Genomic DNA, 56,141 nt, shown 5'->3' with positions numbered 1-56,141 from the left:
TACAACACGGTCGCTGGAAAAATTCGCGGCGCTGCGGCAAGCCGGTATCGTGCCGCTGCGTTTCGATGGCACGCTGACCTCCGAAATCGGCGATGCGCTTGGGAAGACAACCCATCTCGTCGTCTCGGTCGCGCCGGACGAGGCCGGCGACCCGGTGCTGGGTGCGGCTCGCGAGGTGATCACGGCCAACATGCCGGAGCTCGAATGGATCGCCTATCTCTCGACCGTCGGCGTCTATGGCGACCATGGCGGCAATTGGGTGGACGAGGCCGCCGAATGCCGGCCAGTATCGAAGCGATCAGCGATGAGGGTTGCCGCCGAGCAGGATTGGCTGAAACTGGGCCACGGCACCGGCCGGCCGGTGGCGATCCTGCGGCTTTCCGGCATTTATGGGCCAGGCCGCAACGCCTTGGTCAATCTGGAAAACGGCACTGCGCGGCGGCTGGTCAAGCCGGGCCAGGTGTTCAACCGCATCCATTGCGACGACATTGCCGGCGCGCTCTGGCATCTGGCCGAAGGCAATCGCGGCGGCATCTTCAACGTCACCGACGACCTGCCGGCGCCGCCGCAGGACGTCGTCGCCTATGCCGCCCAATTGATGGGCATCGAGCCGCCGCCCGAAATTCCGTTCGAGACCGCCCAACTTTCGCCCATGGCGCGGTCCTTCTACGGCGAGAACAAGCGTGTCGCCAACGCGGCGATCAAGGCGGCCGGCTATGGGTTTCGCTTCCCCGACTACCGTTCGGCGCTCGACGCCATGTGGGCGAGCGGCGACTGGCGCGACGGCGAGGCGCGCAGCCCGATGAAACGGTCATGATCGATACGTTGCGCGGGGCGTGGTATGATGCGGTTCAAATCGCGGAGGGGTCCAGCTTGGGGAAGACGTTAAAGCGAGCCTTGCCCGGCAAAACACTGCTGCTTTCGGCAGCACTGGCCGTCGCCAGCTTGACAGCGCTGGCAACGCAGACGGCGGGCGCCGAGGAACGGGCAAAAGACCTGTTTGGCGCCAAAAGGCTGCCGGCGGTCGCAGCAGCGCAATCGATCGGCTTCTACTCCAAAGGCTGTTTTTCCGGCGGCGTCGCCCTGCCCATGGATGGCCGGCACTGGGAGGTGATGCGGCCGTCGCGCAACCGCCGCTGGGGTCATCCCGCAATGATCGCGCTGATCGAGAAATTGTCGCGCGACGCTGCCGCCGACGGCTGGCCGGGCCTATTGATCGGCGACATTTCGCAGCCGCGCGGCGGGCCGATGCTGACCGGCCATGCCTCTCACCAGATCGGCCTCGACTCCGACATCTGGCTGACGCCGATGCCCGACCGCAAGCTTTCTACCGAAGAGCGCGAAAACATCAGCGCTACCTTGATGGTCGATGAAAAAACTCACCTGGTGAAGGACGGGCTGTGGACGCCGATGCATACGCGGCTGTTGAAGCGCGCCGCGAGCTATCCCGAAGTCGAGCGCATCCTGGTCAATCCAGGGATCAAGAAGAAGCTCTGCGACACGGTCAAAGGCGACCGCGGCTGGTTGCGCAAGGTCAGGCCGTTCTGGGGCCACGACTACCACTTCCACATTCGCATCGGCTGCCAGGCTGGATCACCCGACTGCAAGGCGCAGGAAGCGACGGCGCCGGGCGATGGCTGCGACCAGGCGCTGGCCTGGTGGTTCACCGAGGGGCCGTGGCGCCCCAACAAGAACCCGGACAAGCCGAAGGCACGCGACGTGATGACGATGGCGAACCTGCCCAGACAATGCCAGTTCGTGCTCGACGCGCCGGCTCCGGCCTCGGCCGAAGCAGTCACCTACTATGGCGACGGCGTACCGATCGCGGCAGAACCCGCTCTCGCGGCAGAACCTTCGCCGCCGCCGACGGTCGCAGCCGGCGCGGCAGCGCTTCCGGCCTCGGCGAACGCCTTTGTGGCGACCCCCGAGATCGGCATTCCGCTGCCGCGGCCACGACCGGGGCACTGATGCGGGCAGCGTGTTTGCTGTCTGCATCCGTGCATCTCCACTTCGAAAACCGATTTCCCTTTTTGCGGTCATGCGCTAGTCAACGAGAGAACGGCGATACGCGTCGGGAACGGACGAGAGCATGCCAGGCGTAAGCGACGACGACACTCTGTTGCGATTTCCGATCCTGATCGGCGACATAGGCGGCACCAATGCGCGCTTCTCGATTGTGCTCGACGCGAATTCCGAGGCCGGCGAGCCGACGATCGTCCAGACCGCCAACTTCAATACGATAGACGAGGCGATCCAGTCGGCCGTGCTCGACCGCTCGTCGGTCCGGCCGAATTCAGCTGTGCTGGCGGTAGCCGGTCCTGTCGAAAGCGACGAGATCCCGCTTACCAATTGCCCATGGATCGTCAAGCCGAGACAGATGTTCGCCAGTCTCGGTCTCAGCGACGTCGTGGTGCTCAACGACTTCGAGGCGCAGGCGCTGGCTGTCGTCGCGCTCGGCGAAGAGCACATGGAAAAGATCGGCGGCGACGAGCCGGAACCGAATTCCGGGCGGGTGGTGCTCGGCCCGGGAACTGGGCTCGGTGTCGCCGGGCTGGTTTATGCGCTGCATCACTGGATACCGGTACCCGGCGAGGGCGGCCATATGGATATCGGCCCGCGCTCGCCGCGCGATTTCCAGGTGTTTCCGCATATCGAGAAGCTCGAGGGCCGCATCTCCGGCGAACAGATCCTGTCCGGACGCGGCCTGGTCAATGCCTACCGGGCGGTGGCCAAGGCGGACGGCAAGCCGTCGCCCTTTACAACGCCTGCCGAGGTCACCGCCGCGGCACTGGCAAAGAACGATCCGGTGGCCGAAGAGGCGCTGTCGATCTTCGTCACTTGCCTGGGGCGCACCGCCGGCGATCTCGCTCTAGTGTTCATGAGCCGCGGCGGCGTGTTTCTCACCGGCGGCATCGCGCAAAAAATCCTGCCGGCACTGCGCACCGGCAATTTCCGCGCCGCCTTCGAGGACAAGGCGCCGCACAGCGCCCTGATGCGCAGCATGCCGGTCTATGTCATCACCCATCCGCTGGCGGCGCTTTTAGGGCTGGCCGCCTATGCCAGAAATCCGTCGCTGTTCGGCGTGCAGACGGCGGGGCGGCGCTGGCGGGTCTAGGATACAAGCTGCGCCGCGACGAAGTTTCGCCGTCCTCGGCCATAGGCAAGCCGCCATCGGGGCGTTAAGAGGTTGCCGAATTGCAGCCGGCCGAAGCCAAAACCACAAAGCGCTCCAACTTGACACTTCCAGCACCAACCAAAGGGAAAGCCCGGCCCAGCGAGATCGTGGCGGTGATCCGCCGCATCGTCGCCGAGAACAGCCGCGATTATCGCTGGTACTATGCTCTTGCCGTGCTGTGCCTGGTGACGATCGCGGCGACGACCGCCTTCACCGCCTGGATCATGAAGGATGTCGTCGACCAGATCTTCTATAAGCAGCGCGGCGATCTTATCGCGCTGATCAGCGTGTCGATCCTGGCCGCCTTCATGCTGCGCGGGCTGGCCAGCTACGGCCAGGCAGTGACGCTGGCCAAAATCGGCAACAATCTGGTGGCGCGCTACCAGCGCCGCATCTTCGACCACCTGATGAAGCTCGGCGTCAGCTTCTTCAACGACACCCGCTCGGGCCGGCTCGCCGCGCAGATCAACGAGAACGTCAACGGCATCCGCGATCTCCTGTCGATGACGCTGACATCGCTGGCGCGCGATGCCGTATCGCTTGTCGCGCTGGTTGGCGTCATGATCTGGCAGGACCCGATGCTCTCGGCGATGTCGCTGCTGATCGGGCCGCCCTTGATCTACAGTGTCACCTATCTGATGCGCCGGGTGCGTCGCATCACGCGTGAATCGGTGCAGATCAACTCGCGGCTGATCGGCGCCATGCAGGAAGCAACGCAAGGCATCGCTATCGTCAAGGCCTTCACCCTGGAAGACGAGCTGTCGCGCCGCATCGGCGGCCTCGTCGCGGGCGCCGAGCAGCGGGCAAACAAGATCGCCCGCGTCTCGGAACGGCTGACGCCGATCTCCGAAATGCTGGCCGGCTTCGCCGTCGCCGGTGTCATCGCCTATTCCGGCTACCGGGCGACCGTCGGCGGCCAGCCGCCGGGCGCGGTGTTTGCCTTCATCACCGCCCTGCTGCTTGCCTATGACCCGGCCAGGCGGCTGGCGCGTATGCAGGTCGGCATGGAAAAGTCGCTGGTCAATGCGCGCATGATCTACGAGCTTCTCGACCTCGAGCCGCAGCAGGGTGACGTGCCGGGAGCCGCCGAGGCGAAATTCACCTCTGGCGAAGTGCGCTTCAACAACGTGTCCTTCCGCTATGTCGAAGAGGCGCCGGTCCTGCAGGACCTGAGCTTTGTCGCCGCCGCCGGCAAGGTGACCGCCATCGTCGGCGCCTCGGGCGCCGGCAAGACGACGCTGGTTGCGCTGCTGCAGCGCTTCCACGACGTCGAGTCGGGCAGCATCGAAATCGACCGCCAGGACATTTCAAAGGTCACCAAGCATTCGCTGCGCGGCTCGATCGCCTATGTATCGCAGCAGCCCTATCTGTTCGAAGGCACCATCCGCGACAACATCCGGTACGGCAGGCTGAGCGCCACCGACGCAGAGATTGAACGCGCCGCCCAACAGGCCGCGGCACACGATTTCATCCGCCAGCAGCCGCAAGGCTACGACACGCCGGTCGGCGAGAACGGCGTGACGCTGTCGGGCGGCCAGCGCCAGCGTGTATCGATTGCACGCGCTATCGTTCGGCAGGCGCCGATCCTGCTGCTCGATGAAGCCACCTCGGCGCTCGACAACGAGGCCGAGGCCCGCGTCCAGGAAGCGCTGACCCATGTCATGGAAGGGCGCACCACCATTGTCATCGCGCACCGGCTGTCGACGGTGGTCAATGCCGATCATATCATCGTGCTGGAGCAGGGCCGGCTGGTCGAACAGGGCACGCATGCCTCGCTGATGGCCGACCCGCACAGCGTCTATGCCCGGTTCCACCGGGTGCAAGGCAGGAAAGGGCTGGGGCTTGTCGATGACGGCGAGCCAATCCAGAGTGCGGCGGAAAATGGTCGCGCGAAAAAGGCGGCCGGGAGACATTCATGAGTGACACGCCGACCGTTAGTGAAATGGGCCTGGTGGTGGTGGGCGCGGCCGGCCGGATGGGCCAGGCGCTGATCCGCGCCATCCACACGATACCGGGCGCCCGCGTCGCCGGCGCCATCGAGCGGGCCGGTTCGCCCCATATCGGCAAGGATGCCGGCGAGCTGGCCGGCGTCGGCAGGCTCGAGGTGGCGATCGGCGACGATCCGCTGCCGGCCTTCGCCAAGGCCGACGGCGTGCTCGATTTCACCACGCCGGCGGCGACCGTCGAATTCGCCGGCTACGCGGCGCAGGCGCGCATCGCCCATATCATCGGCACCACCGGCTGCTCGGCTGAAGACAATGCCAGGATCGCGGCGGCGGCGCGGCACGCGACGGTGGTCAAGTCAGGCAATATGAGCCTCGGCGTCAATCTGCTGGCGGTGCTGGTTGAGCAGGCGGCGCGCGCGCTCGATGCCGACGATTTCGACATCGAGATCCTGGAAATGCACCACCGGCACAAGGTCGATGCGCCGTCGGGCACGGCGCTGCTGCTCGGCGAGGCCGCCGCTGCCGGGCGCGGCGTAGCACTTGCCGGCAACGATGTTCGCGTGCGCGACGGCCATACCGGCGTGCGCAAGGCAGGCTCGATCGGTTTCGCCAGCTTGCGTGGCGGCTCGGTGGTCGGCGACCACAGTGTGGTGCTGGCCGGTACCGGCGAGCGCATCACGCTTGCCCATCATGCCGAGGACCGGGCGATCTTTGCCCGTGGCGCGGTCAAGGCAGCCCTGTGGGCGCGCGGCCGCAAGCCGGGCCTCTATTCGATGCGGGACGTGCTCGGCCTGACAAGCTGATCCACAGACTTGGCTGATCCACAGACTTGGCTGATTCACAAAATTTGAAGGAGCAAATATGTCGAGAACTCTCGTGCTCGTGCGCCATGGCCAGAGCGAATGGAACCTGAAGAACCTATTTACCGGCTGGCGCGACGTCGACCTGACCGAACTGGGCCATGCCGAAGCCAAGGCGGCCGGCGCCAAGCTCAGGGCGCGCGGCATGAAGTTCGACATCGCCTTCACGTCGTCGCTGATCCGGGCGCAGAAGACCTGCCAGCATATTCTCGACGCCGTTGGCCAGAGCGATCTCGAGACCGTTCGCGACCAGGCGCTGAACGAGCGCGACTATGGCGATCTCTCCGGCCTCAACAAGGATGATGCGCGCAAGAAATGGGGCGAGGAGCAGGTGCATATATGGCGCCGCTCCTATGACGTGCCGCCGCCCGGCGGTGAAAGCCTGAAGGACACCGGCGCGCGCGTCTGGCCCTATTACCTGCACGATCTGCAACCGCATGTGCTGCGCGGCGGCACCGTGCTGGTGGCGGCGCACGGCAATTCGCTGCGCGCGCTGATCATGGCGCTGGACGGCAAATCGGGCGAGGAGATCGTCAAGCTCGAGCTCGGCACCGGTGTGCCGATCATCTACACGCTCAACGCCGATTCCACGGTGGCGTCGAAAGAAGTGCTGGAGCATTGAGCCGGAGAAGGAACGCGGCTTTCAAAAAAGCGCGTTGACACTCATCCCTCGCCCGCTTAATGAGCGCGCACCAGCCCAGATGGCGGAATTGGTAGACGCGCACGGTTCAGGTCCGTGTTCCGCAAGGAGTGGAGGTTCGAGTCCTCTTCTGGGCACCAAATTCCCGTTTCGAACCGATTGATGCGGTTTCAGAGACCCAAGAAAAAGCCCGGTTTGCCGGGCTTTTTCTTGATCCAATGCTCTAGGCTGCCCTACCGTCAGCCATGGCATCCACAAGATATCTAATAACTATCCGTCCGGGTTAGGCAGCGATCTGTCGTTGCGACAGCGCAGCAGCGGAAGGATTTGGCCCGAGATCACTCTGGTGATCTTCTGTTGCTTGGCGTTGGTTACGACGTTCATGCACGCACATCCGTAGCCGTGACCCGAACCAGGCACATTGGTCTCGACGAATTGCCGCTCGTCAAAGGCCGGCACATTGTCGATGCCTTTGGGATCCGGTCGTCCCTGCATCTGGATCCACCAATCCCCGTCACTGTCGGTCAGGACGAGGTTGCCGGGTGTCGGGCTGGAGTACCAACCACAACGGCGCTCGGCATGGGCGGTCGCAGGCAAGGACATGATGACCAGGCCGAAACAGATAGCGAACAGCGGGCGCATGAGAATCTTTGCCTCCCTGAAGTAAGCAGGTCATGCCGCGAGTAATGTACGTTGGCGCCGGTGGCGAGGCGCATGATTTGTAAGCCTTATGGCTTCAACTTCGTGTCCACATGTTCTTCGATCAATCCGCAATGAAGCGTCACAGTCTTCCTTTGGGCATCGCCTAGTGGACCGTCGATGAAGTCGCAGCTGAGCAGATTGTCCGGACTGCTCTTGCGCGCCGACGCAACGTTGACGTTGACCTCGGGAGGGCCGGCAAGCCAATCGAGACGCTTCGTGTCGACCTTTGTGCCGCTGATGTGAGCGTGGCCCGCTGTACCCGGTATCTCCACCTCTTCGTCCTGCGGCGTGAGATCGATCTGGCCGATTTCGTTTACACGCTTCTCGGCGCTCCTCTTCGGGTCGCCGTAATAGGAGGCGAAGACAACGATCCGCTCCTTTTCAGCCGCGAGCTTGGCGGCTGCCTTTTTGGAAAGCGTGACGTTGATGTCGAAGCTCATGTCAGTCTGGGCTGTTGCCGGCACGACACATGCCAACAGTACAGATGCCGCAATTGTCAATGCGAGCGACGATCCATAGCGTTTCATAATCCACCTCCCTCAAGTCCCTCACGCAATGATGATGCCCCTCGCATCCTTTCATGTCTGGCGGCGACATCACGCTCGCCGCCGACATCATCGTGATCAGATCAGCTGTGGCACGTGTCAGTTCGCGGCCGGAACAGGGCAGCTCATGTCGCCTTCCTGGCATTTCAGATAGCCTTCGAAACCTTTGACACGGGATTGCGTCAGGCCGTCCATGCACTGCGCGATGAGCATTGGCATCATGCTTCCTCCGGCCGCGCCTGCGGTCTGGAAACTGCACTCCGCGTCGCGAAACTTGCCCCAATCCCGCTGTGCCTGAACAAGAAGCTTCTTGGTATCCGCATCGTCCTTCAGGCGGGCTTCGATCTGCTTGTAAAGCTCATTGAGCTTCTTGTCGGATTTTTGGAACTCGGCACCGAAGCACTGGTTCATGGTGGCCTGATCCTTGGCATCGGCGCACTTGTCCTTGGCAAGGGCGAATGTCGGCGCAGCCAGAACCACGGCAGCAGTCAGTATCGCGATTTTCATCGATTTCCCTTTCCGGTTGCAGTCAAGCTCTTAAGTTGCTCAGCCCCGCCCTATGTTCTCGTCAGCTGTCCGTTATTGCCACGATCGGCCCATGGCCTGATTATCTGGTTTTCATTGGATCAGCTTTGCCACCTTCGGCGACCGTGACGTTGCCGACCTTTCCTGAGCCGGTCAGCGTGCCGCCCTCCTTGACCATGACTTCGCCGGAGACCTCTCCGTCAACGACAAGCAGTCCCGAGACGGAAACGTCACCGGTCAAAGAGCCGGTCACGTGCAACTCCGCTCCCGCCGCCACTTCCGTCATGCCCGAATATTTGTTCTTGCCGCTCAGCGTCAGCTTGCGACCGGCGACCACGAGGCCGCCGCTGTCGCCGGCGTCATCATAGTTCGCGATGGTTCCATCAAATTGCCCGTCGGCTTCTGTCAGGATCAGTCTGCCCGCACCCAGATAGACCTCGCCTTTACCGCTAAGGGTGCGAATGGCCGTATCGTTCATGGAGTGCGCCACTCCCCAGGGCTTCAGGTAGTTTCCTTTCTGATCAATGTTGAGCACACCGTCGACCATGACGCGCGAGGAATGCTCGATGCTGCCCGGCCCGGCCAGAGTAAGATACCCATCGGCCGCGATATGGGTTGTGCCGGTGTAGGTATTGGCCCCGGTCATACGCACGTCCGCATCCTTCTCGATCGTGAAGTCGCCGGCGCCGGAGATGATGCCGGCCAGTCCGAGCCATCCTTTGCTTCCAGCATCGCTGGTCGCGCGATTCAGCTGCACTTGATCCTCGGCAGCCGCGTCTGTGGTAAAGTTAGCAGCGCTGACAAAATAGGGTGAATATGCGGTCGTCTTGTTCTCCAGATCATACATTACGGAATTTGACTGGAAGAAGGGTAGCCCGACAACAACTCCATTGCCCCCCTCCTCATCGCTTTGTCGATCCATAACGACATCGCTGTATTCCTTGTTGTTGAAACTATCTTCAAATCCCAAAATCTTAAAATCGACTACCGTATAATCATATTCATCAAGCTTAAATCCTTTCGAGCGAAGCTTATTAAAAAAGCCTTCTGTGGTGATACCGAGAAAGGTCGACGATCCAGTATCCAATAAAACAGGTCCACTGAAATCAACCGATTGCTTCTTTCCCTTATAGTCAAAAGAAATTGTATAATGGTAAGACCCTTCGTAGTGATTGGATGCGTTCGCGCCTGATCGCGGGAATCGTCTCTGGCGGAATTCATAATCCAGTTCGCCCCAGGGCATCAGGGCCGTAAACTGGGATCTCAGACTGGGGGACAAATTCAGCGTCAGGCAGGGAGCGCAGCCCGGTGTCGTCTTCTTTCCAAGATTTGCATTGGCCGAGACCACATAGCCGCTTTGTGTCTGACTGGCGGGAGCGGCGGCCTCGTCCCCCTCATCGAGAAAATCGCCGGCTCCAAAGACACCGTAAAACGTCGTCGAACCACCGGGTTCGCCATTCTGCATGCTCTTGCGCGCATTAAGATCCGCATAGACCGGCGTATCGCCGCGGTGGCCAACGGGCTTTTGCGTCAATTTCATATCCTTGAGATAGCCGAAACTCTTGGTGAAGACGTAATCCACCACCCGACCGGCGCCATAGCCACCGTCGAAGGTTACGACAGGCTGCGAGGGATCATCCGGATCGTAATAGGACAGGCTGTCGAACCGGACCTGCTGTACCCAATCTCCATAGGTGCCGTCTCCATAGGCGTACATTTCGGGCTTGCTGCCGTGCACCGGCTCTACGCCAGGGACACTCGAATCGATCTCGGCGTTGAACTCATCCGACCCCGTGTCGAATTCGAACAGACGAGGCTTGGCACCATTGATGCCCAACGCAATCCCGAGATTGTGATAAACGACGTCAGCGCTTCCGTGGCCCCTAACATGTTGCAACGGAATAGTTATCGGGTCGGCAGCCTGGGCAAGGCCGGCCTGGCCGTTCTCATCGGCCACGGCAGGTACGGCATGTGATGTGTTCGCTGCCGGAACGGGGCAACTCGCATCGCCTTCCCTGCATTTCAGGTAACCCTCGAAATCTTTGACACGGGATTGCGTCAGGCTGTCCATGCACTCCGCGATGAGCATTGGCATCACGCTTCCTCCAGCCGCTCCCGCGGTCTGGAAACTGCACTCGGCGTCGCGAAATTTGACCCAATCCCGCTGTGCTTGAACGAGAAGCGTCCTGGTATCCGCGTCGTCGTTCAGGCGGGTTTCGATCTGCTGGTAAAGCTCGTTGAGCTTCTTGTCGGATTTCTTGGACGCGGCATCGGCGCACTCGTTCGGGTCAGCCTGGTCCTTGGCGGCGTCGTAGCATTTGTCCTGGGCAAATGCGAAAGCCGGCATGGCCAGAACGATGGCAGCGGTCAGCATCGCGGTTTTCATCGATTGTCCTCGGTCTAGAACTGCCGGCATGGTCGCCGCTAGTTGGCATCGTCATCGTCCGATCCGTCAGCGTCGTTACTGTCATCCGACGCATCGTCATTACTGTCGGTGCTGTTTTCGTCTTCACCATCTGCCGACGGGTCGTCATCGTCATTCTGATCGCTGGAATCGTCCTGATCATCGGAATCATTGTTGTCAGTGCTGTCATCCGACGCATCGTCATCCGTGCTATCGTCGTCGGTGTCGGTGCTGTTCTTGTCATCATCACCGTCCGTTGAGTTTTCATCGTCGTTCTGATCGCTCGAATCGTCCTGATCGGAACTGTTGTCGTCGGCACTGTCGGCCGGGCTATTGTCGTCGGTGTCGGTGCTGGTATCGTCGTCGTCAGCATCGGGAGAAGACACATTTGCGTCCGGATTGGCGTCGCCAGGCTGCGAGTCGTCCTCGCGATAGCTCGTGTCATTGAGGCCCGTCTCCATCTCGTCGTCATACTCATCGACGATCTGCGTCCACTCCTCTCGATTGTCGACGCTCGTCCATTGCGAGATATTGTTCACCGAGATGTTGGTGTTGAAGTTGTTGACGGTGATGTTGGTGTTGACCTCGACGACGTCTGTGACTTCTGTCCCGCGGTTCACGCCAAACAGGAAACTGGTGGCACTCACGGCAAGGGCGGCCCAAACGAGTCTGTCGACGTCGCCCGGCGCCGAAATCGGTTGATGCCGCACTGTGGCAAGCACGTCACCCGGTCGGATACCTTGCCGCGCGGCAATGCCATGGGGTGCAACAGCCAGGACATACACGCCGCGAAGTTTTGGCGGGATCTGGTAGCGGTGCCGAGAGGCGTGATTGATCGGTATCAGAACCGCATCAAGAGCCCGGGAGACGTAGGGTTTCGGCAGATCATACTTGCTGGCATGCGCAATATTGATCGTTTGCGGGACGGCTACGCTTACGACGGCCGTCATTTTCACTGACGTTGCCAATGCACGGGCGAACTGTACGATCAGTCTGGATTTTCGAAGACTTCGCATTTTCCACATCCTGCAGCTGATGAACCTATGTCCCAGATGCCCGGCGCCCGGAGCGCTCCCCCGCTAGTTGTTCTCCTCCTGCACCAACGGCGTGCGCGGCAATCTCCAGCGATCATCACCGTCATTCCGTAACTGTCTCGGCAAAACACTTTGCCAGGTCTTGCGGCGCTCCGAGCTTCTTCGCCCAGGATACCAGTTCAGGTTTCTCCGACGGCTCGGCATAGCCGCCCCATACGTCGCGAAACTGCTTCTTTCCGTCGACTGTCTGGAAGAACATCACGCCGTCGTCGCTCACCGGCGTGGAGACGTAGGCGGCGCTCCAGCTGCCGCTCTCCATGATCGTGAAGAACTTTGCCTGAGCGGGCTTGAACTTATTGGTCATCGCCGAGACGACGAGAGGGGCATATTCCTGCTTGCGCGCCTTCGTCACTTCGACCTTTATACCGTCACAGGCGTTATTCGCAGCGAAAGCGGACGTCAGCGTCATTCCCAGCCCCGTGAGGCCGACCATAACGATTTTGGCATGTCGCCGGACCAGGCCGCTGAATTCAGACATGATTGGCTTCCTCCTTGTTCGCCCCCCCTTAATCGGAATCGTCATCGTTCGATGAACTGTCATCGTCCGGTGTATCGACCTCGCAGCCGATGCCGCGGCAGCCTTGGTAGTTGCCTTGCGTATCGAAGTTGGGATTGCCTTCTCTGTCGTACTGCGGTCTGTCGTCGATACTTTGATCCCCGTCATCAGGATCGTCGACTTTACATCCGAGCCCATGGCAGCCGATGTAACGGCCCCTGGTATCGAAGTTGGGATTGCCGTTCCTGTCGAACTGCGGCCGGTCGTCTATCTTCCGGCTCCCTTTATGGGACCGATCAACCAGGCAGCCCTTTCCGCGACAACCATCGTAGTCGTCGGTGGTACAACCGACGATCGCCATCAAAGCAGTGGCCAAGGCCGCACAGATTACGAGTTTCATGATTCATTCCTCCGACTGGCTGGCGGCGGACATCGTCCATATCGGAAGGCCATTGCAGGCGGCGATCCCCGCTTTTGCCGCGAAGGCTGGCGCCAATCGGAGGAGGGCAAAGCTTCGCCGGCCATCAAACGAGAGCCAGGCTGTGGGCGATGCATTCGACGACTTAGCCGACGGTTGCCGTAATCTCTTACGTGGGAGGGAACGCTCCCAGCGGGGGCCGCCGCATTAGCGAGTGTCAATATTCCTCTCCATGCTTAGTGCCCCGTCCGCCCAAGCATGTTTCAACGATCCGCTGACGCGGCTGTGCTTCCAAGAAATGCATCCGAGGCAGCCTATGACAAGGACAAATCCCAATATCGCAGGATTGAATTTTGCAAATGCTTAATAATTCGGAATCAGCACGGGCTATCTTAGCAGATACTGAAATGTGATCAGTAGCAAGATTCAGGAATGCTTCCTTAGTTTTGTTCTCATTAAGCCGAGCTAGTACAAGTAATATTCTATGTTGTTGTGAATTTTGCGCCAGCTCTACAAAAAAGGCGCGACGATACCACATCTTATACAATCTCCCTAATCGCGATCTATTGTGGTATTTTTTCGAACCCAGCCAACCGTTGCGAGGGCCGAAAGAAACGCGCCCCTTTGCCCGACTTTTCAACGCTGCGGCGTGCCAAATAGGGGCGCAGTGGGGGCGCCGCGGCCGCGTTGTGGGCATCTTCCCAGTCGGATTGTCATCGGGTAGCGTGCAGGGGCGGCACGTGAAGGCGCTCTCTTTGGCGAATGCACTGCTGCACCTTCAGCAGTTGCCCGTCAGAAGATGGGGCTGGTGTCACAACCAGGTGCTTGCCGCGACAGATTGTTCCCGTCGCGGTTCATTTCAGCACCGAAGCGAGGGGGAAGAGATGCACAACCGATTTCGGCAGTGCCTGCGGAAAGTGTCGCTGGCGGCATTGACGATGCTGGCGCTAAACATCCCGGTCCACGCGGCTGATCTCGTCATTGCAATGCCGAACTGGCCGTCGGGCCAGGCGACGGCAAATATCCTCAAGGTCAGCCTGAAGGAAAATTTCGGGCTCGATGCCGACGTGCGCGAGATGGGGACGCTTATTGCCTTTGCCGGTCTCAATTCGGGTGAGGTGGATATTCATCCCGAAATCTGGCTGCCCAATCTGGACAATCTGGTGAAGAAGTATGTGGACGGGGCCGGCACGGTGGCCATCAGCCCCATTGGAGTGCCGGCCTGGCAAGGCATTTGCGCGACGCGTGAGGCAGCCGACAAATTTGGAATTCACGACGTTTCCGACCTCAGCGATACGAAGAAAACCGCCGCGTTGGATACTGATGGCGACGGACGTGGCGAACTCTGGATCGGCGCTGAGGGTTGGTCCTCGACCGCTATCGAGCGCGTCCGCGCCAACAGCTATGGTTATGCCAAGACGATGACCTTGCTGGAGACGCCCGAGGATGCCGGAATGGCGGCTGTCGATGCCGCGGTCGCCACGGATCATCCAATGGTGTTTGCCTGCTACGCGCCGCACTACGTCTTTGAGCTGCACGACATTGTCCGGCTTACCGAGCCGCCCTTTGATCCGGCAAAGTGGAAGATCGTGCTGCCGTCAGAAGATCCGCTCTGGGTCTCGAAGTCCAGCGCGCCGGTATCATGGGATACCGCACATTTCCATATCGCCTACGCCACCTCGCTGCGCAATAAATATCCGAAGGTGGTGGCGTTCCTGGAACGGGTCGACCTGAGGCCCGAGGAAATCACCAAGATGAGTTATGCGCTCCAGGTAGAGCGTCAGGATCCTTACGAATACGCCAAACAATGGGTTGCCGCACAAGGCGCACGGGTGCACGGGTGGGCAAATCCATGAGCGGAAATCCTATGTTCGCGGAACCCGGCACCGTCCGGCGGCGCTCCCTCACGGCAGTCGTCGCCGCGGCGTTCGGTCTTGTCGCGGTGGCGGCGCTGGCTGCGGGAACACAGGTTTTCGACCCGAAAAGCCACAAATGGGTGGACTACGATCGCACCAAGGCGCGCAAATACTACGCCGCGCATAATGAGGTGCCCGAGGCATTTCGTCCGCAGATGGTCAAATTCCGCACCGCGGAAGTGCCAGGCACGATCATTATCGATGGCAATCAGCACTTTCTCTATCTTGTGCAGCCGGGTCAGCGGGCCATGCGCTACGGCATCGGCGTGGGCCGGGAAGGGTTTGGATGGGCCGGCATCGTGCGCGTCGGCCGCATGGCGGAGTGGCCGACCTGGACACCTCCGGCCGAAATGGTCGCTCGCGATCCGAAGGCGGTAAAATACGCCGGAGGCATGGAGGGAGGGCCCGACAACCCGCTCGGCGCAAGGGCGCTCTATCTCTATGAGCGCGACCAGGACACGATCTACCGGATCCACGGTACCCCGGAGCCTTGGACGATCGGGCTCGACGTGTCATCGGGGTGCATCCGTATGAGGAACGACGACATCGTCGATCTCGCATCCCGCGTCAAGGTTGGGGCCAAGGTCATCGTTCTCATGCAGGGGGCCGCCCTCTACAAAGGTGTATGAAGCGGCATTCGGAGAGGGACAAGCAATGTCGGGAAAAAATGCAGTGAGAACTTCGATCCGGGGGACAGCAATCGGATTCCTGGCTGGAGCCGTTAGCGCTTGTGTCAGCACGCCACCGCCGCCGCCTCAGGACCAGATGTCCAGGACCAAGGTCGAGACGGCCCCGGCGGACCTTCAACTGCTTTGCGCCAATGCGGTCGCCAAGGCGAGCGGTGTCGACAGCACGAAGATACTTCCGGTTTCATCGAGCAAGCTCGATTCCAAGACCTATCAGGTCGAACTCGATGCCAGTGGCAAGAAGACAAGCTGCCTCGTGGATACCGACGGCAACGTCAAATCGGTTGAGCCCGTCTGATCCGCTCTGGTTGACGAATTCGCAACCAACCTGACGATGCGCCCTGGCTGCAGACATGACGATGTTTGGGGCGGCCAGCCGCGATGAGCGGTTTGGAGAGCCTGGCAAACCGCGCGCCTGCCTCACCCCAGCCCGATCCGCTTGGCGCCTTGCCGGAACAGCGCCTCGGCGTCCGGCTCGAAGCGGAACGTGCCGATGAAATCGTCGGCGCAGTAGTTCGGCAGCATCTTGCGCAGCGCAGCGGCGAAACTTCGTGCCTCGTCCAGCCGCCCCGCCAGCGCAAGGCAATGCGCGGCAATCGCGAGGATGATGGCGTGGGCGTTCGGACGCGCGGCTGCTTTCAGCGCCCATTCGGCGGCTTCGTCGAACTGGCCGAGCCGGACATGCGACATCGCCCTGGCGCCCAGCATACCGAACAGCAGCGGATCGAAGGGGCTCAGATGCCTGGAATGGTCGGATGAGCCGATCGCAGCCTGCGGGTCGCCGGACTGCGAATGGACGAAAGATAGCGCATAGTGGCCGAGCGCGAAATTCGGGCTGAGGTCTACGGCGCGTTCCAGCTCGATGAGGGAGCCGTCCTGCTCGCCGCGCAGCCACAGCGCCCGCCCCATAGCCCAGTGAGCGGCCGGATTGTGATCGTCGACGAGCAGGCTCTGGCCGGCTGCCTCGAAGGCCAGGGCGCTTTCGTGGTCGCGGTCGCCCCAGCGCTGGAAGGCATTTTGCCAATGGGTGAAGGAGAGGCCGGCATAGGCGCGGGCGAACGTCGGATCGAGCTTCAAGGCTATGTCGAAGAAATGCCGGGCCTGCTCGTTTTCAGCGCGGGTGAAGCGATACATGTGCCAGAGACCGCGGTGGTAGGCTTCCCAGGCGTTCAGCGAATTGGGCGCCTTCAACATGGCGCGGTTGCGCTCGACCGTCTCGATCTCGGCCGAGATCGACGAGACGATGCTGTTGCCGATGTCGTCGAGCACGGCAAAGATGTCGTTCGGCTTGCGCTCGAACGTCTCGGCCCAGACGATCCTGGCCGTGCGCACTTCGACCAGCTCGACCGCGACGGTGACGCGGCCGGCCTGGCTGCGTACCGTGCCGGTGGCGACATAATCGACATTGAGCCGACGGCCGGCATCCTCCGGCCCAATGTTTTTTTCGGCGAGCGCAAACACCGAACCGCGCGCGATGACGAAGAAATCCCTGAGCTTGGCCAGGCGGGTGATGATATCGTGGGTCAGGCCATCGGCGATGCCTCCGCGTGGGCCGCCGTCAGCCGTCTCTTCGGCAAACGGCATCACCGCAAGCGAAGCCTTCTGCGATGCAGCAGTGTCGGAATTGGGAAGCACAATTGACGCGTGAGGGGCCGCGGGTACGAGTGACGGTCGCGCCCAGAGCGTAGCGGCAGGTCGTTCGTTGCGGATCGTGCGCCATGCCTCACGAACGGGTCCGAAATCCAGATCCTCCGAAGCAAACAGCTGCGCTGCGGAAGCGAGATGTTCCTCGCACGCGTCAAACTGGCCGCGCTGCGCCAGCCCTTTCAGAAGAGCCACATGCGCGCGCCCGTCGAACGGAGCGAGTTCCAGCCATTTGTCCAGATGCGAAGACAATCTGTCGGCATCCACCGGAAGCTTGTTGACGAGATGTTCCAGGATTGCGGCGTGCCAAGAGCCGAAGCGGCGGCGCTGGGCGATCAGCCAGCTGTTGAAATGCGGGCTGCGGTCGATCTCCAGCCCATCGAGAAAGTCGCCGGCGAACATTCCGGAAAGAGCCTGCAGCCGCTCTAGACCGAGCGTCTCAACGCCCTTGGCGGCGGCCGAGGCTATGTCGACAGCGTCGACGGAAGCACCTCTCAGATCAAGCGCGATCGTGTCGCCTGGTGTCTCGACCCTGCGATGATGCGGTTCATCGAGGATGCCTCTAAGCTTGCTCAGGCACCAGCGAAGCTCGCCGCGCGGGTCGTTCGGCACATCCCACAAAAGCTCGCAGAGGCGGCTGCGGCCGACCGGATGCGGCGCCAGCGCCAGATAGGCGAGCAGCGCACACAGCTTGCGCGATTTTGGGAGCTGGATGATGATGCCGTTGCGTGCGATCGTCAGGGGTCCGAGCAGACGCACGGAAAAGCCGGCCACCTCGCCGTGGAGGCTCGATCGGGCGGATTCCACGTGCGTTTCCACGCCTGCTCCCACGCTGGCCAGTCGGCCTTTGTTTTATCACCAAACGCGACACGGTGCATCCGGCAACGAATTCCCGCTCCGGATGCTGGCATTGCCGGAGGCAAATGTAGCGCGGCAAGGTCTCGAAACCTCGCCGCCCAAGCCACCGGTCTGTAACCGGCCCGTGACGACAAGAGACAACGACAAGGCGAGGAGATCGACATGTTGCATCAACAGAAAATCAGAACCACCGCCGGGCGCGGCCGTCTGTTCGACAGCATTCTCGACACGGTCGGCGATACGCCGGTGATCCGCATCAATAATCTCGGACCGGACCATGCCACGATCTATGTGAAGGCCGAGTTCTTCAATCCCGCCGCCTCGGTGAAGGACCGGCTGGCGCTCAACATCATCGAGGAAGGCGAGCGCAGCGGCGCTCTAAAGCCTGGCCAGACCGTGGTCGAGGCGACCAGCGGCAACACCGGCATCGGCCTTGCCATGGTCTGCGCCCAGAAGGGCTATCCGCTGGTGGTGACGATGGCCGACAGCTTTTCCATCGAACGCCGCAAGCTGATGCGCATGCTGGGCGCCAAGGTGGTGCTGACGCCGCGCGCCCAGAAGGGTTTCGGCATGTACAAGAAGGCGGCGGAGCTCGCCGAAGCCAATGGCTGGTTCCTGGCCCGCCAGTTCGAAACCAAGGCCAACGCCGCCATTCACGAAGCGACGACGGCGCGCGAGATCATCAACGATTTCGCCGGCTCGCGGCTCGACTGCTTCGTCACCGGCTACGGCACGGGCGGCACCGTCGCCGGCGTCGGACGCGTGCTGCGCCGCGAGCGGCCGGAGACCCGGATCGTGCTCGCCGAACCGGCCAATGCGCAGCTTATCGGCAGCGGCAAGCCGCAGCAGCGCGGCACCAGCGGCGCGCCTGCCGCCAGCCATCCGGCGTTCGAGCCGCATCCGATCCAGGGCTGGACGCCCGACTTCATTCCGGACGTGCTGCAGGAGGCGATAGACGCAAGCCTCTATGACGAGGTGGTGCCGATTGCCGGGCCCGAGGGCATGAAATGGGCCAAGGCGCTGGCGCAGAAGGAAGGGATTTTCACCGGCATCTCCGGCGGAGCGACCTTCGCGGTGGCGCGGCAGATCGCGGAAAAGGCGGCGCCCGGCTCGGTGATCCTGTGCATGCTGCCCGATACTGGCGAACGCTACATGACGACACCGCTGTTCGACGGCATCGAGGCGGAGATGGACGCCGAGGAGACTGCGCTTTCGCAGTCGACGCCCGGCTGCCAGTTTCCGGCGTGACGGCGGCATATCGGGAGCGACCTGCATGGACACGCCGTCTGGATTGCCCGCCACGACCGCCGAGGAAACGCTTGACCCCTCGGACTGGGCCGACGTGCAGGCCCTGTCGCATCGAATCGTCGACGATGCCGTCGCTTACCTGCGCGATGTCAGAGAGCGGCCGGTGTGGCAGGAGATGCCTGGAGATGTGAGGGAGTTCTTCACCGCGTCCCTGCCGCAATCGCCAACGCCGCTGGCCGATGTCTATGGCGACGTTGTCAAGAAGCTGATGGCCTATCCAATGGGCAATATCCATCCGCGCTTCTGGGCCTGGTACATGGGGTCGAGCAATTTCACCGGGGCGCTCGGTGATTTCCTGGCGGCGATCCAGGGCTCCAACCTCGGCGGCGGCAACCACGCCGCCGCCTTGATGGACGGCCAGGTCGTCGATTGGCTGAAGCAGATGCTGGGCTTTCCGCAATCGGCCAGCGGCACGCTGGTCAGCGGCGGCTCGATGGCCAACATCATCGGGCTGACCGTGGCGCGCAACGCCAAGGCCGGCATCGACATACGCGAGCACGGCGTTGCCGGCATCGACAAGCCGCTGCGTTTCTACGGCTCCGACCAGCTTCACTCCTGTCACCGCAAGGCGATGGAAGTGCTCGGCCTCGGCAACCGGGCGCTGCGTCGCATCCCGAGCGATGCCGGGCTGCGGATCGACATCGCTGCGTTGCGGGCGGCGATCGCCGAGGACCGCAACGCCGGCTTCAAGCCGGCCTGCGTAATCGGTACGGCCGGCACGGTGAACACCGGCGCAATCGACGATCTGCAAGCGCTGGCTGACCTGGCGGCAAAAGAGGATCTGTGGTTTCACGTCGATGGCTGCATCGGCGCCTTGCTTGCGATTGCGCCGGACAATTCGCATCGCGTTGCCGGCATCGAGCACGCCCACTCGATCGCGCTCGATCCGCATAAATGGCTGCACGCGCCATTCGAGGTCGGCTGCGCGCTGATCCGGGATGCCTCCGTGCATCGCGGCACGTTCGCGGTGACGCCGGAATATCTGGAATCGACGCCGCGCGGCCTGGCCTCCGGCCAATGGCTGCACGATTACGGCCTGCAGACGACGCGCGGCTTTCGCGCTCTGAAGGTGTGGATGGCGTTGCGAGAGCACGGCATCGAAAAGTTCGGCCGGCTGATCGACCAGAACATCGCGCAAGGGCATTATCTCGGCGCGCTGATCGCGGCCGAACCGGCACTCGAACTGGTAGCGCCGGTGAGCATAAACATCGTCTGCTTTCGCTACCGCGCGGACGGACTGGGCGGGGAGCGCCTGAAAGCGCTCAATACCGAGATCATGTTGAGGCTGCAGGAAGAAGGCATCGCCGCCATTTCCGACACGACGGTGCATGGCCAGCATAGCCTCAGGGTGGCGATCAACAACCACCGCACCCGGCGCGACGATCTGGACCTGCTGGTGCGGGAGACCGTGCGGCTTGGACTGGAGATTTCAAGGCCTGGCGTGGCTCTTCCTTCTCCCCTTGTGGGAGAAGGTGGACGCGAAACGGCCGGATGAGGGGTGTTCCAGCTTGATACTGACGGCACTCCGTCCGCACCCCTCAACCGTCTTGGCGCTGCGCGCCAATCCACCTTCTCCCACAAGGGGAGAAGGAAGAAGGAGCGGCGCTGGCCCCGACAATGGTCGTCTGCAAGGCTACGCCTCGAGCCAAACCTTCTCGAAATGCTGCTCGAGCGACTGGTGCTGCTCGCAGCCATGCACGCCCTTGCGGTAGGTGCGGTAGACCGAGCGCCAGTAGGGCTGGATGATGACGCCGGAATCGCGCAGATTCTGTTCGATCTTGGCCATGAGCTCCTTGCGGGCGCCGGGATCGGGCATCGCCAGCGCCTTGTCGAGCAGACTGTCGAATTCCGGATCGGCGTAGGCGCTCTCGTTCCACGCGGCGCCAGACTTATAAGCGAGCGCCAGCACCTGGACGCCGAGCGGCCGGCCGAGCCATTCCGTGCAGGAGAAAGGATATTTGCTCCAGTCGTTCCAGAAGGTCGCGGCCGGCAGCACGGTGCGCTTGATCTTCAGCCCGGCCTCGCGCATCTGCGCGGCGATGGCGTCGCCGGTGCTCTTCTGCCAGTCGACGTCGACCGAGATGAGTTCGTATTCGTGGTCGGCCTTGCTGGCCTCGGCGAGCAGGGCCTTGGCTTGATCAATGTTGCGGACGGCCGGGCCGATATCGGCATATTCGGGATGCATCGGCCCGACATGATGGTTCTCGGCAGGCTTGCCGCGGTTGTCCATGCCGATCTTCAGCACGGCGGCGTTGTCGACGGCGAGCTGGGCGGCGCGGCGCACCTTGATGTCGTCATAGGGCGGATTGCCGATATTGAACCGCGCGACGATGGTCGAGCCGGTGGCGATTTCCGAATTGCTCAGGCCCATGGAGTCGGTCTGCGCAACCGTGTCGGAGGCGGTTTCGTGGTCGGTGTCGATCTCGCCCGATTCAAAGGCCGACAGCATCGCATTGGGGTCGGAGCCGTAGTCCACCCATTTGATGCCGTCGAGGTAGAACTCGCCCTTCCACCATGGCTCGTCTTTGCGGCGGACTTCGGCGCCGACTTCGGCGTCCCATGCCACGAGTTCGCAAGGCCCGGTGGTGATCGCCAATGCCTTCAGCGGATCGCCGTCGCCTTCATAGCTGCGGTGCATGATCAGCGCCGGGTAGTCGGCCATGCCGGCGATCAGCGAAATGTCGGGCTTCGGCAAATTGAGCCGAACGGTGACGTCGTCGACGCGCTCGATGCCGCCGTCGACGGGCTTCTTGGTATCGGCGTTGACCAGTGCGCCCATGCGCGCGGCGACCGAATTGCCGGCGACGGACGCATCGCACCAGCGCGTCAGATTGTGGATCACGTCGTCGGCGTTGAAGGTGTCGCCGTTCGACCAGGTGATGCCCTTGCGGACATGCAGCGTCAGCACGCGGGCGTCGTCGCTGGTTTCCCAGCTCTCGAGCAGCCATGGCTCGAAGGTGAAGTCGCGCTTCCAGCGCACCAAATATTCGTTGCACTGGCGGGCGACGTTGGACATCTCGACGCCGTCGAAGGTGCGCGGATCCTTCCAGCCCTTGACGTTCATGGCGACACGCAAGATGCCGCCGCGCTTCGGCTCCTTGGCCCTGGCCGGTGACGGCGCAAGCCCGCCGAGCGCCAGCGCGCCGGTAGCGCTGACGCCGAGCGCAGCCATGGTGGCGAGATATTCGCGCCGGTTCATCTGGCCTTTCTTGAAGCCATCGGCGACGGGCTCGGCCTGCGGATGCAGTTTTCGATCGGTCAGCATGAACTTCATTGTCGTCATTCCCCTGTTGTTGGGCACCTCTGCCGATCGCCAAACGCGGGGGACGGATGCGATCGCCGGAGCCGCCATTGCCTCGGGGATGATAGGGCGAGCTCCCGTGGGAGAGTGTTCGGACTTCCGCAGTTCTTGTGCGCTGTTCCGCAAACGGAAGGTCCCCCTCACCCGGATTGCCAACCGAATTACGAAGAGCAATTCGGGGCAATCCGACCTCTCCCCCGGGGGGAGAGGAGGTCGCCAGCGTTGATGCCAGCCTCTTCTCCCCAGCGGGGAGAAGGTGAACGCGAAGCGGCCGGATGAGGGGGCCTTCGCAACCTCAGTAAGGCCAGTCGCCTTTGCCGAGCGCGGCGATGGCCGCAATGATGCGCCCGAAGGCTTCGCCGGCTCGCGGTACGGTCTTGCGGGCGCGTAGAAAGCTATGCACGAGGCGCGGCTCCTCATGCCACCAGGCGCGACCGCCGGCGGCCAGGATGCGGTCGCGATAGGCCTCGCCTTCCGAGGACAGCGGGTCGCATTGCGCGGTGACGATGACCGTCGGCGGCAGCCCGGAGAAGTCGGTGTCGCTGAGCGGCGAAAAGGTCGGGTCGTCCTGCGACTGTCCCTTCGCCGACCGGATCTGGCGATAGAACTCGATGTCGCGCAACGTCAGCAGCGGCGCTTCGGCGTGCTCGACACAGGAGCCGGCGCTCTCTTTGCCAACTGGTTCCGGGCCGCCGAGCTCGGGATAGATCAGCACCTGGCCGATCGCATGGCGAGGATGGCGGCGTGTCGCCTGTGCCACCGCAGCGGCCAGATTGCCGCCGGCGCTTTCGCCGCAGAGCACTATCGGCAGGCCGGCCGTCGCCGTCGCCCATTCGAATACGGCCAGCGCATCGTCGAAAGCGGCCGGATGCAGATGCTCGGGCGCCAGCCGGTAATCGGCGGACAGCACGGCAAAGCCGGTGCCGGCGCATATCTCGGCGCAGATGTCGTCATGGCTGTCGAGCCCGCCAAGGACGAAGCCGCCGCCGTGATAATAGACAACCATCGCTTGCGGCGCCGTGCCCGCCATCTGGAAACGCCGGACCGGGATCGCACGGTCGCCGGCAGGAACCGCGCTGTCGCTGGCCTTGACGCCGGGTGGATAGGGCTCGCGAAACGCCCGGCACATGGCATCATAGACCGCCCGCTGCCTGTCGATCGGCATGTAGACGATTTCGGGCGGATACCACTCGTTGACCCGATCGATATAGGCCCACAGCTCCGGATCGAGCAGCGTTTGGTATTTTCCGCGCCCTCTCGTTCCGGGTCGCTCGGCCTCGGTGATCATCGCTGCGCGATCCCGCTCAGAGCTCGGCGTAGAGCCGGGCAGCATTTTCATAGCTGAAGCGCAGCGGCACCGAGCCCTCGACCTGCCAGGCTTCGACCGTCTCGCCTGCCAGCAGCCGGCAGGCGCCGTCGGTGGTGGTGACGGCACCGCCATAGAGCCGGTTGGCAAGGTTGAGGATGGCCGTCTGGTGCATCGCCGTGCTGCCGCTGCCGCAGGCATCCTTGACCAGCAGCACTCGAAACCCGAGCGCCACCGCATCCTTGACGGTGGCATCGATGCAGGCCTCGGTCCAGACGCCGGCAACGACCAGCCACTCGATGCCGTCGGCCTTCAGCCGCTCGGCGGCAGGCCCCGCGCGGAAGGCGCTGGCATCGGTCTTGACCAGCATCATCTCACCTGTCGCCGGGCCCACTTCCGCGCAGATCGCAGTCAGCGGATCGTCCTTGTCGGAAAACGCGGACTTGCCGCTGGCCTCGACCGGGTGGAACGGCAGCGCCGTGGCGAGATCGACGATATAGGCCCAGTGGTAAAGGGGCACATTGTTGGCCCGCGCCGCCTCCTGCAGCCGCTGGACGTTGGCGAGGATGTCGCCATAGCCTTCGACCAGATAGCGCTTGTCCCGCCGATGCTCCTCCTGGAGATCGATGAACACCGCCGCCACCTTGCCGCGCTTGATCGAGATCGGGCTCTTCATGCAAAACTGCCTGTCAACACTCAAACAAGCCTGTCAAGGAAATCATCCTCATAGGGGAAGCGCGACAGGAGCTCGGTGCCGGTCTCGGTGATCAGGATCTCGTCTTCCAGCTTGACGCCCTCGCGGCCGCCGTTCTCGCCGATATAGCTTTCGACGCTGACCACCATGCCGGGCACGATGACACCGTCGCGGCCATAGGTCTCGTAGTCCATGGCATGCGCGATGAACGGCGTTTCGCCATGCATGCCGACGCCGTGCATGACCGAGGTATAACGCTGGTCGACGAAGCGGTCCGGTATCTTCCAGGCCCTTTCGGCAATCTCGCGAAACGCCATGCCCGGCTTGACGACCCCGATATTGTGCTGAACCTGGTCGTGCGCCATGCGGTAGAGCGACTTCTGATAATCCGTCGGCTTGCCCGGTCCGCAACGGAAGGTGCGCGAAAAGTCCGAATAATAGCCGTAGCAGCCGATCGTATCGGTATCGAGCGCCAAGAGTTCGCCCGGCCTGATCTTGCGGCCGCTCGCCTCGTTGAACCACGGATTGGTGCGCTGGCCCGAGGTCAGCAGCCGGGTCTCGATGAACTCGCCGCCTTGCCGGATCACCTCACCATACATGATGGCGAACAGCTCGTTTTCGGAAACGCCAGGCTTGATCGCCTCGCGCACCGCATAGACCGCAGCCTCGGCACCAGCCATCGACACCTGCAGGCATTTTACTTCCTCGGGCGTCTTGACCGCGCGCACCGCCAAAATCTCGCCCTGGCAATCCCGCACCTCGCAGCCGCGCTTTTCCAGCGCCAGTGCCTGCAGATGGCTGCAGCGGTCAAGGCCGAGCTTCATCGAGCCGCCGCCATGCGCCTTGAGCAATTCGGCGATCTCATCGGCGAACGGGCCGGCGGTCTCGTCGTCGCGGCCTGACACCGATGACCAGACCAGCTTGGACGGACGCGCCTCGTCGATCGTGTCGAGCACCATCGAGACATGGTAGCTCTGCGGATATTCGAACAACACGATCGGCCCTTCGGTGGGGATGAAGAAGTAGCGCGTCGAGTTGCGCAGGAAATAGCCGAACATGTTGCGCGAGCCGGTGGCGTAGCGCTGGTTATAGGGGTCGAACAAAACGACGCCGCCATAGCCGGCCTCGCGCATCCAGGCGCGCAGCCTGGCCAGCCGGCCCTTGCGCAGCGCGTCGGCGTCGATGAAGGACGGCTCGGTGTCCGACAGCCACATGCCGCCGGCCGGATCCGCCGCCGCCGGATGGCGCATGCGGTCCTTGAAGTCGACATCCTCGGTGCTGTCGGGGTCAAAAACGACGATGCTCATGGGTGCCTCCTGAAGCGGGGAAGATGAGCCATACGTCGTTCAGAGGCTGTGCGCGATACCGCAGATGTTGTGCGAAATACCGCTTGAAGTCGTTCCGTAGCGTTCTACGGCGCCCCCCTCTGTCCTGCCGGACATCTCCCCCTCAAGGGGGGAGATCGGCTCGTCATCGCCGCTTTCGTGAATTTCCACCGTCGCAGGAGGAGCGGAGCATCGAAGCTGCCAATCTCCCCCTCGAGGGGGAGATGCCCGGTAGGGCAGAGGGGGGCGCTGTCCCGCCAACATCCGAAATACCTAATGCCTCCGCATCACCTTCGGCGCATGCCCATGCTCCTCCCGGAACGCCCGCGCAAAGCTCGACATCGAGGCGAAACCGCAGGCCAGCGCGACGTCGCGCACCATCAGCGTCGAATGCGCCAAGAGGTCGGCGGCACGCTTCAGCCGCAGGCGGCGGTAATAGCCGTTGGGCGAGATACTGAGTTCGGAGCGGAAATTGCGTTCGAGCTTATCGGAAGAGACACCAAGTCGCCCCGCCAGTTCCGCCATGCCGAGCCCCTCCTCCACCGCATCCTCCATGATGGCGATGGCCGACAGCACCAGTTCGTTCTGCACGCCGGTCCGCAGCCTGAGCGGCATCAGCTTGCGGTCGACGCTGGAGCGCAGCGGACTGTGCACGAACCATTCGGCGACGCCGGCCGCGAGCTCGGCGCCATAGTCGTTGGTGATGATCTCCAGCATCATCTCGAGGCTGCCGACGCCACCGGCCGAAGTGAAGCGCTTGCGGTCGATGACATAGAGATCGCGCCTCAGCTCGATATCCGGAAACGCTTCGGTGAAGGCAGCCTGGCTGGTCCAGTGCAAGGTGCAGGCATGGCCGTCGAGCAGGCCGGCCCGAGCCAGGAAGAAGGCGGCATCCGCCACCGCACCGATATGGGCGCCGTCGCGCAGGCTCCTGCGGATCCAGCTCACCGCATCGTGCGCGACGAGATGATCGGCATCGCCGCCTGAGCAGACGACGATGCGATCGACCTTCGGCGCATCATGGGCGGCAAAGCCGGGCTGGATGACGACGCCGTTCGAGGCCGCGACCGGGCCTTCGGCGGCGCCGACGATGATCCAGCGATAGCACTCCCGCTTGGCCAGCACGTTCGCCGCGCGCAGCGGCTCGATCACCGAGCTGAACGCCATCATCGGAAAGCCTGGGAAGACCAGGATGGCGAAGGTGAGCGGGGTGTCGCTTGCCGTCGGTTGGTGGCGTTGTCGGTTGTTCATAGCTTATGGAGCCAGAAGGATCGGGACGCTACAATTCAGGCAGATGCGCCCTGGGTCAACGGAATAGCGTGCAAGCTTGGGGGTGCGACGCAGAACAATTGCCGCTTGTCGGTGATCCCTCACGCCCCCCTCTGTCCTGCCGGACATCTCCCCCACAAGGGGGTCCCGCCGACGTCTCGCTATCCGGCTCAGCTCGCCAGCGCCTGATCCAGATCCGCAATCAGATCATCGCCGTCCTCGATCCCGGCCGACAGCCTTACCAGCGAATCCGAAATCCCGATCTCGGCGCGTTTTTTCGCCGGGATCGAGCCGTGCGTCATCAGCGCCGGGTGCTCGATCAGGCTTTCGACGCCGCCGAGGCTTTCGGCCAGCGTGAACAGTTGCGTATGTTCGAGGAAGCGTTTGGTGCCGGCGAGGTCGCGGTCGAGCTCGACCGTGATCATGCCGCCGAAGGCGTGCATCTGCCGCCTGGCGATGGCGTGCTGCGGGTGGCTGGGCAGGCCGGGATAGATGACACGGCGGATGTCGGGACGGCTTTCCAGCCAGTGCGCGATCTTCTGGCCGTTCGACGAATGACGCTCCATCCTCAGCGCCAGCGTCTTCAGTCCGCGCAGCGCCAGGAAACTGTCGAACGGCCCTGAAATGGCGCCGATGGCGTTCTGCAGGAATTTCAGCCGGTCGGCGAGATCCTTGTTGTCGCCGACCACGGCGACGCCGCCGACCATGTCGGAATGGCCGTTGAGGTATTTCGTCGTCGAATGGACCACGATGTCGATGCCGAGCTCCAGCGGCCGCTGCAGATAGGGGCTGCAGAAAGTGTTGTCGGCGACCGACATCACGCCCTTGCGCCTGGCAAGTGCTGCGACGCCTTCGAGGTCGACGACACGCAGCAGCGGGTTGGTCGGCGTCTCGACCCAGAGCATTTTGGTTTCCGGGCGGATCGCCGCCTCGACCGCGGCAAGGTCGGTGAAGTCGACGAAGTCGACCTGCAAATTGGCCGAGCGCTTGCGCACCCGTTCCAGCAGCCGGAACGTGCCGCCATAGATGTCGTCGGTCGCGACGATATGCGCGCCTGAATCGAGCAATTCGAAAATGGTTGCGATCGCCGCCAGCCCCGAAGCGAAGGCGAAGGCGGCTGTGCCGCTTTCGAGGTCGGCCACCGCGCGCTCGAAGGCGAAGCGGGTCGGGTTCTGGCTGCGGGCATATTCAAAGCCCTTGTGCACGCCCGGGCTCTGCTGACCGTAGGTCGAAGTGGCATAGATCGGTACCATCACCGCGCCCGTCGTCGGGTCGTGGCTCTGGCCGCCATGGATGGTGCGCGTCGAAAAGGCGAGGCGGTTTTTGCCCGATACGGTGGCTTTGACGGTCATCGGGCGCGCCTCAGATGGTTGATCAGGTCGATGCGTGTTATCAGGCCGATGAATTCGTCGCCGTCGAAGACGATGGCGACCTCGTTGCGATCGAAGACCGGCAGCAACGCGTCCAGCGTCTGGCTGGCTTGCAGCGTGTGCAGGGTAGAGGTCATAGCCGTACTGACCGGGGCCCTGAAGCGGTCCCAGCGGCTGTCATAGGGGCCTTCGACCTTGGCGAGGATATCGCTTTCGTCGATGATGCCGACGAGCTTGCCCTCGTCCAGCACCGGCAGCTGCGAGACATCCGATCGGCGCATGCGGCCATAGGCGTTGAGCAGGCTTTCGTCCGGGCCGACGGACACGACATCGCCGGTGCGGAGCGTGCGCATGACCAGGTCGCGCAGATCGCCATGCTGCTCCTGCTCGGCCAGGCCCTGCTCGACCAGCCAGAAATCGTCGAAGACTTTCGACAGGTACTTGTTGCCGCTGTCGCAGACGAAGGTAACGACGCGCTTCGGCACGGTCTGCTCGCGGCAATAGCGAAGCGCTGCCGAAAGCAGCGTACCGGACGACGAGCCGGCGAGAATGCCTTCCTTCGAAAGCAGGTCGCGCACCGCAAGCATGCTCTGCTTGTCGGGGATGGAATAGGCCTTCCTGACCAGCGACAGATCGGCATTGGGCGGCACGAAATCCTCGCCGATGCCTTCGACGGTCCAGCTTCCGGCCTCTACCATCTTGCCGGTCTTGATCAACGGGGCCAGCACCGAGCCGACCGGATCGGCCAAAATCATCTCGGTCTTCGGCGAGACTTTCGCAAAATAGCGGCCAAGTCCGGTCAGCGTGCCGCCGGAGCCGACGCCGACGACCACCGCATCGACATCGCCTCCGAGCTGTTGAAAGATTTCCGGCCCGGTCGTGGTTTCGTGGGCCAGCGGATTGGCCGGGTTGGCAAACTGGTTGGCGTAGAAGGCGCCGGGCAACTCGGCGGCGATCTTTTCGGCCATGTCCTGATAATATTCGGCATGGCCCTTGCCGACATCGGAACGCGTCATGCGCACTTCCGCGCCGAGCGCCCGCAGATGCTGGATTTTTTCGCGCGACATCTTGTCGGGCACGACGAGGATGATGCGGTATCCCTTGGGGATGCCGACCTGGGCGAGACCAAGACCGGTATTGCCGGCGGTCGCCTCCACGATCGTCCCGCCGCGTTTCAGTTTGCCCTGTTTTTCGGCGGCGGCAATCATCGACAGCGCGATGCGGTCCTTGATCGAGCCGCCGGGATTCTGGCTTTCGAGCTTGATGAACAGCCGGCACTTGCCGATGTCGAATTTGGTCAGCTCGACGACCGGCGTCTGCCCGATCAGGTCGAGAACCGAGGCATAGGGCGGGCGCAGGCGGGACGATGCATCGTCCGGTGCCACGATCTTGTGCTTGCTCATGTCAGATGCTCCGTTGCCAGAATGAGCAACCGCCCTGGAAGACGGCAACCTACCGTCTTTTCCAGCCGTTTGCAGTTGGAAAGAAGATAGATCGTGCCAATCCGGCCGCCAGCAGGGGAATGGAATTTCGCGAAAGCTTCGTCGGGCGGGGCCTCTAGGTAGGGCAAAGGATTTGCAGAACCTGCCTGGGACTAAACGCACCATCTCGTTCGTTGCGGCCGCCGATTCCGCCATGCTACCCGGCGCTGGGCGAACAGCAATGCAAGGAACGGCCGATGAAGATTCTTGCCTATGACAATTTCAGGCCCGGCGTCGCGCTCGACGATTTGCGGCCTTATCTGCGCGACGAAGTTTCGAATGTCTGGCGGCTCTGGAAGGCGGGGATCGTGCGCGAGAATTATGCGCGCGCCGATATTGGCGGCGTCATCATCGTCTTCGAGCTCGATAGCGTCGCGGAAGCGCGGCGCTACACCGAGGACTTCCCGCTGTCAAAGGCCGGGCTGCTGGAATGGCACTTCATCGCCTTCGACGCGCCATTGCCGCTTGAATTCCTGTTCGATCCGACGGTCGATATCGCCAAGCCATGGGACCGGACGGCGGCATGATCCGGGCGAGCGACGGGATCGAAATCCCGGCCAGCCTGGCTGAGTGGTGCGATCCGCGCCGCACGGCGCTGGTGGTCTACGACATGCAGGTCGGCATCTGTCGCCAGGTGGCCGGCGCCGCGACCATCGTCGAGTGTACCGGCACGGTGCTGGAAGCGGCGCGCGGGGCCGGAATGCGGGTGGCGTTCACGCGCCATCTGTCGCTGCCGCGCAAATGGATGGGCGCGACGCAGCTGCGCACCGCCATGGCCTGGCAGCGGTGCGACAGCCCCGACACGGTCGAGCCGTGGTTCCCGCGCGACGCCGAAGCGACGCGGATCGTGCCCGAGCTGGAACCCCGCGATGACGAGGCGGTGTTCGACAAGCTCACGATGTCGGCCTTCGATTCCACCGCGCTCGGCTTTGCCTTGCGCGATTGCGGCGTGCGCACGATAGCGCTCGCTGGCATCGCCATGGAGATCGGCATCGAGCCGACCGTTCGCCAGGCGACCGACAATGGCTTTGTCGCCATGGTAATCGAGGACGCCTGTGGCTTCGGCAACCGCGAAGCGCGCGACCGCTCGATGGCGACGCTACGCTTCCTCGGCGAAGCCGTCGTCACCGACGTCGCAAGCTTCTGCAGCGCGCTTGCCGGCGCGGGTTGAGGGCAGTCGGCTTGCCGGCGCGACCCACAGTTTCACGGGAACGCCGAACCGCTCTATGCCTTTGTTTTCAGGCAATTGCAGATGGAAAAACCGCTCCGCGCTTTCCCGGAATTGATCTAGGTGGTGGCTGCGCTATCGGTGCGAAAACGCACGCCCTCAGCGCGGCCATGCACGCTGCCCCAGTCATAGAGTGCCTGGAGCGCAGCGGCGAGATCACCGCCGCGACCGGTCAAGGCGTAGCGCCCCTTGCCGTCGGGCGACGTCTCGAGCGTGACGAAGCCGATCTCGACAAGCTCGGCCAGGCGCTGCGTCAGCATCTTGTCCGAGAGTGAGGGGATCAGCCGGCGCAGGTCGGAATAGCGCATCGGCTGTTCCTTGATGCGCGCCAGGATCACCGTCTTCCATTTGCCGCCGAGCGCGTCGAGCGCGAACTCGACCGGACAGCCGTAGAGTCTTCCGCGTTGGGTCATGCGCCATGGTAGGCAAGGCACGGTGACCACGAAAGCAGAATTTGCCCGGCCATCTGGCCAGGGTCGCGGCTCACGGCCTGGCTGGCTACAAAATCCATGGAGGAGAACGAAGACGTGCGTGCGCGACATCAATCCGGTCGATGCGAGACGGCCGAAACGTGTGGCGTCATCGCCTGGCTGTCTCGACCACCACGGGCTGGCCGGTCGGCTTCTGGTGGAGCGAGCTCCCGCACCCTGGTTCGCCTTCACCGAATGCGGCTCTGCGGTCGAGATCTTTTCACCCGACGACAGCGGTCTTGCATCCGAGATCGCGTCAAGACAGAGGCGCCCTCATCCGAGCAAGCGCTTGCTCAGCCGCGCGCACTGCACGCGAATATCGGGAATGGCGTCGATTTCGAAGAAGGTGCCGCGCGTCAGTGGCCCGACGGCGAGGATCTTGGCGGATACCGTGCCGTCGCCGGCGATGACCTCGCAGTTCGCGGTCACGTCGAGGCCGAGGCGCAGCGGATCCGGCCGTGCCAGCCCACGCTCGACCAGCGACCGCACCACGCTGTTCGAGGTGGTCGAGATGTCCCTGGCGATGCCTGTGCAATCATAGATGCGGGTGACGTCGAACCTTTCGAGTCGCTGCGTGTGGCGGGACTGGACCTGTACGCTGAAGCCGTCGCCGGCGGCGATCTCGACGACGCGCCCGGCGACAAGGCGGATGCGGCCCGCTTGCACCGCCTCGGCAACGCGGGCGTAGACTTCAGGCGCCATGCGGTGGCGGTGGATGTCCCACCAGGCTTTGGTGTGCTCGACGAAGCGGCGCTTGGCCGAGGACGGCCAGTTCTGCCAGATCTTCTGGTTGAAGGGTCTCAGACCGTCGACGACGTCGCGCCAGTCGATGCCGGCCTTCTGGTTTTCCCGGATCAGGTCGCGGAACCAGCCGACGAAATAGGAAAGCTGGGTGCCGAGCGGAATGTCGGCAACGTCGAGCTTGATCGGATTGCCCTTGCGATGCGGCGAAGGCAGCAGGCCGCGCCGCGACACCGCGACGATCGCGCCGCGGTGGCCGCGCTGCTCGAGCGACAGGAAGGCATCGACCATGCTCAAGCCGGTGCCCAGCACCAGGACTCGGGCTTCGGGGTCGAGCGCAGTGTCCGCCTCGGATCCCATCCTGATCGCATGCCCCTGCCCCGCCCCCGGCTCTTCGTCATGCCCGGTGGCGAGCACGGCAAGATGCGCGACCACGCTGGTGCCATTGGCCAGCGCCACTTCGACGCCTGACGCGGTCGGCGAGATCGACAGGCTCTCCTCGCGGATCAGGCGCAGCCGGCCCGTCTGCTGCTCACGCGCCTCGAGCTCGTCGAGGAGCTCCTTGAGATAGCGGGCGTAGACGCTGCGCGGCGCATAGACCGGCGCCTGTTCCGGCGTTGCCAGGCCGCGTTCAAGCAGCCAGCGCGAGAAATTGCCGGGATCGTCGGCATAGGCGCTCATGCCCGACGCGCTGACATTCAGCACATGTGCCGACAGCAGCGTTGAATAGGCCATGCCTTGCCCAAAATGAGGGCGTTTTTCGATCAAGCTGACACGTAGATCGGGATTGGGCGACTTCAGCAGATGCGCGGCAAGCACGACGCCGCTGGCGCCGCCACCGACAATGATGATCGAACTTGGCGTAGCGCGCACGGTCATGCGCACACCAGCTGTCCTGGCGATCGTCGCCGGCTCAGGAGAGATTGGTTCAGGCTTGGATTTTCAACGCCGCCGAAAAATCCTCGTCGCCGGCGATGTCGCGCATTTCGGCGAGGCTGCGCTGGTCCAGCACCTCGGCGATGGCCTGCCGGACCTCCAGCATCAGGTGTCGGACTTGGCATGTCGCCTCGTTGCAGTCTTCGCAGCGCTGATACTGGGTGCGGCTGGCGCAAGGAATGGGGGCAAGCGGTCCGTCGAGCACGCGCACGACGTGGCCGACCTTGATCTCGTCCGCCGGGCGTGCCAGCCGGTAGCCGCCCTCCTTGCCCTTGCGGCTCTGAACGAAACCGGCATTGCGCAATTCGCCAAGGATGGCATCGAGGAACTTCTTCGGAATATTGTTTCCTGTGGCGATGTCGTTGACGAAGGCGAGCTGTCCAACCGGCAGGCGCGCCAGATGGACGAGCGCCTTGAGGCCGTATTTACCTTTTTTCGTGAGCATAACCCGAACGTTTCTCTGTCATGCGATGGCGCAAGGCCACCGGTTGCGAAACGCCTGGCGTGCCTCCCCGCCGCGTCCAAGCTGTCACTACAGATAAATTCTAGTGACATGATATACAAGCCGAGAAACGTTGATTTTGCTTCGTTTTCACGCCGCAATGGCCATTTTGGCCGGGGCTTGTGCTCTTGGAAGCACAGAAGCCGCCGCCAATGGCGCACCGCCAAACTGGCCGGCGGCAGGAATGTCCCCATTGGCGAGAATACCGACAGCAGCTTCTGCCCCTGAATTTGAAGGCCAAAGCATGCCGCGCGCGGCAACAAGGAGGGTGGCGTCGCTCATCGTCCTCTCCAATCCTTCAATGTCGATAAGGATACTAGACTTAACCGCGAACACAGGGAACTTGTTTCCAATTTCTTGGCTATTCACAGCACGGGTTTGCCGATGCAGGGGCGAAAACGGGAAATCCTTGTTGCGCGCATGGACGACGTGGAAGCGGTTCCCGGGCAAGGATGATGGTTCTCACCCGGGCCGTCACCCAGAAGCGCGCGAACTGCCATAGCCAGATGACTTTTTCTAACAAGACCGAACCGATTGGAAGGATTTAACTCTACCAGGACGATAGAGTTAGGTGACTATGAAACGCAATCCGGGTTTTTCTCGTTTTTCAAGGAGCCTTTCATGTCCACCATTTCGCGACGTATCGTTCTCTTGTCCTCGGCGGCCTTGGCTGGTGCGGCCTTTCTCGGCCCAGCCGATGCGCAGGACCTCAAGATCACTATCGGCTACCAGACGGTCGTCGAACCCTCGAAGGTGCCGCAGGCCGACGGCGCCTATGAGAGCGCGACCAAGGCGACAATCGACTGGCGGAAATTCGATTCCGGCGCCGACGTGATCGCGGCGATCGCTTCCGGTTCGGTCGACATCGGTTATGTCGGCTCGAGCCCGCTGGCGGCGGCGGCGAGCCACGAGCTTCCCATCCAGACAATCTTCATTGTCGGGCTGATCGGCGAATCCGAAGCCCTTGTCGCCCGCAACGGCGCCGGCATCGAGAAGGCCGCCGACCTTGCCGGCAAGAAGGTGGCGGTGCCCTTCGTTTCGACGACGCATTACAGCCTGCTTGCCGCGCTGAAGCATGAGGGTGTCGACCCGAAGTCGGTCGATATTCTCAATCTGCGGCCGCCGGAGATCGCGGCGGCATGGGCGCGCGGCGACATCGACGCCGCCTATGTCTGGGATCCGGCACTCGGCCAGATCAAGACTTCGGGCAAGGTCGTGCTGGATTCCTCGCAGGTCGCCGCCTGGGGCGCGCCGACCTTCGACGCCTGGATCGTGCGCACCGACTTCGCCGAAAGGAACCCGGAAGCGGTGCGCGACTTCGTCAAAGTGACGGGCGCGGCCTATGCCGAGTTCCTGGCCAAGCCGGACGTCTGGTCGGTGACGTCGCCGCAAGCGGCGAAGATCGCCACGATCACCGGGGCCAAGCTGGAGGACGTGCCGCAACTATTGAGGGGCTATGTCTTCCCGACGCTCGAGGAGCAAGCCTCGGACAAGTTCCTCGGTGGCGGCACGGTCAAGGCGGTCGAGGCGACATCGGCCTTCCTCAAGGAGCAGGGCAAGATTGACGCCGTGCTGCCGGATTATTCGAAATACGTGTCGTCGAAATATGTCAGCGAAGCGCTTGCCTCGAACTGACGCCAACGCGCGCGGTTCTCCTTCCCTGACGCCGCGTGCTCCCTGCCCCGAACCGCTTGCGAGGAGCGGCTTCGGGGCAGACAGATTCGGAATATCGGCGAGGTTCCCATGACGCATCTCGTGCTCGACAAGGTCTCGGTCCACTATGACGGTCAGCCGGCGCCGGCGGTCGAAAATGTGTCGATTGAGATCGCCAAGGATGACTTCGTTGTCCTGGTCGGCCGCTCAGGCTGCGGCAAGACCTCGTTGCTCAACGTCGCTGCGGGCCTGGTCGAGCCTGTGCGCGGACGCGCCACGATTGGCGGCAGGCCGATCACGGCGCCAGGTTCTGACCGCGCCGTCGTGTTCCAGAACGACGCGCTGTTTCCGTGGCTGACCGCGCGGGAAAATGTCGCCTTTGCGCTCAGGCTGCGCGGTGTCAGGGCCGCCGAACGGGCGCGGACTGCCGACGACCTTCTGGCGCTGGTGAAACTCGACGGCGCCGGCGACAAGCGCATCTGGGAGCTTTCCGGCGGCATGCGCCAGCGCGTCGGCCTGGCCCGGGCGCTGGCGGCCGAACCGCAATTCCTGCTGCTCGACGAGCCGCTGGGCGCACTCGATGCGCTGACCCGGGAACGCATGCAGACGACGCTGCTCGATCTGTGGACGGCAAGCCAGGTCGGCGTGCTGATGGTCACGCACGGCATCGACGAAGCGCTGGTTCTTGCCACCCGTATCATTGTGCTCGCTCCCGGCCCTGGCCGGGTGGTGTGGAGCTTCGAGACCGGCTTCAGCCGGCGCTATGCAGCCGGCGAGGCCATTCGCAGCATCAAGGCCGATCCCGCGTTTGTGGCGGCGCGCAGCGAACTGACCGACGCGATCTTCGAAGGAGAGGCGGCGTGACCATTTCCTCCTACACCGAGCGGCCGCAGCGCTCCAATATCGACGACGGAGCCGACGCACTGTCGGTGCCATGGTCGCGGCCGCCGCCGAGACGCAGCCGCGTTTCGGCCCGCATGGTCAGCGCAATCACCATTCTGGTGGTGCTGGCGGCGTGGACGGTATCGGCCCGCCTGCAATTGGTGTCGCCGGTTTTCCTGCCGTCGCCCGTGGCAGTCTGGAACAAATTTGTCCTCGTCGCCCGTGACGGCTTTGTCGACGCGACGCTCGCCCAGCATATTGCCGCCAGCCTGTGGCGGGTGTTTGCAGCGCTGATCGCGGCCGTTTTCGTCGGCGTTCCCATCGGGCTGGCGATCGGCGTCAGCACGATCGGGCGCGGCATCTTCGATCCGCTGCTCGAATTCCTGCGGCCGATCCCGCCGCTCGCCTATCTGCCGCTGATCATTATCTGGTTCGGCATTGGCGAGCCGTCCAAGATCCTGGTGATTGCCATTGCCATGCTGGCGCCAGTTGCGCTGTCGACGGCATCGGGTGTTCGCGGCGTATCGAAGGACCGCATCAATGCAGCGCGCTCACTTGGCGCCACGCGGCGCCAAGTGATCAGGCAGGTGATCCTACCCAGCGCGCTGCCCTCGATCCTGACCGGTCTGCGCATCGCGCTTGGCGCCGGCTGGTCGACGCTTGTCGCCGCCGAGCTGGTGGCCGCGACGCGTGGGCTTGGCTTCATGATCCAGTCCGCTGCCCAGTTCCTCGTCACCGACGTGGCGGTGATGGGCATCCTGGTGATCGCGGCCATTGCCTTCGTGCTCGAATTCATCATCCGCAGGATCGAGCGGGTGCTCGTCCCGTGGGCGGGGCGGGAGTAACCGGACCGGAGACGTGACGATGCCCCATTCCACCGCTGTACTGTTTGCGCATTTCGGCCATTGGCTCCGCCTGATCAAGGCCGGAGACAAACAGCCGCCTGACGGCGAACGCAAAACGCCGACGCCGGTGCATCTGGACGCGGAGCGCAACCGCCTGCCACCGCGCGACGAAAGTTTCTACTGGGGCTGGCAATACTGGTCGCGGTGAGCGGCCGCCACGGGTCCGCTGTGTGCTGCTCCGGCGAATGCCTGAGGATCGACCCCTGCTCAAACGCGCGAGCGGTTCGCCCAGGCCAGCCCCGCCAAGCCAACCAGCGCGGTGACGATGCCGGCATACAGCCATTGCGACTGGCCGGTCATGAAGCTGCCCTGGACCCAACCGATGCCTTGCAATGACCACAGCACGCCGATGGCGAGCACAATCAAGGCCAGCAGATTTTTGATCAATCTCATCGTTGCAAACTCCTTTTCAAAGTCGATCGCCAGCCGTGCCCTCGTACCGGTGGAAGAGCGAAAAGAAGCGGTTCGGTCACGCCAACTTCTACTTAGATGCTAACCTCTGATCCTGCGCAAGACATGCGGAGATCGGTGCAAAGATCATCAAGGAAGCTGTGCCGCTCTGCGGCAAATCTCTGACAAATTGTTTCGCGCCGACTCCAAACGTGTAACATTGCCATGGAACCGACAGATCATTGCCGCATTTGCTGCCTCATTCGCCCCTAACCGCCGCGGGTCTGTCAACGGAGCCAGTCCCCAACACATGAACAAAAGCAACCGGACCGCGCTCGTCGCGGCCATGATCGCGGCTGGCCTGATGGTCGGCGCATCCACTGCCAGCGCCGCCGCGCAGTGCGGCCGTGCCTCCTGGTACTCACTGCATTCCAGAACCGCTTCCGGTGAACGCATGAACCCGTCGGCGCTGACCGCAGCGCATCGCAGCCTGCCGTTCGGCACCAAGCTGAAGGTGACCAACCGCAACAATGGCCGCAGCGTCGTCGTGCGTATCAACGACCGCGGCCCGTTTATCAGGGGCCGGATGCTCGATCTGTCGAAGGGCGCCGCCAGCCAGCTTGGCTTCATCAGCTCGGGCCACACCGCTGTCTGCATGGCACGGGTCTAACGGCCGCCACGGCCGGACACCGCCTCCGACGCTCGTCCCCAATAGCCGTGCTGCTTGCCAGGCCTTCGCAGGTGCACACTGAGCCGGCTGTTGCCGTTCCAGGCGGATTCTCAACGCCTTGGACGAAAGAACGAGGATAAATCACGCAAGTTGACGTATTGCATCGCAGCAGATTGTTGCTAACTTCCCCGCAAGGCATTCAAGGCTCGGCGCTGCTCGTCGGCCCTTCGATCGCAGTCGGCAGCGGGGTTCTCGATGTTCTACCAGCTCTACGAACTGAACCACGCCGCCTTGCAGCCGGCGCGCCTCTATGCCGATGCGGTGCGCCTGTTCTACTCCAATCCGCTCAATCCGGTCTCACACACGTCCTGGGGCCGCTCGGTTGCGGCAACGGCCGAACTGTTCGAGCGCACGACGCGCCGCTACGGCAAGCCGCAATTCGGCCTGACCAAAACCGTGGTCGACTGGAAAACCGTCGAGGTCAGCGAACGCACCGTCTGGTCGCGGCCGTTCTGCAACCTGGTCCGTTTCGAGCGCGCGGTTCCGGCTGGGCGCCGGCCGGATCCGAAGCTGTTGATCGTCGCGCCGATGTCGGGCCACTACGCGACGCTGCTGCGCGGCACGGTGGAGGCGATGCTGCCCTATGCCGACGTGCATATCACCGACTGGGTCGACGCCCGCATGGTGCCGCTGGCCGACGGCAGCTTCGATCTTGACGACTATATCGACTACATCGTCGACATGCTGCATGCGCTGGGCCCCGACACCCATGTGATGGCGGTGTGCCAGCCTTCGGTGCCGGTGCTGGCGGCGGCGGCACTGATGGAAGCCAAGGGCGATCCGTTCGTGCCCTCGACGATGACGCTGATGGGCGGGCCGATCGACACGCGCCGCAATCCGACGGCGGTCAATCTGCTGGCGCAGGAAAAGGGCATCGACTGGTTCCGCGACAACGTCATCATGCGCGCGCCCTGGCCGGTGCCGGGCTTCGGCCGCGAGGTCTATCCTGGCTTCCTGCAGCTTTCGGGGTTCATGAGCATGAACCTCGACCGCCACATCATCGCCCACAAGGACTTCTTCATGCATCTGGTGAAGCATGACGGCGACAATGCCGAGAAGCACCGCGAGTTCTACGACGAATATCTGGCGGTGATGGATCTGACGGCGGAATTCTACCTGCAGACCGTCGACACCGTGTTTGTCCGCCAGGCCTTGCCCAAGGGCAAAATGACGCATCGCGGCGTGGCGGTCGACCCTTCGGCGATCCGCAATGTCGCCCTGTTCACGGTCGAGGGCGAGAACGACGACATCTCCGGACTCGGCCAGACCAAGGCGGCGCACGACCTGTGCATCAACATCCCGGCCGACAGGCACGCCCATTACATGCAGCCGGCGGTCGGCCATTATGGTGTGTTCAACGGCTCGCGCTTCCGCTCCGAAATCGTGCCGCGCATCGTTGATTTCATTACCAGCTATGGCCGTCAGAACCGCGTTGCGGTGAAGCCGAAACTGGTCCGGACCGGCAAGAAATAGGCGACCAGCGATGATGCCGCGCCCGCGACCTCGCATCAGGTCGGCCAACGCTAAAATTACCGGTTGGAACCGGTGTAGTCCATCCGAGCTGTTGCACAATAGTCGCGTTGGCGCCACGCGGGTAACCATGCCGCAAAATCAATCCATCCTCATAATTGACACGGACTGTAAATACCCCTTAACGTTTCGTTAATAACAAGGGACAAGCGGGGACAATGATTTCCTCACCAATGGCGAGAACGCTGCGCCTGTGCGCGCTGGCCGGACTTACTGTGGCGGCAGGTTGGGCCGGTTCGGCCTCGGCAGCCAGCCCGATGATAACAGGTGGCCCGACCTCGCAGCCGATCGGCCATTATGATTTCTGCAAGAGCTACGCGTCCGAATGCACGATCCGCCCGAAGGATCTGTCGCCCGCCAGCCTGACCGGCTCGCTGTGGCGCAAGCTGCTCAGCGTCACGGCAAGGGTTAACGCCGCCGTCAAGCCGGAGAGCGACTTCGACATCTACGGCAAGGACGAGGTCTGGGCCTATCCCGACAAGGGCGTCGGCGATTGCGAGGACTATGTCCTGGAAAAGCGCCGTGAGCTGAACCGGCTGGGCGTCTCGTTTTCCGATCTGCTTATGACCGTCGTGCGCAAGCCGGATGGCGAAGGCCACGCCGTGCTGACGGTGCGCACCGACAAGGGCGACTACATCCTTGACAATCTGACCGACCAGGTCCGTTCCTGGGACCAGACCGGCTATCGTTTCCTCAAGCGGCAGGCGATTGACAATACCGGCCGCTGGGTCTCGATCCGCGGCGGCCAGCAGGTTCTGGTCGGCTCGGTCCAGTAACAAGGCAGCTCATTTCGGCCGTGCCAGCGCGGCGCGGATCGACGCAATGATGCGGCGAAGCTCGGCTTCGTCGAGCTTTTCAATGTTGTCGGCCAGGAGATTGGCAAGCTCGGTCGCCGCCGGGCTAAGGCCCGACGTGTCGAGCTTGACGCGCGGATGCGAGGTTTCGGCCAGCCGCGCCAGTTCCTCGGCGTCATCCCAAATGATGTTGAAATAGCCGATGATCTTCTGGATCAGCGTCCAGCTCGGCGCACCGCGGCGGCCGTGTTCCAGCGCCGAGAGATAGGCTGCGCTGACGCCGATCGCCTTGGCCATGTCCTTCTGGCTGACGCCGCGCTCGTTTCGCAGCACGCGAAGCTTTTCGCCGAACGGGGTCACAAGCGCACCTTCATGGGTGCATCCTCATAGGTGCGTCCCTCATGGGCGTGTCCTCATGAGCGCGCCCGCCGCAAGCGGATATAGAGCGCACCCGAGCCGCCATGTTTGCGGGCGGCATGGTCGTGGCTGGAGACGAGGGGCCGGAAGGCGGGTGTCGACAGCCATGACGGTACGGCGCGCCGCAAGACGCCATCACCGCCCGACGAGGAACCCTTGCCGGTGATCACAAGGACGTAGCGGATGCCGCCGGCATGCGCCCGGCACAGGAAGGAAAACAGCAGCGAATAGGCTTCGTCCTGGGTCAGGCCATGCAGGTCGACGCGGCCCTCGATCGGCAGCCGGCCCTTCGACAGCTTGTCCAGCGTCGGTTCGTCGAGTGCGTGGGAGACATGCTGCGCCTTCGGCTTTGCGGCCGTGGCAGCATTGCCCGCGACCTGTGCCGGCGGCGGCGCCTGCCTGGTCTCGTCGATCTCCGGCCCGACGTCTGGAATTTCGACGGCGGTTTTGCCCTTCAGCGGCTTTGCCGTGCGCGCCACCAGGTTCCACAGCACCCGGTCGTCCTCGCTCAGCCTGTCGATGCGCCGGGTCATCGGCCTGCTCCTGAAACCAGCGCCCGGGGGATCAGCGCATAAAAATCGGCGGCGTTGCGGATAACGCCGGCGATCTCGCCGGCCGCATCGCCCGACCCGGCAAACAGATCGCCGCGGGCCGGCCCGGTGATCGCCGAGCCGGTGTCCTGCGCGATCATCAGCCGCCGGAACGGTTTTCCGTCGAAAGCGGTCAGCGACGGCGCATCGATATGGAAGGGCGTGCCGAACGTGTGCAGCAGCCGGTCGACGGCGATCGAGCGGCCGGGTGTCAGCGCCACCTTGGCGGCAGCGATCGGGCCGAGCTCTGGGTCGTCGACGCCCATCTCGCGGAAGAAGATGTAGGAGCGGTTGCGCCAAAGGATCTCGTCGACGCGTTCCGGATGCGCCTTGAACCAGGCACGGATCGACTGCATCGTCACTTTCTCCAGCGGGATCTCGCCTTCCTCGCTCAGGATCTGGCCCGGTCCGGTAAAGCGCTGGCCGGATTTGGCGGCATAGGTGATGCGGCGAAGCCTGCCGTCGGTCATCTTGAGCCGCGCCGCGCCCTGCACGTGAATGAAGAAGGCGTCGACCTTGTCGGCGAGCCAGGCAATTTCCAGCCTTTTTCCGGCAAGCACGCCGCACTCGATCTCGCCGCGGTCGAAATATTCGACCGGGCCGTTCGGCGTCGCACGAGCAAAGGCGAGATAAGGATCCAAGCCTGAAGGACGATTGCCGTCGTCGACGTCGACAAGATCGGCCGGGCGCGACAGCAACGGCACCGAAAACCGTTGCGTGCGTACCGGCGAGGCTTCGACCTCCGGCTCATAAAAGCCGGTGACCAGGCCGGGAGCACCATCTTCGGCATCGATACGGGCCGGCACGAAATGGCGCTCGAAAAAGCTTCGGGCCTGCAACCGATTCGCCGGCGAAACGGTGCGCGCTTCGGCATAGGCATCGGCAAAGCCATTGTAATCGACGCCGAGCGCGCCGGAGCGGTAGGGTTTGGTCAGGACATGAAAGGCCGAGCGGCGAAAGGCCTCAAAGGCAGGGAGATGGTCGTCCTCGCCCCAGCCCGGCAATTCGCCAAAGGATTTTTCGCTGAAGGCTCGAGAAAGCGACACGACAGCCTCCGCCGCCGTCCAGTTCAGTCTTCTTCTTCGGTGGCGACGAGCTTCCAGTTCGGATCGCGCGAGCGCGCGTCACGAGCGAAGGTCCAGACATCCTTGACCTCGGCGACGGTTTCGGGATCGCCGTCGATGACGGCGCCGGCCTTGTCGCGGGTCGCCGAAATCAGTTCGCTGACGATGCGCAGCGTGATGTGCGCCTCGCTGCCCTTCATCTCGGCCGAAACGATGTCGGCCTTGTCGATGCCGACGAAGGAGGACTGGATCTTTTCGGCTTTCGCCTCACGGTCGCCGATGGCCGCGACGAAGCCGTCATAGACCTCGCGCGACAAAAGGTTCTTCAGCGTTTTACGGTCGCCATCGGCGTAGGCCATGACGATCATCTCCTAGGCCATCTTGGCGCCGTCGACGAAGGTCTTCGGGTCGAAGGTCGGATCATTGTCCTTGATCGCCCGCAGGCCCCGGTTGAGATCGGTGTCGGGCTTGGCAAAGGCGTCGATCGCCGCATAGGTGTCGGCCGCCGGCTCTCCCGCCAGCCGCTTGCGCGGCAGCGAAACCACGTTCTCGGGTTTCTGGGCGGCATCCTTGTCGTTTTTGCGCGCTGCCGTATATGGATCGAAGGGTGGGCGCTCGTTGCCCGTGCGTCGGCCAAGCACGTTGCGCAGCTGGAAGAAGATCACCACCGCCGCAATCAGAAAGAAAATCGTGCCGAAGTCGAAGAAGCCCATATCTTGCGCCGATCAATCCCTGCTTTGGCCGGACCAGCGGCCAAGCAAGGGCCGCGATCACATAGCGTTCAGTATCCAAAGCATATAGAACGCATGGCGCAATCATTCAAATCAAAGGCAGCCATACCTATCTAACAGCTCTGGTGCCAGCGGCGATTGCTCGCCGGCCGGCAAAACATCGAAAACGATCGGTCAAGATTTGCGTATCTCGCTGCTTCCCCTGTTCATTCTGGCGCTTCCGCTGCTGGAGATAGCCGGTTTCGTTATTGTCGGCCGCCAGGTCGGCGCGCTGGCGACAGTCGGCTTGGTGCTGGCCTCGAGTGTCGCCGGCGCCTTGCTCCTTCGACACCAGGGTTTTGGCGTCATGGCCAGGGTCCGTGCCGAAATGGATGCCGGGCGTGATCCGAGCGGCCAGCTTGCGCATGGCGCCATGATCGTGCTGGCAGCGATCCTTTTGATCATCCCCGGCTTCATCTCGGATATTTTCGGCCTTCTGCTGTTCCTGCCGCCGGTGCGCGATCTTGCCTGGCGGATGCTGAAAGGCCGCATCGTGCTGGCAACCGATTTCAGCAGTGGTTTGCGGGCAAGGCAACGCGGCAAGACCATCGATCTCGACGACGGCGACTATTCGCGGGCCGACGACCATACGCGCGGACCGGGTTCTCCCTGGCGCCGCCTCAAGGACGAGTAGCTGCAAGGCAACCGGCGTCTTTTGCAAACTTGTCTTGTCGGGCCGGCCATGATAGCGAACGCCCGAATTTCAATCCGGTCAGCAACGCTGCCCAGGCAAAAGGACCACAGCTTATGGCCAGCAACGACGACGCGCCGACCGGCGCAGCCAACGGTAATGGAAATGCGGCGCAGCCTTCGCTCAACGTGCTTGCGCAATATGTGAAGGACCTGTCCTTCGAAAGCCCGGGCGCACCGAACTCGCTGCGCGGCCGCGACAAGGCTCCGGGCATCGCCATCAATGTCAACGTCAACGCCAATCCGCTTTCCGACAAGCAGTTCGACGTCAATTTGACGCTGAACGCCAAAGCGTCGTTCGACCAGGAAGTGCTGTTCAATGTCGAACTGGTCTATGGCGGCGTCTTCTCCATCAGCGGCTTCCCGCAGGAGCACATGCTGCCGATCCTGTTCATCGAATGCCCGCGGCTGCTGTTCCCGTTCGCCCGGCAGATCATCGCCGAGGCAACACGCAATGGCGGCTTCCCGCCGCTGATGCTAGACCCGATCGATTTCGCGCAGATGTTCCAGCAGAAGTTGGCCGAGGACCAGGCTGCCGCCAAGGTCAAGGTGAGCTAAAGCGGTTGTCTCGCTTGAGTGTGGAAAACCCGGCCTTGCGCCGGGTTTTTTGTTTGAGACGCCGGCGGGACAAGTACCCCCCTCTGGCCTGCCGGCCATCTCCCCCTCAAGTGGGGAGATCGGACTTCACGTCAGCCTTCGCCAATCCTTCATCGCCGCAGGAATGAGCGAGGCGCTGGGTCTGCCAATCTCCCCCCCTTGAGGGGGAGATGTCCGGCAGGACAGAGGGGGGCGCGAAGGATCACTCCGGTCAAAATCACTATGCCGCGGAACTCGCTTCCGGGACGACCCGCAGCCACAGCGCCTTTTCGCCCAATGTGCCAACCATGCCTGCGTGTGCTGTGCGCTCGGCGTCGGTCAGGCGCGCGGGCAAGGCGATCGGCCGCACGCCGATCGAAATATCGATGTCGTCGACATTCTGCCTGCCGCCCGCCGGAGTCAGGATGCTGTCGAGGATGAGGCTTGCCTGCTTGCCGCCGATGAGCTCGATATAGACCTCGGCCAGCAATTCCGAATCGAGCAGCGCGCCGTGCTTGGTGCGGCGGCCGTTGTCGATGCCGTAGCGGCGGCAGAGCGCGTCGAGCGAATTGGGGCCCATCGGATGCTTGCGGCGCGCCAGCGCCAGCGTGTCGACGATCCGTCCCGGATCGATGGCCGGATGACCAAGCCGGCCGAATTCGAGATTGAGGAAGCCGATGTCGAAGCCGGCATTGTGCGCGACCAGCTTGGCGCCGTCGATGAAGGCCAGAAACTCCTCGGCGATCTCCATGAAAGTCGGCTTGCCCTGAAGATCGGCGGCGCTGATGCCGTGCACGGCCTGCGCCTCGTGATGGATCTGGCGGCCTTGCGGGTTGATATATTTGTGGAAGGTTCGGCCGGTCGGGAAGCGGTTGACCAACTCGACGCCGCCAAGCTCGATGACGCGGTCCTCGCGCGCGTCGAGGCCGGTGGTTTCCGTATCGAAGATGATCTCACGCATCGAATCAGTCCACTGGTTCCGGCATCATTCTAGCCGAATCACACCAGGAACAAAATGGCAACAAGTAATGTGAGTCTGCAAGCCTCTTAACCAGGCCTGGCTGCCTTATCCACGACTAGTTCGGCGATGATGGCCTTGACGGCCGCGCGAGCGGCGTCAAAACCCTGACCGGTGTCGATGACGAAGTCGGCGCGCCGGCGCTTTTCGGCGTCGGGAACCTGCCTGGCCAGGATCGACGCCAGTTTCTCCTCATTCATGCCCGGCCGCGCCAGCACGCGGGCGCGCTGGACTTCAGGCGGCGCGGTGACGACCACGACCTTGTCGACGCGATCGCGGCCGCCGGTCTCGAACAGCAGCGGTATATCGAGCACGGCAAGCGGCGCGCCGGCGGCACGATGTTCAGCCAGGAACGCATCGGCATCGGCACGGACCAGCGGGTGGATGATCGCTTCCAGCCGTTTCAGCGCGGGGGCGTCGCCGAGCACCCGCTCCGCCAGTGCCGCGCGGTCGACCGCACCGGATCTGGTGGTGCCGGGAAAGGCCGCCTCGACCAAGGGCGCGGCCTTGCCGGCATAAAGGCGATGCACAGCCTCGTCGGAATCATGGACCGGCACGCCGGCTTCGGCAAACATCTTGGCCGTGGTCGATTTGCCCATGCCGATCGATCCGGTGAGGCCGAGCACGATCATTTTATCGCGCCGATATCGGCGATGATCATTTGCCGCAGTTCGGCGGTGACTTCTGGCCTGATGCCGAACCAGCGCTCGAAGCCGGGCACCGCCTGGTGCAGCAGCATGCCGAGCCCATCGACGGTTCTCAGGCCGCGCGCTTTGGCCGCGGCAAGCAGCGGCGTCTCCAGCGGCACGTAGACGATGTCGGTGACGATGGCGCCGTCCGGCAGTCTGCGGGGATCGGCGGACAGGCCTTCATTGCCATGCATGCCGAGCGCTGACGTGTTGACCAGCAGGCCGGCATCTTCGAGCAATTCGCCGGTCGCCGCCATGCCATGGGCGGAGACGCCGGCACCGAAGCGGTCGCGCAGCTCCTGCGCCCTCGCAAGCGTCCGATTGACGATGCGGATGTCGCTGATGCCGCGCTGCTTCAGCGCATGAATAACCGCGCGAGCGGCGCCACCGGCGCCGAGCACCACGGCGCGGCCGTTGGCCGCCCAGCCCGGTGCATATTCGTCCAGATTGGCGGCAAAGCCATGGGCGTCGGTGTTGCCGCCGCACAATTCGCCATCCTCGAACCACAGCGTGTTGACCGCACCGATCTGTTCGGCGTCGGCGTCACGCCGCTTGGCCAAAGCGAAGGCGGCTTCCTTGTGCGGGATGGTGACGTTGCCGCCGCGATAGCCTTGTGCCTGCAGCGTCTGCAGGAATTCGGCAAACGCCTCTGGTGCAACGTCGATGGCCTCGTAGACGCCGCCGATGCCGTATTTCGCCAGCCAGTAGCCGTGGATCTTCGGAGACCTGGAATGCGCGATCGGGTGGCCCGTGACAAACGCCTTTTTCGTGGCCTCAGCCATCGATCGCCCCGAACTCACGCAGCTTGGCCAGCACCGGCAAAAGTGGCAGGCCGACAATAGTAAAATAGTCGCCTTCGATTTTTTCGAACAGCTGGATGCCTTCGCCTTCGATCTGGTAAGCGCCGACGCTGGACAACGCCTTGGCGCCGACGCGCGCAAGATGGCGGCCGATGAAGGCCGGATCGAGCTTGCGCATGGTCAGGCTGGCGATGCCGACATGCCGCCACAGAACCTGGCCGTCACGGCCGAGCACGACGGCGCTGTTGAGATGATGCGTCTTGTCCGACAGCGCCAGCAGATGACGGCGCGCTCCTTCCATGTCGGCCGGCTTATGGAACAGCTCGTCGCCGAGCGACAGCGTCTGGTCGCAGCCGAGCACTAGGGCGCCGGGCTTGCGCTCGCTGACGTCGGTGGCCTTGGCTTCGGCGAGCACCAGGGCGACGTCCTCCGGCGACACGCCACTATTCTGCAGCGGCGCCTCGAGCGCGCGCTCATCGACAGAAGCCGGAACCGCTTCGACAGTGACGCCGGCATTGACGAGCAGCGCCTTGCGGAACGGGCTGCCCGAGGCAAGGATGATTTTTTCAGCCATTTTTTTCGCCTGATCTTCCCTTCTCCCCTTGTGGGAGAAGGTGGATTGGCGCGCAGCGCCAAGACGGTTGAGGGGTGCTGGACGGAATGCAGGTGATGCCAAGCTGGAACACCCCTCATCCGACCGAGCTTCGCTCGGCCACCTTCTCCCACAAGGGGAGAAGGTAAGGACCACCCACAGCACAAGCGCCCAAACCCTAGCGCGTCTTGCCGCGCAGGGCAACGATGGCCGCCGCCGTCTCCTCGATCGAACGGCGGCTGACGTCGATCATCGGCCAGCCGTGCCGCGTGCATATCTGGCGGGCATAGGTGAGCTCTTCGGCGATCGCGGCACGGTCGACATAGTCGGTCGGCTCATAGGCGCTGGTGCCGAGAATGCGGTTCTGCCGGACTTGCGATATGCGTTCGGCGGTGGCGACCAGGCCGACGATCAGCGGCCTCCTGGCATTGACCAGGATTTCGGGCACCGGCACGCCGAGCACGATCGGGATGTTGGCGGTCTTGATGCCGCGATTGGCGAGATAGATGCTGGTCGGCGTCTTCGAGGTGCGGGAGATGCCGACGAGCACGATGTCGGCATCGTCCATATTGGCCGGCAGCTGACCATCGTCATGCTCCATGGTGAAGTTGAGCGCGTCGATGCGGCGGAAATATTCGGCGTTCAGCACATGCTGGGCGCCGACGCGTCGGCCGGCAGGCGTGCCGAGATAGGACTGGAACACCGTCAGCACCGGCTCCAGCACCGAGACGCAAGGCAGGCCCATGGCCGCACAGCGTTCGTCGATGCCGCGGGCAAGCTTCTGGTCGACCACCGTGTAGAGGATGATGCCCGGCTCCTCCTCGATGTCCTCGAACACCTTCGTCACCTGCTTTTCGGTGCGGATGAGCGGGTAGATATGTTCGATGGCGCGCGCATCCTTGTATTGCGCGGAAGCCGCGCGGCCGGCGGCCAGCAGCGTTTCGCCGGTGGCGTCGGAAATCAGGTGAAGATGAAAGAAGCTCTGCGGTTTGTTCACAGGATACATTCCAGGCTGTGGGCCGATGTGGATAAGCCGGGCGGAAAACTCGGCCACCGCAAAGCGACTGTATCAGATGCCGGTTTGTCCACAATTCGATGTGCTGTCGGCTTCTCCGGGCGGTTGGGGACAAGTCCGGGGACGGAGCTTTTTGCCTTCGCTTCATCCACAGGGGCAATTTCCCTGGCCTGGCGGCAACGCATTGACTTCAGTCGTAAATTCGCGGTTTTCCACAAAGTCCTGCAATCCCGTTGGAGAAGCGCGCGACAATATGCTGGCTGGTCTTTTCGAGGGCAAAGCGGGACAGGAGACAACCACCACAACCAACAGACTCTTAGAATCATAAGATTCCTAAAAATAGAATATTTAATTATAGGGAAGCCTGGAAAGGCGAGCGCTCAATGCCTCAAGACCGGATCGTGCTGGACGTGTTGAGAGGCAAAGCGGCGTTTCCGCCGCCGCTCTGGATGATGCGCCAGGCCGGCCGCTATCTGCCGGAATACCGGGAGACGAGGAGACGGGCCGGATCCTTCCTCGATCTTTGCTACGACCCGGATCTCGCCGTCGAAGTGACGCTGCAGCCGATCGAACGCTTCGGCTTCGATGCATCGATCCTGTTTTCCGATATTCTTGTCGTGCCGCATGCGCTTGGCCGCGACGTGCGCTTCGAGGAAGGACGCGGCCCGCTGCTGACGCCGATCACGGCTGCGGAAATTGCGGCTCTCGACGGCGAAACGTTTCACGTGAATCTCGAGCCGGTCTACGAGACGGTGCGGCGGTTGCGCGCCAGACTGCCTGATGAAACGACGCTGATCGGCTTCTGCGGTGCGCCCTGGACGGTGGCGACCTACATGATTGCCGGCCACGGTACGCCCGACCAGGCGCCGGCCAGGCTGTTCGCCTATCGCGAGCCGGCGGCCTTTCTTAGGCTGCTGAAGGTGCTCGCCGATCATTCGGCTGCCTATCTGATCCGCCAGATCGAGGCCGGCGCCGACGTGGTGCAGATCTTCGATTCGTGGTCAGGCGTACTCGACGAAGCGTCTTTCGAGTTGTTCTGCGTCGAGCCAGTGGCCTCGATCGTCCGGCAAGTGAAGGCTGCCCATCCCAATGTTCCGATCATCGGCTTTCCCAAGGGCGCGGGAGATCACTATCGAAGCTATCGCCAGAAGACCGGCGTGACCGGGCTGGGCCTCGACTGGACCGTGCCATTGTCGACGGCGAAGGAATTGCAGCGTGACGGCGCCGTGCAGGGCAATCTCGATCCGCTGAGGCTTGTAGCCGGCGGCAAGGCGCTTGACGACGGCGTGGGGGCGATCCTGAAGGCGCTGGGCGACGGGCCGCTGATCTTCAATCTCGGCCATGGCATCACGCCGGAGACGCCGCTCGCTCATGTCGAGCGGATGGTCAAGCTGGTGCGGAGCGCATCGTGACGATGATGGGCGCGGACAATGCGAACGGCACCAACACCGGTAAGGGCGCGATGCGCCGCGCGGCAATCGCGATCGCCATTTTCCTGGTGCTGGCCGGCCTGCTGTTGCTGTTCGGGCCCGATGATTTCTATCCCTGGGCAAAGGCGATCCATGTGATTGCCGTCATCTCCTGGATGGCTGGCATGCTCTATTTGCCGCGCTTGCTGGTCTATCATGCCGATGCCGAAAAAGGCTCCGTCCAGTCGGAGACTTTCAAGGTGATGGAGCGCCGCCTGCTGCGCGGCATCATCAATCCGGCAATGGTGATCACCTGGGCATTCGGCCTGTGGCTTGCCTGGAAAGGCTTTGGTTTTCAAGGCGGCTGGCTGCATGCCAAGATCGCCGCGGTGGTTGGCCTGTCGGCCGTGCATGGCTATCTCGCCGGCGCCGTCCGGAAATTTGCCGAAGACCGCAATGAAAAATCGGCAAGGCACTGGCGGATCGTCAATGAGATCCCTACATTGCTGATGATCGTCATCGTCGTCCTGGTTATCGTGAAACCGTTCTGACGTCTTCGGTTGCCCGCAAAAGGCGGCTTGCTCTTTCAACCGACCGACGATAAAAGACGGGTCTTCCTTCCCGTCATGCGCCGCCCATTTATCGCTTCGGCCGCGCCCGGCATTTGTCGCATCCCGCCGATATTTTTCCCAAAGCTTACTCAGAGTCCGTCTAATGATGCAAGAAATGAAACTCACAGAGTTCAAGAACAAGAAACCGCCAGAGCTGATCGCTTATGCGGAATCGCTCGAAGTCGAGAATGCCAGCGTCATGCGCAAGCAGGAGCTGATGTTCGCGATCCTGAAGAGGCTGGCGACCCAGGATATCGAGATCATCGGCGACGGCGTCGTCGAAGTGCTGCAGGACGGCTTTGGCTTCCTGCGCTCCGCCAATGCCAACTATCTGCCAGGTCCCGACGACATCTATATTTCACCGTCGCAGATCCGGCGGTTCTCGCTGAAGACCGGCGATACGGTCGAAGGGCCGATCCGCAGCCCGAAAGAGGGCGAGCGCTATTTCGCGCTGCTCAAGGTCAACACGATCAATTTCGACGACCCGGAAAAAATCCGCCACAAGATCCATTTCGACAATCTGACGCCGCTTTATCCGACCTCGCGGCTGAAGATGGAGATGGAGGTTCCGACCTCCAAGGATATTTCGGCGCGCGTCATCGACCTGGTGGCGCCGCTCGGCAAGGGCCAGCGCGCGTTGATCGTGGCGCAGCCGCGCACCGGCAAGACGGTGCTGCTGCAGAACATCGCCCATTCGATCACCACCAACCATCCGGAATGCTATTTGATCGTGCTTCTGATCGACGAGCGGCCGGAGGAAGTCACCGACATGCAGCGCTCGGTGAAGGGCGAGGTGGTGTCCTCGACCTTCGACGAGCCGGCGGTGCGCCACGTCCAGGTCGCCGAAATGGTCATCGAAAAGGCCAAGCGCCTGGTGGAGCACGGCCGTGACGTGGTCATCCTGCTGGACTCGATCACCCGCCTCGGCCGCGCCTACAACACCGTGGTGCCGTCGTCCGGCAAGGTGCTGACCGGCGGTGTCGACGCCAATGCGCTGCAACGGCCGAAGCGCTTCTTCGGTGCTGCCCGCAATATCGAGGAAGGCGGCTCGCTGACCATCATCGCGACAGCGCTGATCGATACCGGCAGCCGCATGGACGAGGTCATCTTCGAAGAGTTCAAGGGCACCGGCAATTCGGAAATCGTGCTCGACCGCAAGGTGGCGGACAAGCGCATCTATCCGGCCATGGACATCCTCAAATCCGGCACCCGCAAGGAAGACCTGCTGGTTCCGCGCCAGGACCTGCAGAAGATCTTCGTGCTGCGCCGCATCCTGGCGCCGATGGGAACGACCGACGCCATCGAGTTCCTTATCGACAAGCTCAAGCAGACCAAGACCAACGCGGATTTCTTCGATTCGATGAATACGTAGGGGGTTGGCCGGCGCCGTCCTTCCCTTCTCCCCTTGTGGAAGAAGGTGGATTGGCGCGCAGCGCCAAGCCGGTTGAGGGGTGCCGGACGGAACTCCGTCGGCGCCAAGCTGGAACACCCCTCATCCGACCGAGCTTCGCTCGGCCACCTTCTCCCACAAGGGGAGAAGGGGGAGCCGCGTTGGACTCATTGCCGGTGCAACAGCCGCTCAAGCTCCTCGGCACTAGTCACCACCGGCAGGCAGACCTGCCCCGTGCAGAGCCAGGCGCCGGGCTCGGCCGTTGGCGGCATGACGCCGCCTGGCAAGGCCGGCAGATTTGTCGCCGAGCCAACAGGCACGACGATGTCCACCCGGCGCGGGTCTGGATTTCGATTCGCAACCGGAACAAGCCTTGGATTCTCCGGTCTATCCACGATCACCAGCTTCAGCGGTTCAAGCGACAAGGCACAGGCATTGACTATACCCGCCTGGCCATAGCCCTGGTGCTCCGCCCGCCCGCCCGCGTGCTCTGCGACTGTCCAGGCTTTTTCCCAGAGATCGAGATCGCCCGAAAGCGACGACAATCGGACCAGGGCTTCGATGATCTGGCCGGTAGCGGAAGGAATGGCTTCGTCGACATCGCCGCGGATGCGGATCGGCACATCCGCGCTGTCGGACGCGGTCAGATAGTAGCCGGTCTTGTCGCTGTCCCGGTGCCAAAGATCGAGTTGCTCAATGAAGTTCCCGGCGCGATCGATATAGTCGGGATTGCCGGTCGCCTCGAACAGTGAGATGGCGGCGTTGGCCATGGCGGCATAGTCGCTCGACAGAGCCCGAAACAGCTTCTTTGCGCCGAGCATCGAATGCGGCAGGCGGCCGTCACGTCCGGCAGCCGCAATTGCGGCAAAGGCCGCTGCCGCCGCTTCGATCCAGTCGGATCGGCCAAGCGACCGTCCGGCCTCGGCAAGGGCTGCGATCATAAAGCCGTTCCAGTCGGTCAGGGCCTTGCCGTCACGCCCGGGCCGCACGCGCTGTTCCCTCGCTGCCAGCAGCCTTTGCTTGAGCGGAACGAGAAGGTCACGATCGACGACGCTCTGCGCCTGTTGAGCATCAGTCTGGCAAATGATCGGCTTGCCTTCCCAACCATGCGTACCGGCAAGCGTGAAGTATTTGAAAAACAATGCTGAATCGTCGCCAAGGGCTGCTTCGAGCTCATCCCTGCTCCAGGTGTAGAACAACCCCTCCTCGCCCTCGCTATCGGCATCAAGGCTGGCGGCAAAGGCATCGCCCTTGACTCGCATTTCGCGCAACAGCCAGGCAATCGTCTCTTCGATTCGCAGCCGGAACAATTCCTTGCCGGTTGACGCATAGGCCCAATTGCACAAGCGGATGAGCTGGGCATTGTCGTAGAGCATTTTTTCGAAATGCGGGACCAGCCATTCGGCGTCGGTCGAGTAGCGGCTGAGTCCGCCGCCAATATGGTCATAGATGCCGCCGGCCACCATCTTTTCGAGGCTTAGGAGAACAGTGTCGCGGTGGGATGCGGTGCCGTCGCGCAGCCAGGACAGCCAGAGGCTCTGCATGAACGGCGCGTTGGGGAATTTCGGCGCGCCGCGCAGACCGCCCAAATCGCGGTCGATCATGCCGTCAATGCCATTGGCGAGGTTCGCCAGCATGCCGCGGTCGAGCACGGCCTTGCCATGGCTGCCCGCCAGCCGCGTCTCGACATGCGTGGTCAGGCCGTCGGCACTCTGGTTGAGGCTTTCTTTCTTCTCCCGCCAAGCCTTGTCAACCGCCTCCAGCACCTGGACGAAACCCGGCCGGCCGTAGCGGGCTTCGCGTGGAAAGTAAGTGCCGCCCCAGAACGGCTTGCCCTCCGGCGTCAGGAACATGGTCAGCGGCCAGCCGCCCTGCTCACCCATCGAGGATAATGCCGCCATGTAGATCTGGTCGATGTCGGGGCGCTCCTCGCGGTCGACCTTGATATTGACGAAGAGACGGTTCATGACGGCGGCGACCTCGTCGTTCTCGAAGCTCTCATGCGCCATGACGTGGCACCAATGGCACGCGGCGTAGCCGACAGAGAGCAGGATCGGACGCTGCAGCACCTTTGCTTCGGCCAGAGCGGCGGGCGACCATGGCCGCCAGTGCACCGGATTGCCGCTGTGCTGCTGCAGATAGGGGCTGGCCTCTTCGGCAAGCAGGTTTTGTGCAGGCAATGTCACGGCGCTACTCGATGGCGGATTGAACAAGCATAGCTAGGGCGCTTCGGCAGAGCGGGCAAATGATTTCAAAAGACTCCATCGTGGCGCTGTCGAGCGGGCGCCTGCCGGCCGGCATTGCAGTGATCCGGATTTCCGGGCCGCAGAGTCGATTCGCTGTCGAAACGATTGCGGGATCGAAGGTGTCAAACCGCGTTGCCACCTATCGCAAGTTCCGGGCGCCCGACGGATCGGTGCTGGACAGCGGCCTGGTCGTCTTCTTTGCCGGTCCCGACAGTTTTACCGGCGAGGACGTTGCAGAGTTCCATGTGCATGGCGGGCGCGCCGTTGTGGCGAGGATGCTGGAAACGATCGCCTCCTTCGACGGCGTCAGGCATGCCGAGCCTGGCGAATTCACCCGCCGCGCCTTTCTCAACGGCAAGCTCGATCTGGTCGAAACCGAGGCGCTGGCCGATCTCATCAACGCCGAAACCGAGGCGCAGCGGCGCTTTGCCGTTCACAACGCCCAAGGCGTGCAGAGCGAACTCTATCTGGGCTGGCGCCGACGGCTGATCCACGCCCGCGCGATGATCGAGGCCGAGATCGACTTTGCCGACGAGGATGACGTGCCGGGCTCGGTCGCCGATACAGTCTGGTCCGATGTCCGGGCGATGATCGGGGAAATAGAGCGCCACGTCGCCGGCTTCCGCGCTGCCGAAATCATTCGCGATGGGTTCGAAGTGGTAATCCTCGGCGCGCCGAATGCCGGCAAGTCCAGCCTGTTCAACGCCTTGGCGCGGCGCGAAGCGGCCATCGTCACCGACGAGCCGGGCACGACCCGCGACCTGCTCGAGGTGGCACTGGACCTGGAAGGGGTGCGGGTCAGGGTAACCGACACCGCCGGTCTGCGCGAGGCGCCTGGCATGATCGAGGCGATCGGCATCGAGAAAGCCAGGACCAAGGCGCACAGCGCTGATCTGCTGTTGCTGCTGGAGGATCTGGCAGACCCAATCGCGATCGGTGTGCTGACGAGCGACATTCAGGCGCTGAGGGTCGGAACAAAAATTGACCTGTTGGGGGGCAAATCGCCCTCGCCCGCGGCGCACTATGATTTCGCTATCTCGACGCGGGACGGCACGGGTCTGACCGAACTGCTGGACGAGATCGGGCGTCGTGCCGCAGTCCAGATCGGCAAGGCCGGCGATATCCTGCCGTCGCGGCTGCGGCATGTCGAGCTGCTCAACGAGACGAAACGCTTCCTGCTCGCAGCAGTGGCCAGTTGTGATCGCGGCCAGGAACTGCAGGCCGAGGAGCTGCGCCTGGCGGCGGATCGGCTCGGACGAATCGTTGGGTCGGTCGATGTCGAAGACATGCTCGATGTGATTTTTTCGCAGTTTTGTATTGGAAAATGACTCACGTGAAACATAAGGGAAGGAGCACCGGCGGTGATTCACGTGAAACACGGGCCCAAGAATAGGTGGGTACTGTTTCACGTGAAACGATCTCGCTCGTAGCGTCTCCCCTTCTCCCCTTGTGAGACCTTTGCACAGAAGCCGATTGGTGATTCTGTGATGATGGTCGAAGCAGGGAGATTCGGGATGGCGGATCGTGTTTTGGGTCAGTT

Annotated in this window: 55 protein-coding genes, 1 tRNA gene and 1 pseudogene (1 of these 57 running past the window's edge); 27 read left to right on the top strand and 30 right to left on the bottom strand. The window is 62.9% G+C overall.

Features of this window, described 5'->3' with window-relative positions:
• The 7 genes from NKI25_RS19190 to NKI25_RS19160 all read left to right on the top strand — a co-directional run.
• Positions 1–817 carry the 3' portion of an SDR family oxidoreductase gene (locus NKI25_RS19190; RefSeq protein WP_352591751.1) on the top strand. 92 nt of this gene lie to the left of the window's left edge, so 817 of the gene's 909 nt are visible here — the last part of the coding sequence; the start codon falls outside the window, past its left edge; it ends in the stop codon at positions 815–817.
• A gap of 56 nt (positions 818–873) precedes the next feature.
• Positions 874–1,968 (top strand): penicillin-insensitive murein endopeptidase, encoded by a 1,095-nt coding sequence (gene mepA / locus NKI25_RS19185; protein WP_502897405.1) that lies wholly within the window; start codon positions 874–876, stop codon positions 1,966–1,968.
• Positions 1,969–2,089: 121 nt separating this feature from the next.
• Positions 2,090–3,115: a glucokinase gene (locus NKI25_RS19180; RefSeq protein ID WP_352451886.1), complete on the top strand. Its 1,026-nt coding sequence runs from the start codon at positions 2,090–2,092 to the stop codon at positions 3,113–3,115.
• A gap of 119 nt (positions 3,116–3,234) precedes the next feature.
• A complete protein-coding gene (locus NKI25_RS19175) occupies positions 3,235–5,094 on the top strand; it encodes an ABC transporter ATP-binding protein (protein WP_352591757.1) in 1,860 nt (619 codons plus the stop codon).
• Entirely contained in the window at positions 5,091–5,924 is an 834-nt protein-coding gene (gene dapB / locus NKI25_RS19170) for a 4-hydroxy-tetrahydrodipicolinate reductase (RefSeq protein WP_023678962.1), read from the top strand. The genes NKI25_RS19175 and dapB overlap by 4 nt, the downstream gene beginning before the upstream one ends.
• A gap of 58 nt (positions 5,925–5,982) precedes the next feature.
• Entirely contained in the window at positions 5,983–6,603 is a 621-nt protein-coding gene (locus NKI25_RS19165; protein WP_023678961.1) for a 2,3-bisphosphoglycerate-dependent phosphoglycerate mutase, read from the top strand.
• A 73-nt stretch (positions 6,604–6,676) separates the two neighbouring features.
• A tRNA-Leu gene (locus tag NKI25_RS19160) sits at positions 6,677–6,761 on the top strand.
• Positions 6,762–6,891: 130 nt separating this feature from the next.
• Here the strand turns inward: NKI25_RS19160 and NKI25_RS19155 are convergent.
• From NKI25_RS19155 to NKI25_RS19125, 7 genes are all read right to left on the bottom strand, one after another.
• Entirely contained in the window at positions 6,892–7,263 is a 372-nt protein-coding gene (locus NKI25_RS19155; RefSeq protein ID WP_352591841.1) for a DUF4087 domain-containing protein, read from the bottom strand.
• Positions 7,264–7,349: 86 nt separating this feature from the next.
• Entirely contained in the window at positions 7,350–7,850 is a 501-nt protein-coding gene (locus NKI25_RS19150; protein WP_156937407.1) for a hypothetical protein, read from the bottom strand.
• 117 nt (positions 7,851–7,967) lie between these two features.
• Positions 7,968–8,375 carry a lysozyme inhibitor LprI family protein gene (locus tag NKI25_RS19145; RefSeq protein ID WP_023678958.1) on the bottom strand — a complete coding sequence of 136 codons (408 nt, stop codon included), beginning with the start codon at positions 8,373–8,375 and terminating at the stop codon, positions 7,968–7,970.
• 100 nt (positions 8,376–8,475) lie between these two features.
• Entirely contained in the window at positions 8,476–10,779 is a 2,304-nt protein-coding gene (locus NKI25_RS19140) for a lysozyme inhibitor LprI family protein (RefSeq protein ID WP_352999072.1), read from the bottom strand.
• A 38-nt stretch (positions 10,780–10,817) separates the two neighbouring features.
• Positions 10,818–11,753, bottom strand: a complete 936-nt coding sequence (locus NKI25_RS19135; RefSeq protein ID WP_352591847.1) for a PDZ domain-containing protein — start codon at positions 11,751–11,753, stop codon at positions 10,818–10,820.
• A 181-nt stretch (positions 11,754–11,934) separates the two neighbouring features.
• Positions 11,935–12,369 (bottom strand): hypothetical protein, encoded by a 435-nt coding sequence (locus NKI25_RS19130; protein WP_352591850.1) that lies wholly within the window; start codon positions 12,367–12,369, stop codon positions 11,935–11,937.
• Positions 12,370–12,397: 28 nt separating this feature from the next.
• Positions 12,398–12,787 carry a hypothetical protein gene (locus tag NKI25_RS19125; protein ID WP_352575394.1) on the bottom strand — a complete coding sequence of 130 codons (390 nt, stop codon included), beginning with the start codon at positions 12,785–12,787 and terminating at the stop codon, positions 12,398–12,400.
• Between the two features lie 584 nt (positions 12,788–13,371).
• On the opposite strand from NKI25_RS19125, the gene NKI25_RS19120 reads away from it, so the two are divergent.
• The 3 genes from NKI25_RS19120 to NKI25_RS19110 all read left to right on the top strand — a co-directional run bounded on the left by NKI25_RS19120 (position 13,372) and on the right by NKI25_RS19110 (position 15,705).
• A complete protein-coding gene (locus NKI25_RS19120) occupies positions 13,372–14,661 on the top strand; it encodes an ABC transporter substrate-binding protein (RefSeq protein ID WP_352591853.1) in 1,290 nt (429 codons plus the stop codon).
• 11 nt (positions 14,662–14,672) lie between these two features.
• Positions 14,673–15,350 carry a L,D-transpeptidase gene (locus NKI25_RS19115; protein ID WP_352591856.1) on the top strand — a complete coding sequence of 226 codons (678 nt, stop codon included), beginning with the start codon at positions 14,673–14,675 and terminating at the stop codon, positions 15,348–15,350.
• Positions 15,351–15,486: 136 nt separating this feature from the next.
• Entirely contained in the window at positions 15,487–15,705 is a 219-nt protein-coding gene (locus NKI25_RS19110; protein ID WP_031212349.1) for a hypothetical protein, read from the top strand.
• Between the two features lie 122 nt (positions 15,706–15,827).
• Here NKI25_RS19110 and NKI25_RS19105 read toward each other — a convergent pair whose 3' ends face one another.
• Positions 15,828–17,870: a transcriptional regulator gene (locus NKI25_RS19105; protein ID WP_352999069.1), complete on the bottom strand. Its 2,043-nt coding sequence runs from the start codon at positions 17,868–17,870 to the stop codon at positions 15,828–15,830.
• Positions 17,871–18,071: 201 nt separating this feature from the next.
• On the opposite strand from NKI25_RS19105, the gene cysK reads away from it, so the two are divergent.
• Positions 18,072–19,157 carry a cysteine synthase A gene (cysK, locus tag NKI25_RS19100; RefSeq protein ID WP_352999067.1) on the top strand — a complete coding sequence of 362 codons (1,086 nt, stop codon included), beginning with the start codon at positions 18,072–18,074 and terminating at the stop codon, positions 19,155–19,157.
• Positions 19,158–19,182: 25 nt separating this feature from the next.
• Complete coding sequence (locus tag NKI25_RS19095; protein WP_352999065.1) at positions 19,183–20,712, top strand: pyridoxal phosphate-dependent decarboxylase family protein; 1,530 nt, start codon at positions 19,183–19,185, stop codon at positions 20,710–20,712.
• A 138-nt stretch (positions 20,713–20,850) separates the two neighbouring features.
• On the opposite strand, the gene NKI25_RS19090 is transcribed toward NKI25_RS19095, so the two are convergent.
• The 7 genes from NKI25_RS19090 to NKI25_RS19060 all read right to left on the bottom strand — a co-directional run bounded on the left by NKI25_RS19090 (position 20,851) and on the right by NKI25_RS19060 (position 29,885).
• A complete protein-coding gene (locus NKI25_RS19090; RefSeq protein ID WP_352591870.1) occupies positions 20,851–22,491 on the bottom strand; it encodes an ABC transporter substrate-binding protein in 1,641 nt (546 codons plus the stop codon).
• A gap of 322 nt (positions 22,492–22,813) precedes the next feature.
• Positions 22,814–23,806 carry an alpha/beta hydrolase gene (locus NKI25_RS19085; protein WP_352591871.1) on the bottom strand — a complete coding sequence of 331 codons (993 nt, stop codon included), beginning with the start codon at positions 23,804–23,806 and terminating at the stop codon, positions 22,814–22,816.
• A 16-nt stretch (positions 23,807–23,822) separates the two neighbouring features.
• Positions 23,823–24,500 carry an isochorismatase family protein gene (locus tag NKI25_RS19080; protein ID WP_352591874.1) on the bottom strand — a complete coding sequence of 226 codons (678 nt, stop codon included), beginning with the start codon at positions 24,498–24,500 and terminating at the stop codon, positions 23,823–23,825.
• Between the two features lie 20 nt (positions 24,501–24,520).
• Positions 24,521–25,825 (bottom strand): M24 family metallopeptidase, encoded by a 1,305-nt coding sequence (locus NKI25_RS19075; protein ID WP_352591876.1) that lies wholly within the window; start codon positions 25,823–25,825, stop codon positions 24,521–24,523.
• Positions 25,826–26,116: 291 nt separating this feature from the next.
• Positions 26,117–27,094, bottom strand: coding sequence for a GlxA family transcriptional regulator (locus tag NKI25_RS19070; protein ID WP_352999061.1), 978 nt, complete (start codon positions 27,092–27,094; stop codon positions 26,117–26,119).
• A gap of 188 nt (positions 27,095–27,282) precedes the next feature.
• The gene (locus tag NKI25_RS19065) at positions 27,283–28,464 is read right to left on the bottom strand and encodes a cystathionine gamma-synthase (RefSeq protein WP_352591882.1); all 1,182 of its coding nucleotides are present in this window, start codon (positions 28,462–28,464) and stop codon (positions 27,283–27,285) included.
• Positions 28,461–29,885, bottom strand: a complete 1,425-nt coding sequence (locus NKI25_RS19060; RefSeq protein ID WP_352999059.1) for a pyridoxal-phosphate dependent enzyme — start codon at positions 29,883–29,885, stop codon at positions 28,461–28,463. The genes NKI25_RS19065 and NKI25_RS19060 overlap by 4 nt, the downstream gene beginning before the upstream one ends.
• 275 nt (positions 29,886–30,160) lie before the next feature.
• Between NKI25_RS19060 and NKI25_RS19055 the strand changes: the two genes are divergently transcribed.
• The gene (locus tag NKI25_RS19055) at positions 30,161–30,490 is read left to right on the top strand and encodes a hypothetical protein (RefSeq protein WP_352999057.1); all 330 of its coding nucleotides are present in this window, start codon (positions 30,161–30,163) and stop codon (positions 30,488–30,490) included.
• On the top strand, positions 30,487–31,134 hold the full coding sequence (locus NKI25_RS19050; RefSeq protein WP_352999055.1) for a cysteine hydrolase family protein: 648 nt from the start codon (positions 30,487–30,489) through the stop codon (positions 31,132–31,134). The genes NKI25_RS19055 and NKI25_RS19050 overlap by 4 nt, the downstream gene beginning before the upstream one ends.
• Before the next feature lie 116 nt (positions 31,135–31,250).
• Here the strand turns inward: NKI25_RS19050 and NKI25_RS19045 are convergent, their stop codons facing one another.
• The 4 genes from NKI25_RS19045 to NKI25_RS19030 form a co-directional block, all read right to left on the bottom strand.
• Positions 31,251–31,604 (bottom strand): winged helix-turn-helix transcriptional regulator, encoded by a 354-nt coding sequence (locus tag NKI25_RS19045; protein ID WP_352570132.1) that lies wholly within the window; start codon positions 31,602–31,604, stop codon positions 31,251–31,253.
• A gap of 330 nt (positions 31,605–31,934) precedes the next feature.
• Positions 31,935–33,281, bottom strand: coding sequence for an FAD/NAD(P)-binding protein (locus NKI25_RS19040; protein ID WP_352999053.1), 1,347 nt, complete (start codon positions 33,279–33,281; stop codon positions 31,935–31,937).
• A 49-nt stretch (positions 33,282–33,330) separates the two neighbouring features.
• Positions 33,331–33,783, bottom strand: coding sequence for an RrF2 family transcriptional regulator (locus NKI25_RS19035; RefSeq protein ID WP_023675902.1), 453 nt, complete (start codon positions 33,781–33,783; stop codon positions 33,331–33,333).
• A 147-nt stretch (positions 33,784–33,930) separates the two neighbouring features.
• A complete protein-coding gene (locus NKI25_RS19030; protein ID WP_156937312.1) occupies positions 33,931–34,122 on the bottom strand; it encodes a hypothetical protein in 192 nt (63 codons plus the stop codon).
• A 339-nt stretch (positions 34,123–34,461) separates the two neighbouring features.
• On the opposite strand from NKI25_RS19030, the gene tauA reads away from it, so the two are divergent.
• The 4 genes from tauA (at position 34,462) to NKI25_RS19010 (ending at position 37,428) form a co-directional block, all read left to right on the top strand.
• Positions 34,462–35,475, top strand: coding sequence for a taurine ABC transporter substrate-binding protein (gene tauA, locus NKI25_RS19025; protein WP_023675904.1), 1,014 nt, complete (start codon positions 34,462–34,464; stop codon positions 35,473–35,475).
• Between the two features lie 108 nt (positions 35,476–35,583).
• Positions 35,584–36,357 (top strand): taurine ABC transporter ATP-binding protein, encoded by a 774-nt coding sequence (locus NKI25_RS19020; RefSeq protein ID WP_352591888.1) that lies wholly within the window; start codon positions 35,584–35,586, stop codon positions 36,355–36,357.
• Positions 36,354–37,220 carry an ABC transporter permease subunit gene (locus NKI25_RS19015; RefSeq protein WP_352999050.1) on the top strand — a complete coding sequence of 289 codons (867 nt, stop codon included), beginning with the start codon at positions 36,354–36,356 and terminating at the stop codon, positions 37,218–37,220. The genes NKI25_RS19020 and NKI25_RS19015 overlap by 4 nt, the downstream gene beginning before the upstream one ends.
• Positions 37,221–37,239: 19 nt before the next feature.
• A complete protein-coding gene (locus NKI25_RS19010) occupies positions 37,240–37,428 on the top strand; it encodes a hypothetical protein (RefSeq protein WP_023675907.1) in 189 nt (62 codons plus the stop codon).
• 59 nt (positions 37,429–37,487) lie between these two features.
• Here the strand turns inward: NKI25_RS19010 and NKI25_RS19005 are convergent, their stop codons facing one another.
• Positions 37,488–37,673, bottom strand: a complete 186-nt coding sequence (locus NKI25_RS19005) for a hypothetical protein (protein ID WP_023675908.1) — start codon at positions 37,671–37,673, stop codon at positions 37,488–37,490.
• A gap of 307 nt (positions 37,674–37,980) precedes the next feature.
• Here NKI25_RS19005 and NKI25_RS19000 point away from each other — a divergent pair, with 307 nt between their 5' ends.
• The 3 genes from NKI25_RS19000 (at position 37,981) to NKI25_RS18990 (ending at position 40,706) form a co-directional block, all read left to right on the top strand.
• Positions 37,981–38,340, top strand: coding sequence for a septal ring lytic transglycosylase RlpA family protein (locus NKI25_RS19000; protein ID WP_023675909.1), 360 nt, complete (start codon positions 37,981–37,983; stop codon positions 38,338–38,340).
• Between the two features lie 255 nt (positions 38,341–38,595).
• Positions 38,596–39,873, top strand: coding sequence for a polyhydroxyalkanoate depolymerase (locus NKI25_RS18995; protein ID WP_023675910.1), 1,278 nt, complete (start codon positions 38,596–38,598; stop codon positions 39,871–39,873).
• 215 nt (positions 39,874–40,088) lie between these two features.
• The gene (locus NKI25_RS18990; RefSeq protein WP_023675911.1) at positions 40,089–40,706 is read left to right on the top strand and encodes a transglutaminase-like cysteine peptidase; all 618 of its coding nucleotides are present in this window, start codon (positions 40,089–40,091) and stop codon (positions 40,704–40,706) included.
• Between the two features lie 9 nt (positions 40,707–40,715).
• Here NKI25_RS18990 and NKI25_RS18985 read toward each other — a convergent pair whose 3' ends face one another.
• The 4 genes and pseudogenes from NKI25_RS18985 to NKI25_RS18970 all read right to left on the bottom strand — a co-directional run bounded on the left by NKI25_RS18985 (position 40,716) and on the right by NKI25_RS18970 (position 43,508).
• The gene (locus tag NKI25_RS18985; RefSeq protein WP_023675912.1) at positions 40,716–41,084 is read right to left on the bottom strand and encodes a helix-turn-helix domain-containing protein; all 369 of its coding nucleotides are present in this window, start codon (positions 41,082–41,084) and stop codon (positions 40,716–40,718) included.
• A 53-nt stretch (positions 41,085–41,137) separates the two neighbouring features.
• On the bottom strand, positions 41,138–41,674 hold the full coding sequence (locus NKI25_RS18980) for a Smr/MutS family protein (protein WP_023675913.1): 537 nt from the start codon (positions 41,672–41,674) through the stop codon (positions 41,138–41,140).
• A complete protein-coding gene (gene mltA, locus NKI25_RS18975; RefSeq protein ID WP_023675914.1) occupies positions 41,671–42,777 on the bottom strand; it encodes a murein transglycosylase A in 1,107 nt (368 codons plus the stop codon). The genes NKI25_RS18980 and mltA overlap by 4 nt, the downstream gene beginning before the upstream one ends.
• Before the next feature lie 23 nt (positions 42,778–42,800).
• Positions 42,801–43,508 (bottom strand): annotated as a pseudogene (locus NKI25_RS18970) (Tim44/TimA family putative adaptor protein).
• Positions 43,509–43,707: 199 nt separating this feature from the next.
• Between NKI25_RS18970 and NKI25_RS18965 the strand changes: the two are divergent.
• Positions 43,708–44,199, top strand: coding sequence for an FxsA family protein (locus NKI25_RS18965; RefSeq protein ID WP_023675916.1), 492 nt, complete (start codon positions 43,708–43,710; stop codon positions 44,197–44,199).
• A gap of 113 nt (positions 44,200–44,312) precedes the next feature.
• The gene (gene secB, locus NKI25_RS18960) at positions 44,313–44,813 is read left to right on the top strand and encodes a protein-export chaperone SecB (protein WP_023675917.1); all 501 of its coding nucleotides are present in this window, start codon (positions 44,313–44,315) and stop codon (positions 44,811–44,813) included.
• Positions 44,814–45,072: 259 nt separating this feature from the next.
• On the opposite strand, the gene dnaQ is transcribed toward secB, so the two are convergent.
• The 5 genes from dnaQ to NKI25_RS18935 all read right to left on the bottom strand — a co-directional run bounded on the left by dnaQ (position 45,073) and on the right by NKI25_RS18935 (position 48,927).
• Positions 45,073–45,792, bottom strand: coding sequence for a DNA polymerase III subunit epsilon (gene dnaQ, locus NKI25_RS18955; RefSeq protein ID WP_023675918.1), 720 nt, complete (start codon positions 45,790–45,792; stop codon positions 45,073–45,075).
• A gap of 86 nt (positions 45,793–45,878) precedes the next feature.
• A complete protein-coding gene (gene coaE, locus NKI25_RS18950; protein ID WP_023675919.1) occupies positions 45,879–46,481 on the bottom strand; it encodes a dephospho-CoA kinase in 603 nt (200 codons plus the stop codon).
• Positions 46,478–47,320 (bottom strand): shikimate dehydrogenase, encoded by an 843-nt coding sequence (locus NKI25_RS18945; RefSeq protein ID WP_023675920.1) that lies wholly within the window; start codon positions 47,318–47,320, stop codon positions 46,478–46,480. The genes coaE and NKI25_RS18945 overlap by 4 nt, the downstream gene beginning before the upstream one ends.
• Entirely contained in the window at positions 47,313–47,912 is a 600-nt protein-coding gene (locus NKI25_RS18940; RefSeq protein WP_023675921.1) for a Maf-like protein, read from the bottom strand. The genes NKI25_RS18945 and NKI25_RS18940 overlap by 8 nt, the downstream gene beginning before the upstream one ends.
• Before the next feature lie 196 nt (positions 47,913–48,108).
• Positions 48,109–48,927 (bottom strand): pyruvate, water dikinase regulatory protein, encoded by an 819-nt coding sequence (locus NKI25_RS18935; RefSeq protein WP_023675922.1) that lies wholly within the window; start codon positions 48,925–48,927, stop codon positions 48,109–48,111.
• Between the two features lie 401 nt (positions 48,928–49,328).
• Here NKI25_RS18935 and hemE point away from each other — a divergent pair, with 401 nt between their 5' ends.
• The 3 genes from hemE to rho all read left to right on the top strand — a co-directional run bounded on the left by hemE (position 49,329) and on the right by rho (position 52,337).
• Entirely contained in the window at positions 49,329–50,357 is a 1,029-nt protein-coding gene (gene hemE / locus NKI25_RS18930; protein ID WP_023675923.1) for a uroporphyrinogen decarboxylase, read from the top strand.
• 2 nt (positions 50,358–50,359) lie between these two features.
• Positions 50,360–50,905, top strand: a complete 546-nt coding sequence (gene hemJ / locus NKI25_RS18925) for a protoporphyrinogen oxidase HemJ (protein WP_031211566.1) — start codon at positions 50,360–50,362, stop codon at positions 50,903–50,905.
• Between the two features lie 166 nt (positions 50,906–51,071).
• Positions 51,072–52,337: a transcription termination factor Rho gene (rho, locus tag NKI25_RS18920; protein ID WP_023675925.1), complete on the top strand. Its 1,266-nt coding sequence runs from the start codon at positions 51,072–51,074 to the stop codon at positions 52,335–52,337.
• A gap of 185 nt (positions 52,338–52,522) precedes the next feature.
• Here the strand turns inward: rho and NKI25_RS18915 are convergent, their stop codons facing one another.
• Positions 52,523–54,541: a thioredoxin domain-containing protein gene (locus NKI25_RS18915; RefSeq protein WP_352999045.1), complete on the bottom strand. Its 2,019-nt coding sequence runs from the start codon at positions 54,539–54,541 to the stop codon at positions 52,523–52,525.
• Positions 54,542–54,600: 59 nt separating this feature from the next.
• Here NKI25_RS18915 and mnmE point away from each other — a divergent pair, with 59 nt between their 5' ends.
• Positions 54,601–55,929: a tRNA uridine-5-carboxymethylaminomethyl(34) synthesis GTPase MnmE gene (mnmE, locus tag NKI25_RS18910; protein ID WP_352591897.1), complete on the top strand. Its 1,329-nt coding sequence runs from the start codon at positions 54,601–54,603 to the stop codon at positions 55,927–55,929.
• Positions 55,930–56,141 lie beyond the last annotated feature (212 nt).

Origin of the sequence: Mesorhizobium sp. M0808, assembly GCF_040320025.1 — a bacterium.
Classification (GTDB): domain Bacteria; phylum Pseudomonadota; class Alphaproteobacteria; order Rhizobiales; family Rhizobiaceae; genus Mesorhizobium.
The sequence above is the reverse complement of the archived record's forward strand: the minus strand, read 5'-3'. Positions and strand labels throughout refer to the sequence as shown.

What these genes read in the sequence shown, in the direction of transcription:
- hemE (WP_023675923.1), top strand. Translation starts at nt 49,329, where the DNA reads ATGCCTCAAGACCGGATCGTGCTGGACGTGTTGAGAGGCAAAGCGGCG.
- NKI25_RS19005 (WP_023675908.1), bottom strand. Translation starts at nt 37,673, where the DNA reads ATGAGATTGATCAAAAATCTGCTGGCCTTGATTGTGCTCGCCATCGGC.
- NKI25_RS19050 (WP_352999055.1), top strand. Translation starts at nt 30,487, where the DNA reads ATGATCCGGGCGAGCGACGGGATCGAAATCCCGGCCAGCCTGGCTGAG.
- NKI25_RS19145 (WP_023678958.1), bottom strand. Translation starts at nt 8,375, where the DNA reads ATGAAAATCGCGATACTGACTGCTGCCGTGGTTCTGGCTGCGCCGACA.
- NKI25_RS19075 (WP_352591876.1), bottom strand. Translation starts at nt 25,825, where the DNA reads ATGAGCATCGTCGTTTTTGACCCCGACAGCACCGAGGATGTCGACTTC.
- NKI25_RS19150 (WP_156937407.1), bottom strand. Translation starts at nt 7,850, where the DNA reads ATGAAACGCTATGGATCGTCGCTCGCATTGACAATTGCGGCATCTGTA.
- NKI25_RS19095 (WP_352999065.1), top strand. Translation starts at nt 19,183, where the DNA reads ATGGACACGCCGTCTGGATTGCCCGCCACGACCGCCGAGGAAACGCTT.
- NKI25_RS19115 (WP_352591856.1), top strand. Translation starts at nt 14,673, where the DNA reads ATGTTCGCGGAACCCGGCACCGTCCGGCGGCGCTCCCTCACGGCAGTC.
- rho (WP_023675925.1), top strand. Translation starts at nt 51,072, where the DNA reads ATGCAAGAAATGAAACTCACAGAGTTCAAGAACAAGAAACCGCCAGAG.
- NKI25_RS18945 (WP_023675920.1), bottom strand. Translation starts at nt 47,320, where the DNA reads ATGGCTGAGGCCACGAAAAAGGCGTTTGTCACGGGCCACCCGATCGCG.
- dapB (WP_023678962.1), top strand. Translation starts at nt 5,091, where the DNA reads ATGAGTGACACGCCGACCGTTAGTGAAATGGGCCTGGTGGTGGTGGGC.
- NKI25_RS19090 (WP_352591870.1), bottom strand. Translation starts at nt 22,491, where the DNA reads ATGAAGTTCATGCTGACCGATCGAAAACTGCATCCGCAGGCCGAGCCC.
- coaE (WP_023675919.1), bottom strand. Translation starts at nt 46,481, where the DNA reads ATGATCGTGCTCGGCCTCACCGGATCGATCGGCATGGGCAAATCGACC.
- NKI25_RS19080 (WP_352591874.1), bottom strand. Translation starts at nt 24,500, where the DNA reads ATGAAGAGCCCGATCTCGATCAAGCGCGGCAAGGTGGCGGCGGTGTTC.
- NKI25_RS19030 (WP_156937312.1), bottom strand. Translation starts at nt 34,122, where the DNA reads ATGAGCGACGCCACCCTCCTTGTTGCCGCGCGCGGCATGCTTTGGCCT.
- secB (WP_023675917.1), top strand. Translation starts at nt 44,313, where the DNA reads ATGGCCAGCAACGACGACGCGCCGACCGGCGCAGCCAACGGTAATGGA.
- NKI25_RS18940 (WP_023675921.1), bottom strand. Translation starts at nt 47,912, where the DNA reads ATGGCTGAAAAAATCATCCTTGCCTCGGGCAGCCCGTTCCGCAAGGCG.
- cysK (WP_352999067.1), top strand. Translation starts at nt 18,072, where the DNA reads ATGTTGCATCAACAGAAAATCAGAACCACCGCCGGGCGCGGCCGTCTG.
- NKI25_RS19085 (WP_352591871.1), bottom strand. Translation starts at nt 23,806, where the DNA reads ATGATCACCGAGGCCGAGCGACCCGGAACGAGAGGGCGCGGAAAATAC.
- NKI25_RS19155 (WP_352591841.1), bottom strand. Translation starts at nt 7,263, where the DNA reads ATGCGCCCGCTGTTCGCTATCTGTTTCGGCCTGGTCATCATGTCCTTG.
- dnaQ (WP_023675918.1), bottom strand. Translation starts at nt 45,792, where the DNA reads ATGCGTGAGATCATCTTCGATACGGAAACCACCGGCCTCGACGCGCGC.
- NKI25_RS19035 (WP_023675902.1), bottom strand. Translation starts at nt 33,783, where the DNA reads ATGCTCACGAAAAAAGGTAAATACGGCCTCAAGGCGCTCGTCCATCTG.
- NKI25_RS19000 (WP_023675909.1), top strand. Translation starts at nt 37,981, where the DNA reads ATGAACAAAAGCAACCGGACCGCGCTCGTCGCGGCCATGATCGCGGCT.
- NKI25_RS19055 (WP_352999057.1), top strand. Translation starts at nt 30,161, where the DNA reads ATGAAGATTCTTGCCTATGACAATTTCAGGCCCGGCGTCGCGCTCGAC.
- NKI25_RS18995 (WP_023675910.1), top strand. Translation starts at nt 38,596, where the DNA reads ATGTTCTACCAGCTCTACGAACTGAACCACGCCGCCTTGCAGCCGGCG.
- NKI25_RS19110 (WP_031212349.1), top strand. Translation starts at nt 15,487, where the DNA reads ATGTCCAGGACCAAGGTCGAGACGGCCCCGGCGGACCTTCAACTGCTT.
- NKI25_RS19180 (WP_352451886.1), top strand. Translation starts at nt 2,090, where the DNA reads ATGCCAGGCGTAAGCGACGACGACACTCTGTTGCGATTTCCGATCCTG.
- NKI25_RS19020 (WP_352591888.1), top strand. Translation starts at nt 35,584, where the DNA reads ATGACGCATCTCGTGCTCGACAAGGTCTCGGTCCACTATGACGGTCAG.
- NKI25_RS19125 (WP_352575394.1), bottom strand. Translation starts at nt 12,787, where the DNA reads ATGAAACTCGTAATCTGTGCGGCCTTGGCCACTGCTTTGATGGCGATC.
- mnmE (WP_352591897.1), top strand. Translation starts at nt 54,601, where the DNA reads ATGATTTCAAAAGACTCCATCGTGGCGCTGTCGAGCGGGCGCCTGCCG.
- NKI25_RS19040 (WP_352999053.1), bottom strand. Translation starts at nt 33,281, where the DNA reads ATGACCGTGCGCGCTACGCCAAGTTCGATCATCATTGTCGGTGGCGGC.
- tauA (WP_023675904.1), top strand. Translation starts at nt 34,462, where the DNA reads ATGTCCACCATTTCGCGACGTATCGTTCTCTTGTCCTCGGCGGCCTTG.
- NKI25_RS19165 (WP_023678961.1), top strand. Translation starts at nt 5,983, where the DNA reads ATGTCGAGAACTCTCGTGCTCGTGCGCCATGGCCAGAGCGAATGGAAC.
- NKI25_RS19010 (WP_023675907.1), top strand. Translation starts at nt 37,240, where the DNA reads ATGCCCCATTCCACCGCTGTACTGTTTGCGCATTTCGGCCATTGGCTC.
- NKI25_RS19045 (WP_352570132.1), bottom strand. Translation starts at nt 31,604, where the DNA reads ATGACCCAACGCGGAAGACTCTACGGCTGTCCGGTCGAGTTCGCGCTC.
- NKI25_RS19060 (WP_352999059.1), bottom strand. Translation starts at nt 29,885, where the DNA reads ATGAGCAAGCACAAGATCGTGGCACCGGACGATGCATCGTCCCGCCTG.
- hemJ (WP_031211566.1), top strand. Translation starts at nt 50,360, where the DNA reads ATGATGGGCGCGGACAATGCGAACGGCACCAACACCGGTAAGGGCGCG.
- NKI25_RS18980 (WP_023675913.1), bottom strand. Translation starts at nt 41,674, where the DNA reads ATGACCCGGCGCATCGACAGGCTGAGCGAGGACGACCGGGTGCTGTGG.
- NKI25_RS19070 (WP_352999061.1), bottom strand. Translation starts at nt 27,094, where the DNA reads ATGAACAACCGACAACGCCACCAACCGACGGCAAGCGACACCCCGCTC.
- NKI25_RS19140 (WP_352999072.1), bottom strand. Translation starts at nt 10,779, where the DNA reads ATGAAAACCGCGATGCTGACCGCTGCCATCGTTCTGGCCATGCCGGCT.
- NKI25_RS19065 (WP_352591882.1), bottom strand. Translation starts at nt 28,464, where the DNA reads ATGACCGTCAAAGCCACCGTATCGGGCAAAAACCGCCTCGCCTTTTCG.
- NKI25_RS18990 (WP_023675911.1), top strand. Translation starts at nt 40,089, where the DNA reads ATGATTTCCTCACCAATGGCGAGAACGCTGCGCCTGTGCGCGCTGGCC.
- NKI25_RS19130 (WP_352591850.1), bottom strand. Translation starts at nt 12,369, where the DNA reads ATGTCTGAATTCAGCGGCCTGGTCCGGCGACATGCCAAAATCGTTATG.